This is a genomic window from Vibrio chagasii (assembly GCA_041879415.1).
Taxonomy (GTDB): Bacteria; Pseudomonadota; Gammaproteobacteria; order Enterobacterales; family Vibrionaceae; genus Vibrio.
Genome location: CP090851.1, coordinates 1,729,394 through 1,787,064, shown reverse-complemented (window position 1 = coordinate 1,787,064; position 57,671 = coordinate 1,729,394). Strand labels below are relative to the sequence as shown.

General features: G+C 44.5%; 44 protein-coding genes (2 of these 44 running past the window's edge). 28 read left to right on the top strand and 16 right to left on the bottom strand.

The annotated features are described in order from the left end of the window. The 9 genes from pspA to L0991_07895 form a co-directional block, all read left to right on the top strand. On the top strand, window positions 1–87 hold the 3' portion of the coding sequence (gene pspA, locus L0991_07935) for a phage shock protein PspA (protein XGB61377.1). 585 nt of this gene lie to the left of the window's left edge; 87 of the gene's 672 nt are visible here — the last part of the coding sequence; its start codon lies beyond the left edge, outside the window; its stop codon occupies window positions 85–87. Between the two features lie 14 nt (window positions 88–101). Further along, entirely contained in the window at window positions 102–335 is a 234-nt protein-coding gene (gene pspB / locus L0991_07930; GenBank protein XGB61376.1) for an envelope stress response membrane protein PspB, read from the top strand. Then, window positions 328–714, top strand: coding sequence for an envelope stress response membrane protein PspC (gene pspC, locus L0991_07925; GenBank protein ID XGB61375.1), 387 nt, complete (start codon window positions 328–330; stop codon window positions 712–714). Before pspB ends, pspC begins: the two co-directional genes overlap by 8 nt. A gap of 158 nt (window positions 715–872) precedes the next feature. Further along, on the top strand, window positions 873–1,907 hold the full coding sequence (locus L0991_07920; protein XGB61374.1) for an efflux RND transporter periplasmic adaptor subunit: 1,035 nt from the start codon (window positions 873–875) through the stop codon (window positions 1,905–1,907). Window position 1,908: 1 nt separating this feature from the next. Beyond that, window positions 1,909–2,994: an efflux RND transporter periplasmic adaptor subunit gene (locus L0991_07915; protein XGB61373.1), complete on the top strand. Its 1,086-nt coding sequence runs from the start codon at window positions 1,909–1,911 to the stop codon at window positions 2,992–2,994. After that, window positions 2,987–6,097, top strand: coding sequence for an efflux RND transporter permease subunit (locus tag L0991_07910; GenBank protein XGB61372.1), 3,111 nt, complete (start codon window positions 2,987–2,989; stop codon window positions 6,095–6,097). The genes L0991_07915 and L0991_07910 overlap by 8 nt, the downstream gene beginning before the upstream one ends. A 76-nt stretch (window positions 6,098–6,173) precedes the next feature. Beyond that, window positions 6,174–6,740 (top strand): DNA-3-methyladenine glycosylase I, encoded by a 567-nt coding sequence (locus L0991_07905; protein XGB61371.1) that lies wholly within the window; start codon window positions 6,174–6,176, stop codon window positions 6,738–6,740. A 109-nt stretch (window positions 6,741–6,849) separates the two neighbouring features. After that, entirely contained in the window at window positions 6,850–7,821 is a 972-nt protein-coding gene (locus L0991_07900) for a winged helix-turn-helix domain-containing protein (protein XGB61370.1), read from the top strand. Further along, on the top strand, window positions 7,812–8,282 hold the full coding sequence (locus L0991_07895; GenBank protein XGB61369.1) for a hypothetical protein: 471 nt from the start codon (window positions 7,812–7,814) through the stop codon (window positions 8,280–8,282). Before L0991_07900 ends, L0991_07895 begins: the two co-directional genes overlap by 10 nt. Before the next feature lie 111 nt (window positions 8,283–8,393). On the opposite strand, the gene L0991_07890 is transcribed toward L0991_07895, so the two are convergent. Beyond that, window positions 8,394–9,578 (bottom strand): cystathionine beta-lyase, encoded by a 1,185-nt coding sequence (locus tag L0991_07890; protein XGB61368.1) that lies wholly within the window; start codon window positions 9,576–9,578, stop codon window positions 8,394–8,396. 181 nt (window positions 9,579–9,759) lie between these two features. Further along, window positions 9,760–11,214 carry a cardiolipin synthase gene (gene cls, locus L0991_07885; protein ID XGB61367.1) on the bottom strand — a complete coding sequence of 485 codons (1,455 nt, stop codon included), beginning with the start codon at window positions 11,212–11,214 and terminating at the stop codon, window positions 9,760–9,762. Window positions 11,215–11,580: 366 nt separating this feature from the next. Here cls and L0991_07880 point away from each other — a divergent pair, with 366 nt between their 5' ends. The 4 genes from L0991_07880 (at window position 11,581) to L0991_07865 (ending at window position 16,622) form a co-directional block, all read left to right on the top strand. Further along, window positions 11,581–13,014 carry a sodium-dependent transporter gene (locus L0991_07880; GenBank protein ID XGB61366.1) on the top strand — a complete coding sequence of 478 codons (1,434 nt, stop codon included), beginning with the start codon at window positions 11,581–11,583 and terminating at the stop codon, window positions 13,012–13,014. A gap of 174 nt (window positions 13,015–13,188) precedes the next feature. Then, window positions 13,189–14,805 carry a methyl-accepting chemotaxis protein gene (locus L0991_07875; GenBank protein ID XGB61365.1) on the top strand — a complete coding sequence of 539 codons (1,617 nt, stop codon included), beginning with the start codon at window positions 13,189–13,191 and terminating at the stop codon, window positions 14,803–14,805. Between the two features lie 156 nt (window positions 14,806–14,961). Next, window positions 14,962–15,660: a TIGR01621 family pseudouridine synthase gene (locus L0991_07870; protein XGB61364.1), complete on the top strand. Its 699-nt coding sequence runs from the start codon at window positions 14,962–14,964 to the stop codon at window positions 15,658–15,660. A gap of 8 nt (window positions 15,661–15,668) precedes the next feature. Further along, on the top strand, window positions 15,669–16,622 hold the full coding sequence (locus L0991_07865) for a class I SAM-dependent methyltransferase (protein XGB61363.1): 954 nt from the start codon (window positions 15,669–15,671) through the stop codon (window positions 16,620–16,622). 77 nt (window positions 16,623–16,699) lie between these two features. Here the strand turns inward: L0991_07865 and L0991_07860 are convergent, their stop codons facing one another. The 5 genes from L0991_07860 to L0991_07840 form a co-directional block, all read right to left on the bottom strand. After that, window positions 16,700–17,320 carry a CDP-alcohol phosphatidyltransferase family protein gene (locus L0991_07860; GenBank protein ID XGB61362.1) on the bottom strand — a complete coding sequence of 207 codons (621 nt, stop codon included), beginning with the start codon at window positions 17,318–17,320 and terminating at the stop codon, window positions 16,700–16,702. Next, window positions 17,310–17,960 carry an ATP-binding cassette domain-containing protein gene (locus L0991_07855; protein XGB61361.1) on the bottom strand — a complete coding sequence of 217 codons (651 nt, stop codon included), beginning with the start codon at window positions 17,958–17,960 and terminating at the stop codon, window positions 17,310–17,312. Before L0991_07855 ends, L0991_07860 begins: the two co-directional genes overlap by 11 nt. Beyond that, window positions 17,926–19,626: a thiamine ABC transporter permease gene (locus L0991_07850; GenBank protein ID XGB61360.1), complete on the bottom strand. Its 1,701-nt coding sequence runs from the start codon at window positions 19,624–19,626 to the stop codon at window positions 17,926–17,928. The genes L0991_07855 and L0991_07850 overlap by 35 nt, the downstream gene beginning before the upstream one ends. Before the next feature lie 5 nt (window positions 19,627–19,631). Then, entirely contained in the window at window positions 19,632–20,798 is a 1,167-nt protein-coding gene (locus L0991_07845; GenBank protein ID XGB61359.1) for an ABC transporter substrate-binding protein, read from the bottom strand. A 381-nt stretch (window positions 20,799–21,179) separates the two neighbouring features. After that, window positions 21,180–21,626 carry an META domain-containing protein gene (locus tag L0991_07840; protein XGB61358.1) on the bottom strand — a complete coding sequence of 149 codons (447 nt, stop codon included), beginning with the start codon at window positions 21,624–21,626 and terminating at the stop codon, window positions 21,180–21,182. A 191-nt stretch (window positions 21,627–21,817) separates the two neighbouring features. Between L0991_07840 and L0991_07835 the strand changes: the two genes are divergently transcribed. Both L0991_07835 and L0991_07830 read left to right on the top strand, forming a co-directional pair. Further along, entirely contained in the window at window positions 21,818–22,078 is a 261-nt protein-coding gene (locus tag L0991_07835) for a DUF1289 domain-containing protein (protein XGB61357.1), read from the top strand. A gap of 108 nt (window positions 22,079–22,186) precedes the next feature. After that, complete coding sequence (locus L0991_07830) at window positions 22,187–22,354, top strand: hypothetical protein (GenBank protein XGB61356.1); 168 nt, start codon at window positions 22,187–22,189, stop codon at window positions 22,352–22,354. Window positions 22,355–22,394: 40 nt separating this feature from the next. On the opposite strand, the gene L0991_07825 is transcribed toward L0991_07830, so the two are convergent. The 3 genes from L0991_07825 to L0991_07815 all read right to left on the bottom strand — a co-directional run bounded on the left by L0991_07825 (window position 22,395) and on the right by L0991_07815 (window position 24,588). Beyond that, on the bottom strand, window positions 22,395–22,697 hold the full coding sequence (locus L0991_07825) for a thiamine-binding protein (protein ID XGB63870.1): 303 nt from the start codon (window positions 22,695–22,697) through the stop codon (window positions 22,395–22,397). A 113-nt stretch (window positions 22,698–22,810) separates the two neighbouring features. Continuing rightward, window positions 22,811–23,032: a hypothetical protein gene (locus tag L0991_07820; GenBank protein ID XGB61355.1), complete on the bottom strand. Its 222-nt coding sequence runs from the start codon at window positions 23,030–23,032 to the stop codon at window positions 22,811–22,813. A gap of 287 nt (window positions 23,033–23,319) precedes the next feature. After that, window positions 23,320–24,588, bottom strand: a complete 1,269-nt coding sequence (locus L0991_07815; protein XGB61354.1) for a DEAD/DEAH box helicase — start codon at window positions 24,586–24,588, stop codon at window positions 23,320–23,322. A gap of 209 nt (window positions 24,589–24,797) precedes the next feature. Between L0991_07815 and L0991_07810 the strand changes: the two genes are divergently transcribed. Both L0991_07810 and L0991_07805 read left to right on the top strand, forming a co-directional pair. Further along, window positions 24,798–25,424, top strand: a complete 627-nt coding sequence (locus tag L0991_07810) for a LysE family translocator (protein XGB61353.1) — start codon at window positions 24,798–24,800, stop codon at window positions 25,422–25,424. A 277-nt stretch (window positions 25,425–25,701) separates the two neighbouring features. Beyond that, window positions 25,702–26,058, top strand: a complete 357-nt coding sequence (locus L0991_07805) for a PilZ domain-containing protein (GenBank protein ID XGB61352.1) — start codon at window positions 25,702–25,704, stop codon at window positions 26,056–26,058. A 130-nt stretch (window positions 26,059–26,188) separates the two neighbouring features. Here the strand turns inward: L0991_07805 and L0991_07800 are convergent, their stop codons facing one another. After that, window positions 26,189–27,313 carry a M14-type cytosolic carboxypeptidase gene (locus L0991_07800; protein XGB61351.1) on the bottom strand — a complete coding sequence of 375 codons (1,125 nt, stop codon included), beginning with the start codon at window positions 27,311–27,313 and terminating at the stop codon, window positions 26,189–26,191. A 134-nt stretch (window positions 27,314–27,447) separates the two neighbouring features. Beyond that, complete coding sequence (locus L0991_07795) at window positions 27,448–27,723, bottom strand: nitrogenase-stabilizing/protective protein NifW (protein XGB61350.1); 276 nt, start codon at window positions 27,721–27,723, stop codon at window positions 27,448–27,450. A 316-nt stretch (window positions 27,724–28,039) separates the two neighbouring features. Here L0991_07795 and L0991_07790 point away from each other — a divergent pair, with 316 nt between their 5' ends. The 3 genes from L0991_07790 (at window position 28,040) to L0991_07780 (ending at window position 31,957) form a co-directional block, all read left to right on the top strand. Continuing rightward, a complete protein-coding gene (locus tag L0991_07790; protein XGB61349.1) occupies window positions 28,040–29,134 on the top strand; it encodes a NapC/NirT family cytochrome c in 1,095 nt (364 codons plus the stop codon). 19 nt (window positions 29,135–29,153) lie between these two features. Beyond that, on the top strand, window positions 29,154–31,601 hold the full coding sequence (locus tag L0991_07785) for a molybdopterin guanine dinucleotide-containing S/N-oxide reductase (GenBank protein XGB61348.1): 2,448 nt from the start codon (window positions 29,154–29,156) through the stop codon (window positions 31,599–31,601). Window positions 31,602–31,744: 143 nt separating this feature from the next. Continuing rightward, window positions 31,745–31,957: a TIGR02450 family Trp-rich protein gene (locus tag L0991_07780; protein ID XGB61347.1), complete on the top strand. Its 213-nt coding sequence runs from the start codon at window positions 31,745–31,747 to the stop codon at window positions 31,955–31,957. A gap of 53 nt (window positions 31,958–32,010) precedes the next feature. Here L0991_07780 and L0991_07775 read toward each other — a convergent pair whose 3' ends face one another. Further along, window positions 32,011–32,748 carry an HAD family hydrolase gene (locus tag L0991_07775; protein ID XGB61346.1) on the bottom strand — a complete coding sequence of 246 codons (738 nt, stop codon included), beginning with the start codon at window positions 32,746–32,748 and terminating at the stop codon, window positions 32,011–32,013. 282 nt (window positions 32,749–33,030) lie between these two features. Then, the gene (locus tag L0991_07770; GenBank protein XGB61345.1) at window positions 33,031–33,405 is read right to left on the bottom strand and encodes a nuclear transport factor 2 family protein; all 375 of its coding nucleotides are present in this window, start codon (window positions 33,403–33,405) and stop codon (window positions 33,031–33,033) included. 139 nt (window positions 33,406–33,544) lie between these two features. On the opposite strand from L0991_07770, the gene L0991_07765 reads away from it, so the two are divergent. The 4 genes from L0991_07765 to L0991_07750 all read left to right on the top strand — a co-directional run bounded on the left by L0991_07765 (window position 33,545) and on the right by L0991_07750 (window position 38,025). Further along, a complete protein-coding gene (locus L0991_07765; protein ID XGB61344.1) occupies window positions 33,545–34,411 on the top strand; it encodes a LysR family transcriptional regulator in 867 nt (288 codons plus the stop codon). Between the two features lie 189 nt (window positions 34,412–34,600). Beyond that, window positions 34,601–35,848, top strand: a complete 1,248-nt coding sequence (locus L0991_07760; GenBank protein ID XGB61343.1) for a paraquat-inducible protein A — start codon at window positions 34,601–34,603, stop codon at window positions 35,846–35,848. Window positions 35,849–35,872: 24 nt separating this feature from the next. Beyond that, window positions 35,873–37,501, top strand: a complete 1,629-nt coding sequence (gene pqiB / locus L0991_07755; protein XGB61342.1) for an intermembrane transport protein PqiB — start codon at window positions 35,873–35,875, stop codon at window positions 37,499–37,501. Next, the gene (locus tag L0991_07750; protein XGB61341.1) at window positions 37,498–38,025 is read left to right on the top strand and encodes an ABC-type transport auxiliary lipoprotein family protein; all 528 of its coding nucleotides are present in this window, start codon (window positions 37,498–37,500) and stop codon (window positions 38,023–38,025) included. Before pqiB ends, L0991_07750 begins: the two co-directional genes overlap by 4 nt. A 105-nt stretch (window positions 38,026–38,130) precedes the next feature. On the opposite strand, the gene L0991_07745 is transcribed toward L0991_07750, so the two are convergent. Next, complete coding sequence (locus L0991_07745; protein ID XGB61340.1) at window positions 38,131–38,670, bottom strand: HD domain-containing protein; 540 nt, start codon at window positions 38,668–38,670, stop codon at window positions 38,131–38,133. 357 nt (window positions 38,671–39,027) lie between these two features. Between L0991_07745 and L0991_07740 the strand changes: the two genes are divergently transcribed. Beyond that, window positions 39,028–41,376, top strand: coding sequence for a hypothetical protein (locus tag L0991_07740; GenBank protein XGB61339.1), 2,349 nt, complete (start codon window positions 39,028–39,030; stop codon window positions 41,374–41,376). A gap of 8 nt (window positions 41,377–41,384) precedes the next feature. After that, complete coding sequence (locus tag L0991_07735) at window positions 41,385–43,766, top strand: hypothetical protein (protein ID XGB61338.1); 2,382 nt, start codon at window positions 41,385–41,387, stop codon at window positions 43,764–43,766. Window positions 43,767–43,835: 69 nt separating this feature from the next. On the opposite strand, the gene L0991_07730 is transcribed toward L0991_07735, so the two are convergent. Beyond that, entirely contained in the window at window positions 43,836–45,695 is a 1,860-nt protein-coding gene (locus tag L0991_07730) for a helix-turn-helix transcriptional regulator (GenBank protein ID XGB61337.1), read from the bottom strand. A 307-nt stretch (window positions 45,696–46,002) separates the two neighbouring features. On the opposite strand from L0991_07730, the gene L0991_07725 reads away from it, so the two are divergent. Together L0991_07725 and L0991_07720 are read left to right on the top strand one after the other, a co-directional pair. Then, on the top strand, window positions 46,003–56,394 hold the full coding sequence (locus tag L0991_07725) for a DUF11 domain-containing protein (protein XGB63869.1): 10,392 nt from the start codon (window positions 46,003–46,005) through the stop codon (window positions 56,392–56,394). 27 nt (window positions 56,395–56,421) lie between these two features. After that, a protein-coding gene (locus L0991_07720) for a hypothetical protein (GenBank protein ID XGB61336.1) crosses the window boundary here: on the top strand, window positions 56,422–57,671 show its 5' end (the start). 2,266 nt of this gene lie beyond the right edge of the window; only the first 1,250 of its 3,516 coding nucleotides appear in the window; it begins with the start codon at window positions 56,422–56,424; the stop codon falls past the right edge of the window.

Sequence of the window (57,671 nt, the reverse complement as noted above, 5' to 3'; positions counted from 1 at the left end):
CAAGAATTTGCAGAACTACAAGCTCAAGATGAAATTGAAAAAGAGTTAGCGAAGCTGAAGCAACAAGTTGAAAACCGCGATAAATAATTCAGGAGTTGTCTATGTCCACATTTCTAATTGCAGGTCCACTGATTGTCTTTTTGATCTTCGTGGCACCGCTATGGTTATTCTTACATTACCGCAGCAAGAAGAAATCCAGTAATGGGCTATCGGAAACGGATCTTCAACGCCTGCATAAGCTTTCAGCGCAGGCAGAGTCGATGCAAGATCGCGTAACAACGCTAGAGAAAATACTGGATGCGGAGTCACCTAGCTGGAGACGAAACTATGAGTAGAGATCTGTATCGCGATCCAATTAACGGTAAGTTGTCTGGTGTGTGTGCAGGGTTGGCGAACTATTTCGGCCTTGAAGTTTGGCTCGTTCGTATCATGGTTATCTCTGCTGCACTGCTCGGTGGTAGTTTTTTGGTGTTATTGGCGTATATTGCTTTGACATTTATGCTTGAAAAACAACCACCTCAGTATGTCGACCAAATGAAGGCTAAACAAGAGCATACGCTCAAGCAAAAGCCTTGGGAAAAAGGGCAAACTGCAGAGTCACTATTGAACACTTTAGAGGGTGATTTCCAGAAGTTAGAGACCAGTGTCCGCAACATGGAAGCTTATGTCACATCCGATACGTTTAAAGTGAACCGCGAATTTAAGAACATGTAGCGGTAAAACCTAAAAAATATAAGATGACGGTTTAGGAAAATTTATTCCAAGCCGTTATTTTTTTTAATAATTTTCTCTAAATAAATCTTACGCCGACTGGTAAGTTACATGCGATTAATCTATGTTATAAAAATATTTATAGATATGGATGATCACCAATGTATAGAGCCTCCCTTGTCCTATTGACGGCCTTAGCTGGGTTGTCTGGGTGTGGTAAGGAGCTTCCTCCCGTACCTGAACCTGAATCTAGACCCGCCAAACTCTTCACAGTCTCCGTCGGTAACAATGCTTTTGAGCGTAACTTCCCTGCTACAACTGAAGCTGGTGATAGAGCGGTACTCGCATTCCGCGTTCCCGGATTATTACAGAGCATCGACGTGACCGCAGGTCAGCATGTGTCGAAAGGCGACAAACTCGCCATGCTAAACCCTGATGAATATCAACTTCTAGAGAAGCAAGCAAAAGCGAACTTTCAGCTTGCCGATGTTCAGTACCAACGTGCGATCAAACTGCGTAAAGACCGCGTAGTGTCAGAGCAAGATTTCGACCAAGCGAAAGCAAACCACAATTCAGCTCGCGCGATGCTTAATCAAGCGAATGCGAATCTTCGCTACACCACTTTAGTTGCCCCTTATGATGGCACCATTTCCATTATTCCAGCTGAAAATCATGAGTACATTGCCGCTAAAGAAGGCGTCATGAATATTCAAACCAATCAGATTCTTAAAGTCGTTTTCTTATTGCCCGACCAACTTATTACGCGCTTTTCTTCTGGGTTTGAAACCGATGCGACCATGGTATTTGATGCGTTTCCTGAAAATTCCTACGTACTGACGTTTCAAGAGGTAGATACAGAAGCTGACCCTAAAACGGGTTCATATAAAGTGACCATGGTGATGGAAAGACCAACCGATATCGGCATCTTGCCAGGCATGTCTGGTACCGTGAATCTTGTGTCAGCTCAAGCTGCTGCAACCAAAATCCCGACTTCTGCCATGATGACTGATGGCGATGATGTCTCAGTTTGGCGAGTGAACAGTGATGGTATCGTTGAAAAAGTCGCGATCGTGATTGATGAAAAACGTCACATTGTCTCTGGCCTAAACGATGGCGACCGCATCGTAACTTCTGGTGTGAATGGCCTTGAATCCGGCATTAAGGTTCGAGAGTGGATCAAGGAAAGGGGGCTATAACATGAGTGCATTTAAATTAGCGACAGGCCTGTCATGTTTAGCTTTGCTGACCGCTTGTGGAGAAAAGCCTCAAGTAGAGGCCGAGAACATTCCATTAGTTAAAGCAATTGAGATTTCAGTATTAGATTTCAATGACAAACTCTATTTCCCAGCCGTTGCCAATGCGGCGGAAAAAGCACATCTGAGCTTTCGTGTGGCGGGCGAGATATACAGGCTCGATGTTAAAGAAGGCGAACGAGTTGAAGCTGGGGATGTGATTGCTGAGCTTGACCCTACGGACTATCAATTGGACGTTGATAATGCTCAAGCTCGATATACCGTGGTGAACAGCCAGTTCAGGCGTTCAAAACCTCTAGTGAAAAAGGGCTTACTCGCGAAGTCTCAGTTTGATGAGATTGCCGCTCAACGTCAGATTGCCTACGCCGAGTTAGAACTGGCGAAGCTTCGCTTGTCTTTCACTAAGCTCAAAGCTCCCGTTGATGGCATCATTTCCCGTGTCAGTGTCGACCAATTTGAGAACATTCAAGTGGGTCAGCAAATCGTGAATATTCACAGCGTTGAGGATGTTGAGGTCGTGATTCAGCTACCTGATCAAATCTACGTTAATCAACCTAGTGAAACTATCCTTGAAAATGTGACTGCCTTGGTCCGAGTCCCAAGCGGTAATGAGTACCCTGCAGGCATTAAAGAGTTCACAACAGAGCCCGATCCAAGCACCGGAACCTTTACCGTGACCTTGGCACTACCGATGCCTGAAGACGACCTGATTTTGGACGGTATGGCGGTCGACGTTACCTCACATGGTCGAGATATTGGCTTAGAACTGAAAGCCGGTGTTTTAGTGCCTATTGAGGCGGTATTCAATGCTGACGGCGATGAACTGACTCGTAAGAACTCATTCGTTTGGGTCATTAATGACGACAACACAGTTTCAAAGCAGAAAGTGGTATTAGGCAAAGCCAACCAGAAAACGTTGCAAATAATCAAAGGATTAGAGATGGGGCAACATATAGTTGTAGCGGGCGTATCGCGATTGCGAGATGGGATGACAGTGGAAGTATTATCTCAGGAGGCGAACAATGAGTGAAGCAAATAACAAGCCCCAGAATGACGCTCAACAGGGTGATGACCAGGTCACGGGTGTAGCGGCTTACTTTATTCGCAATAAAGTTATCAGTTGGATGCTGTCGTTGATCTTCCTGATTGGTGGTGTGTCTGCCTTCTTTGGTTTGGGTCGTTTAGAAGACCCGGCCTTTACCATCAAAGATGCGATGGTTGTCACCTCTTACCCAGGTGCGACACCGCAGCAAGTGGAAGAGGAAGTCACTTATCCACTAGAGAAAGCGATTCAGCAACTTACTTACGTCGACGAGGTTAACTCTATCTCTAGCCGTGGCCTGTCTCAGGTAACGGTAACTATGAAGAATAACTATGGGCCAGACGATCTGCCGCAGATTTGGGATGAACTTCGTCGAAAAGTGAATGACTTGAAAGTGTCACTGCCGCCTGGTGTGAACGACCCGCAAGTTATTGATGATTTTGGTGATGTTTACGGTATTTTGCTCGCAGTAACCGGTGATGGCTACAGCTATAAAGAACTGTTGGACTATATCGATTATTTAAGGCGTGAGCTGGAACTGGTTGATGGGGTCAGTAAAGTTTCTGTTTCTGGTCAGCAGCAAGAGCAAGTATTCATCGAAATCTCGATGAAACGGATCAGCTCTTTGGGCATCTCGCCAAACACGGTATTTAATCTTTTATCAACTCAAAACATTGTTTCCAGTGCAGGTGCGGTGAGAATTGGTGACGAATACATTCGTATCCATCCTACCGGCGAGTTTCAGAACGTAGAACAGCTGGGTGATTTGATCCTGACTGAAGGTGGTGCTCAAGGCCTTATCTATCTAAAAGATGTGGCAGAAGTAACCCGCGGTTATGTTGAAGTACCGACTAACATCATCGGTTACAACGGCAAACTAGCACTTAACCTGGGTGTGTCCTTTGCTCAAGGCGTAAACGTGGTCGCGGTGGGTGAAGCGTTTGACCGCAGGCTTGCTGAATTGAAATACCAACAGCCAGTAGGCATCGACATTTCAGAGGTTTATAACCAACCTAAAGAAGTAGATAAATCCGTAAGCGGCTTTGTGGTGAGCTTGGGGCAGGCGGTTGCGATCGTAATCGTGGTGCTGCTTTTCTTCATGGGTCTGCGTTCCGGTCTATTGATTGGCTTGATACTGCTACTGACCGTGTTTGGTACCTTCATTTTCATGCAGTACTTCAAAATCGATTTACAACGTATCTCACTGGGGGCATTGGTTATCGCACTGGGGATGCTGGTGGATAACGCCATAGTGGTGGTCGAAGGGATATTGATCGGCACGCAGAAGGGGCGAACCCGGATGCAGGCCGCTACTGATATCGTAACTCAGACTAAATGGCCATTACTGGGTGCAACGGTTATCGCGGTAACGGCATTTGCGCCAATCGGCTTGTCTGAAGACTCGACGGGTGAGTACTGTGGCACCTTGTTCACGGTTCTACTTATCTCGCTAATGTTGAGCTGGTTTACGGCTATCTCAATTACGCCATTCTTTGCCGATATCTTCTTTAAAGGCCAGAAGGTTGATGCTGACAATGAAGGCAAAGATCCGTACAACGGGATGGTTTTTGTTGTCTACAAAAACTTCCTAGAATTCTGTATGAAGCGTGCGTGGCTAACCATGATTGTTCTGGTTATTGGTCTAGGTGCGAGTGTTTATGGTTTTGGTTTCGTAAAACAAGCTTTCTTCCCGTCATCGACTACACCTATGTTCCAAGTTGATGTTTGGATGCCGGAAGGGACCGATATTCGAGCAACCAACACCAAGCTTAAAGTGCTTGAAAGCTGGTTAGCTGAACAGGACGAAGTAGAACACATCACGACGACCGCAGGTAAAGGCTTACAACGTTTCATGCTGACTTACGCACCTGAGAAAAGTTATAGCGCTTACGGTGAGATAACGGTTCGTGTTAAGAGCTACGAAGTGCTCGAAGGGCTAATGAAGCGCTTCCGTGACCATGTTAATGGTCAGTTCCCTGAGATCGACTACAAGCTAAAACAGATTGAGTTAGGTCCTGGTGGCGGTGCGAAGATAGAAGCTCGTATTGTAGGTTCTGATCCTACGGTATTACGTTCAATCGCAGCACAAGTGATGGATGTAATGCGTGCTGATAGCGGTGCATTTAACGTTCGCCACGACTGGCGTGAAAGAACTAAGGTGCTAGAGCCTCAGTTTAATGAAAGCCAAGCTCGTCGTTACGGTATCACCAAGTCTGATGTTGATGATTTCCTCGCGATGTCTTTCTCTGGTAAGTCGATTGGTGTTTACCGTGATGGTACAACGCTTATGCCGATTGTGGCTCGTTTACCGGAAGATGAGCGTGTGGATATTCGTAACATCGAAGGTATGAAGATTTGGAGCCCTGCGTTAAGTGAATACATCCCACTGCAACAAGTGACTTTAGGTTACGAGTTGGAATGGGAAGATCCACTGATCATCCGTAAAAACCGTAAGCGTATGCTGACAGTCATGGCGGATCCAGACTTACTGGGCGAAGAAACTGCTTCTACGCTACAGAAGCGCCTACAGCCACAAATTGAAGCGATTGAGATGCCACCGGGTTATTCTCTTGAGTGGGGTGGTGAGTATGAGTCTTCTGCAGATGCGCAGGCATCACTCTTCACAACCATGCCTCTTGGCTACCTGTTCATGTTCTTGATTACTGTGTTCCTATTTAACTCAGTAAAAGAGCCGTTGATAGTATGGTTAACGGTGCCGTTGGCTTTAATCGGTGTGACGACTGGCTTGCTGGCCTTAAACACCCCATTTGGTTTTATGGCTCTGTTAGGCTTCTTGAGTCTATCCGGGATGCTTTTGAAGAACGGTATCGTACTGCTTGACCAAATCGAGATTGAGATGAAGTCAGGTAAGGATCCTTATGTTGCTGTCGTTGATGCTGCACTAAGCCGTGTTCGCCCGGTATGTATGGCAGCGATTACGACGATTCTAGGTATGATTCCACTATTGCCTGATATCTTCTTCAAGCCAATGGCGGTAACCATTATGTTTGGTTTGGGTTTTGCGACGGTACTGACGCTGATCGTTGTACCGGTACTGTACCGCCTGTTCCATAAGATTGACGTAGCATAACGCCAATTTACCTTTGAAATAATGCCCCTAACTGGGGCATTATTTTTATGTATTTTACTTAAATGAGATTATCGAAATGGAAGCGAATGCTGCGGAGAGAACTTGTGCATGGGCACTTAAACATGAACTTGAAAGGGTGTACCACGATACGGAATGGGGCGTTCCTGTCTATGATGATCAAGTGTTGTTTGAATTCATCACTCTAGAGGGAGCTCAAGCGGGTCTGAGTTGGATTACTATACTGAAAAAACGAGAAGGCTATCGCGCGGCATTTGAGAACTACGACTTACACAAATTAGCCGAACTCGATGAAGACAATGTACCCAATATCATTGAAAATTTTGATGTGGTTAAACATAAGGGCAAGATTGCTTCTGTGTACAATAATGCTCGTGCAGCGCTGGAGCTTCAAAAAGAATTCGGCTCTTTATCGAATGCTTTGTGGCAATTTGTCGATAATAAAGTTATCGATAATCAGTGGACAGAGATGTCACAAGTCCCTGCTTCTACTGAGCAATCTAAAGCTATGAGTAAGTTTTTAAAAAAGAGAGGCTTTAAGTTTGTAGGTGAAACAATCTGTTACGCGTTCATGCAAGCGACCGGTATGGTTAATGACCATATGGTGTGTTGTCCTTACAAATAAAAGTGTTATTTAGCGTCGCGAAATAATTGCTTAAAAATTGGAAAATTCACTAGCCATTTATAAACTATTCAATATTATATGCGACCGAGTTTAAAGATAGAAATCGATAGTGAAACAACAAAACTACCAAATATGTGATGCTAGTTATGATCCCTTGCTTAGGCAGTTTGTGCGTGAAGATGGACACGTAGAAACTATCGCGCCACTTGAAGGTAAGGTCTTCCTATTCTTGCTTGAAAACGTTGGCGAGTGCATCGAACGAGGTCTGATATTTGATAGATGCTGGGGCAATGTGATTGTCTCGGAGCAAGCGCTTACCAATGTAATCTCAAAGATCAGAAAGACACTATCTAGGGTAACCTGTGGCTGCGCAACGATCCGCACTGTCAGTAAAACCGGCTATTCCCTTGAAATCGACGAGTCTAAAAAGACAAGTTCAAATACCCAAACTGCGCCTCAAGTAGACCTTGGTGAAGCCCAGTCTGCATCTGTAGCGGCTATAGTAGCGAAGCCTGCAATTCAAGAAGAGTCGATTGCACCAGCAGATAGAGCATCAACGACAAGCCAAGAGCCTGAAGAGAACTCGTCGACTATCACTTCGGACTCTGAGGCTTCAAATCAAGTGCACGGTTCGGTTGCACCTGGCTTATCAAGCATTACTAGCAATAAACACGCGGTAAAAGTGGGCTATATAATCGCATTTATTTGTGTTCTCGTTACCGCGTTCAACCTATTCCAAACTTACTATAAGCCAACGCCTTACTTTATAGATAAGTCGGAATATCGTGATAGTTATACAGACAATACTAACCACTACTTTTTCCATATTGTTCATGGAGATTCTTATTCGCTACCAGCGATAACAGAAAAGCTGACCAGTGTGATTCCTAGTCACTGCAATGTGGATGTGTTTGTTCGTATTTATCCATCTGTCGATCAACCAGAGAGCGATGCTTTGTACATGTTAGTTCAAAGGAAGGATGGCGAGGCTCTCAATTACGGGGCGACGATTTTCAATGTAGAGACGTCTTTTGACTCATTTGCAGCTCATATGGAAAAGAGGAGCTACTTTTGCGATTAATTGGCTTACTCATTTTATTGGTAATTGCTTCGGCGAGCTTTTTTCTAGACCAGAATGCACTGGCGGGCACTCGATGGCATTGTAAAACGCTAAAAACGGATTTCTTATCTCAGGCATTTCAACCTTATCAATCGCTTTATGAGCGTATGAGCATTACTTTTCAGTCTGACCAAACTTTTAGCATGAGAGAGTTTGTGATGATCACTGAGAAAGACGGTACCGAAGGCACAATGGAAAATCTTTATTCTGGTTACTATGGTTTGGACGGGGATCATTTGTCGATGAGCATTATTGACGTGAGAACCGCAACTCCATTTCATGATCCGATCATTAATCAGGAATACAGTGAGTATAAAGGAGTGACCATTGATTACTCGATTTTGGAGAGGGAGCAGTCCCTGTATCTGTTTAATGAGCACCGCTCTGAAATCTTTAATTGGACATGCTATCAAGTTCAATAATGAACTACGAGGCACTGTGCGTTAGTTGTGGAGCTATAGGCTGCTGATGCGCAGAACTGAAAAAGGCAGGAATACCCTGCCTTTTTTGTATGTTGAATATGCCGTTTCTAGCTAAACTAGAGCGCTGTAGCGATCTAATCCTGCCTCTAGGTCTGCAATCAAATCATCAACATCTTCTAAGCCGATATGTACACGAATTAAAGTACCGTCGAAGTTTGGATTTGCTACCGTTCTTAGGCTGTTAAAGCTGCTCGGCTCGTTCGCGAGAATTAAGCTCTCAAATCCACCCCACGAGTAACCCATGCTGAAGTGTTTCATACCATCAAGCAGCGCTGTGGTTGCTTGTGTATTCGAGTTCTTTAGCACAAACGAGAACAGGCCATTACCACCGGTAAAATCTCGTTTAAAGAATTCATGACCAGGGCATGATTCAAGAGCAGGGTGACGAACGTGGTCTACTTCAGGTCGAGTTTCTAACCACTTCGCGACTTTTAAACTGCTTTCTGCATGTTGGCGTAGTCGTACATCTAAGGTACGAATGCCGCGTAGGCCAAGGTAAGCGTCATCTGGTGAAACACATTGGCCCATTAAGTAGCTTTGCTCTCTTAGTTGGTCCCAGCACTTCTCGTTGGCAACGGTAGTACCTAACATCACATCAGAGTGGCCGACGATGTATTTAGTCGCCGCTTGAATCGAGATATCAACACCAAAATCAAATGGAGAGAAATTAACACCAGCAGCCCATGTGTTGTCTAACATCACTATGATGTCATGGTCGTGAGCAATGCGTGCGAGTGTTGGGACATCCTGAACTTCCATGGTGATTGAACCCGGAGACTCGGTAAATAACACCTTGGTATTTGGCTTGATAAGCTCTTTGATACCTTCGCCAATTGTTGGCTCGTAGTAGGTGGTTTCTACACCCATCTTTTTCATGATGGTGTCACAGAAATCGCGAGTTGGTTCGTAGCAAGTGTCAACCATCAGAATATGGTCGCCTGTTTCCACAAAAGAAAGGATCGCATTAGAGATAGCTGCCGTTCCACAAGGGTAGAGTGCACAGCCTGCGCCACCTTCCACCTCAACCATCGCATCTTGGAAAGCAAAATGAGTGTTGGTTCCACGACGTCCATAAAAAAGGGTCTTGTTGGCGCGGTTAATCGTAGCTTTACGCTTCTCTTCCACTGAGTTAAATACGACAGTTGAAGCGCGCTGTACTGGTGGGTTAACAACACCATTGGTCCACTTCTTATCACGACCGGCAGTGATCAGTTTAGTGGTTTTGTTCTCGGACATGCTGTGAATTCCTTATCAATCGGTTATGTCCTATTTAAAACATGCCAAGAGTGTTCAAAGCAAGAGCGGAGCGGGGATTTTTACGCTTTTCTTACGATTTTTAATCTTTCACTCAGTAAAGAGTGAAAGATCAAAAATGAGCGACGGGGAAACAGTGAGCTATTACAGCTCACCGCTTAAATTACAGAAGAGGATTAAACAGGTAGAACAGCCTTTCAAAGAAGCGGTTGCGTAAACTTCTTTGCTCCCATTGTTCTAATTCAACAGAGTGGGATGAATCGATGTAAGATTTCTGCAGCTCAGAGAGGTTCTGAGTGAAATGCACATCATCCACCGCTAGCGTCACTTCAAAGTTGAGCCATAAACTTCGCATGTCGATATTGACCGTTCCAATCAAGCAAAACTCTTCATCGATGACTACCGACTTGGTATGAAGAAGGCCACCATAGAACTCGTAGATTTTAACTCCGGCTTCGAGCAATTCGGTATAGAAAGCGCGAGAGGCCCATTTCACCATCAATGAATCATTGTTATGGGGAATGATGAGTTCGACGTTGACACCACGTTGAGCAGTCATTTTAAGTGTTTCTAATAAGTCCGCACTCGGCACAAAGTAAGGGGTCGTAATACGCACGGTATGGTTAGCTTGATTGATCGCAATAGTCAGAACCTGCAGGATTAAATACTCCGGCATGCCTGGACCCGATGGCACAACTTGTACGGGATGATGCGTCACCGCTTCTTCTACAGAACATTCAGGCAGTTCAGGCAGAATGCGGTCTCCGGTTTCTACTTCCCAGTCCCAACCATGGATTGCAGAGAGTACGTTAACGGTTGGACCTGTCACACGTACCATGACATCAATCCACTGACCGACTCCTGAGCTTTGTTTGAAACGAGCAGGGTCGACCATGTTCATCGAGCCAGTGTAGGCAATAGTCTCATCTATCACGATGATCTTACGGTGCTGCCTTAGATCAAGGCGTCGCAAGAAAATACGCCAAGGGCTTACTTCCAGTGCTTGTACAACCTGCACACCGGCATCTTCCATCATTGGTAGCCAATGGCTTTTGAAAAAGCGCGGGCTACCCGCTGAATCGAGCAAAACTTTAACATCTACACCACGTTTTGCTGCGCGAATCAGAGCAGAGGCCACTGAATCTGTTAGGCCACCTGGGTGCCAAATATAGAAAACCATCTTAATACTGGTTTGGGCATTTTCTATATCTTCAATAATTGCGTGTAGGATCTCGTTTGGTGACGATTGTAGGGATAGAGTGTTTCCACTGAGCGCAGGAATGCCCATTCGATTGTTACAAAGCTCATCAATCTTATGGATAGGGGAGCCGACTTTCCCTGGTTGGTGAAGTTGGCAATCGTTCAATTGACGGAACCAATCTCCAAAGGGAGTAAACATGCGATGTGCGCGTTCAGCCCTTTTTCTACCGAGGTTCAACTCGCCAAAAAGGAAGTAACAAGCCACACCTACAATTGGGATAATGTAGATAACCATAAGCCAGGCGAGAGAAACGCTGACAGAGCGTCGTTTTAGTACAACACGCAGTGTTACACCGGCTACAAGGACCCAGTACAAAGCGACAGAGGCTAAAGTTAAAAAATGGTAGAGCTTTTCCACATTGAATACTCGAAAAAAGAGACACTTAGATAGTAATGCTATTTTGTGGATATGGGAATTTAAGGAATCAACTATTTACAAATTAGAGCAAAAGCTGTAAACAGGTTATAGTTGTTAAGTTTTGGTTAACTTAAGACGAAAACGATTGTTTTGTATGAAAAGGCGGCATTTAACCATAAAAATTTACATTGGTAACGAAATATGTACGGTTCGGACTTCCAATTTTATTCTTAAACTGGTTTACTTGCTATACAAAGAGCGTCAATCAAATCTTCTAAGTGTGTAAAGTCGTTTTTACACCTTATCTTTTAAAGACGCCACCCAAAGCAAAACACAACATCACACAACACAAATTTTGGAGTAAACGTGGCTACTAGTAATACAACCACAACACCCCGTGATACCTGGGGTTCGAAGTTAGGATTCGTAATGGCTGCAGCAGGTTCTGCTGTTGGCTTAGGTAACATTTGGAAATTCCCATACACAGCAGGCGAGAGTGGCGGTGGTGCATTCGTTGCAATTTACCTGTTTTTTGTAATTTTCATCGGTTTCAGTGTAATGCTGACTGAATTTGCTATTGGCCGTCATACGCAAAAATCAGCAGTAGGTGCATTTAAATCAACTGACCGTCGTTGGACGTTCGCTGGTGTTATTGGCGTAGTAAGTGGTCTACTTATCATGGGTTTCTACCCTGTAGTAGGTGGCTGGTCTATCGCATACATCGGTAAGATTGCTGGTGGTCTTCTAGACGCACCTGAAGCAATCGGTGACAGCTTCGGTGGTTTCATCTCTAACCCAGTTCAACCACTAATGTGGATGGGTCTATACCTACTTCTTAACGTTGTTATCGTTATGAAAGGTATCTCGGGCGGTATCGAGAAAGCGGGTAAGGTTCTAATGCCACTGCTATTCCTGATCCTTATCGTGGTATCGATCAAAGGTCTGACTCTTCCAGGTTCTATGGCTGGTCTTGAGTTCCTATTCAGCCCTGATTTCTCTAAGGTAGACAGCAACGTAATTCTAGCTGCACTTGGCCAAGCATTCTTCTCACTATCTCTTGGTATGGGTTGTATGTTGACTTACGGTTCTTACCTTAAGAAGAAAGAAAACCTAGTTCAAACTACCGCTATGGTTACAGCAATGGATACAGGTGTTGCTATCCTAGCTGGTGTTGCAATGTTCCCAGCAATGTTCGCATTCGGTATGGAACCAGCAGCAGGCCCTGGTCTAGTATTCGTTGTTGTTCCTCAGCTATTTGCTGAAATGGGCGGCGTAATTGGTCTTCTATTCGCACTTATGTTCTTCATCGGTCTAAGTGTTGCAGCTCTAACATCTTCTGTTTCTCTACTAGAGGTTGTGGTTTCTTACCTAATCGACGAGAAAGGCATGAAGCGTGTAACTGCAGTACTGTCTGCAAGTGTTGTAATGGCTGCGCTATGTATCTTCGCTTCTCTATCTCTAGGTGGCGTTGGTCCAACACTATTCGACACAGGCGCATTTGATATCTTCGACCTACTAACAGATAAGATCTTCCTAGCTGTTGGCGGTATGTTGGTATGTATCTTCGCTGGTTGGAGACTAAACCGTGCAGACCTAGAGAAAGAAATCACCAACGACGGTGAAGTATCTTTCCCACTATTCGGTCTATGGTACGCACTAGTTAAGTACATCATCCCAGTAGCTATCGCAATCGTTGCGTTCATGGGTATCTCTTCTGGCTTCGACAGCGGTAAAGGTGCAATCATGCTACTAGGTATTGGTATTATTGCTGGCTCTGCGCTTATCTCTAAGAAGCTATAATTGCAAGCTGATTAAATAACGAAAAAACGGGAGCAATGGCTCCCGTTTTTTTATGTCTGTAACTTAATAATCGATAAAAAATAATCACTGATATTCACTAAAGTTATCCGTCTGGTAGACGATATATAAGATGTTGAGGCTGTATAAGCCGTCGTTTATTTAGGTAGGTGTTGTGTGAAATTATCTGTAAGAAAAAAGCTTTATGCTGGGTTTGGCTCAATTTTGGCGGTGCTTGTTACCTTAGTTACCATCGTTTGGTTTGAAGTCATTGATGCCCACAAAAGCGCAGATGAAATTAGAATGGACGATGTTCCAGGGACCGTTACCTACTTGGTACTGATTGATGAAGCGGGTGATGTATACCGAGATGCGCTGGGTGCAATTACTCAGGTTGATAACGCTCTGAATGACTACCGCACTAATAAGAGCGAGTTCGCTCAGGCTATTGAACAAGCAAAACGCTTGGAAAGTAGAGGCTCTGAAGATCATCGCCGTATTTTGCGTATTGAAGAGTTAATGGGACGCTTCACCCAAGAGTTTGAATCTGAGCTTGTGCCTAAGATCAATGATCAGTCTGAGCTATTATCCAACATTCAACAGCTGCGTTCTCTATACGAGACCAACTTGATACCCATTGAAAACTTACTGGATCAAGCATCTGCAAGTGAGCGAGCGGATACCGAGCAGTCGCTACTTATACTCACCGATACATTTACTACAATTGAACGCACTATTATGGTGTTGTCTGCGATTGCTATCGTCTTTGGTTGTGTGATTGCGTATATGTTGTCGAGTTCTATCACTAATCGCCTGACTCGCGTTGAACAAGTAGCACGCCGCGTGGCAAATGGTGATTTAACAGCGGGTGATATTACCGATGAGTCTGGTGATGAACTTGCTGATCTTGCTGGCTCGATTAACCAGATGCAGAAGTCGTTAGTGGACTTATTAGGTTCTATCTCTTCTGTGACGCACGAAGTTCAATCTGTTACGGGCGAACTATCTTCTATTAGTCAAGACATCGTCACGGGTGCTTCTGCTCAAGCTGACAAAGCGAACTTGATTGCGACGGCTGCTGAAGAGTTAAGCTTGACCATTTCAGAAGTGGCGCAGCAGGGCACGTCTACTTATGAAGAGGCGCGACGCTCTGAAACGTCTGCAGAAGATGGCCGCAACGTAATTGTCGAAATGGTGGCGAGTATTCAACAGGTGTCGACTCAAATGAGTGATATGTCACTGCAAATGAATACTTTGGGCTCTCACGGTGAACAGATTGGTAGCGTTATCAAAGTTATCGAAGACATTGCTGAGCAAACTAACCTATTGGCACTGAATGCGGCGATTGAGGCGGCACGTGCGGGTGAGTTTGGTCGTGGTTTTGCTGTGGTTGCAGATGAAGTGCGAGCGCTAGCTGAGAGAACAACCAAAGCGACACAAGAAGTGTCTGGTATTATTCAATCGATTCAGTCAGGTACTCAAGAAGCGGTGACTTATACCCAAGATAACTGCCGTTTGGTCGAGATTGGTGTTGAGCAAAGCTCTGGTGCTGTTTCTGCTCTAGAAGCGATTGTAAGCGGCGCAGGCAATGTACAAAGTATGGTTAACTCAATTGCTACTGCTGCAGAAGAGCAGACTGCTGTGACCAAAGAAATTGCTGCAGACATTACGGCGATCAGCGATATCTCTGAGCAATCCTTGCAACTGGCAACGCGTAGCTCAGAAAACACTTCAGGTTTGAACGGTAAAGTTGCGGAGCTAGAAGCCTTGGTCGGTAAGTTCAAGCTCGCTTAGTTTCTATTGATAGGGGTTAAAACCTACCCTTAAATGCAGACAACGAGAAACAAGCCCAACGATTCAATCTTTATTGAGTGAGTTGGGCTTTTTCGTGGCTGGAATCTGTATTCAGACACGGTATACTCCACCTTCTATAACGGAGCTAGCCTTTACATGTTCGATATTCTTCTCAATCACTCTGATTTTTTACTCATCAATAAGCGCCCTGGAGTCAGCGTCCACAAAGACGACGGTGATACCATGCTGCTTCAAGAAGTCGCGAAGGCAATCAATGAGCCTAAGCTGTATCTCGTTCATCGTCTCGATAAAATGACTTCAGGCATTCTGTTGTTAGCCAAGAGTTCATCGGCTGCGAGTGAGCTTTCACAGTTATTTGCTAAGCGCGAAGTGGAGAAGTACTACTTGGCGATTGGCTCTAAGAAACCGAAGAAAAAACAGGGTTTGATTTCTGGGGATATGGAGCGGTCTCGACGCTCTAGCTGGAAACTCTTAACAACCAAAGAAAACCCAGCAATAACTCAATTTTTATCAGCAGCGGCAGAACCCGGTGAGCGACTTCTTTTATGCAAGCCCTATACAGGGCGCACGCACCAAATCCGCGTGGCGATGAAGTCGATAGGTTCAGCCATCGTTGGTGACCCAATTTATAATCCATCGAGTGAGGCCGACAGAGGTTATCTCCACGCCTTCGCGATTCGATTTACTTATCAATCACAAGCCTACCAATTTGTCTGTGACCCAAGGAGACTAGACTCTTTAGGCGAGAAGTGGCACCAAGAAACCGTATCTAATGGTTTGGAAGGTTGGCTTGAACCTTGGTCACTGGCGTGGCCAAAGCTAAACACTAAGTGAGTGAAATAATGGAAGCATCTGCTTTACCGGTATTTTTTGAACATATCGAACAACAGCTAAACGAAGTACCTAACGAGTTACGTCGTATTTTTCATGGTCGTGGTAAGTTTTGGCCTGGCCTAGAACAGATCACGTGTGATTGGGTCGACGGCCAATTATTGGTGAATGTGTTTAAAGAGGTTGATGACGCGTTTTTGTCATCGCTTAAAGACGGTTTACTAGCGCTGACCAACAAAGATATTTGGCAAACCAAGCAAGGTACCAGCATCGTGCTTCAACACCGTTATGCTGACGGCGCACCTTCGGAAGTGCTATGGGGTGAGCTTAACGACTCTCCAGTGGTTGTTGAGCATGGTCTTAAGTATCAGTTAGACATTGGCCGTAACCAGAACTTTGGTCTGTTCCTAGACATGCGTAATGGCCGTCAATGGGTGCAAGACAATGCCAAGGGTAAGAACGTACTTAACCTGTTCGCATACACTTGTGGCTTCTCTGTGGCTGCAATTGCGGGTGGCGCTCGTCAATGTTTGAACGTTGATATGTCGCGTGGCTCACTGAACAAGGGCCGTGATAACCACCGTTTGAACGAGCATGACATGCGCTCGGTGAATTTCCTTGGTTACGATATCTTTAAATCGTGGGGAAAAATCAAGAAGGGCGGTCCTTATGAGTTGGTTATTATCGACCCACCTTCGTTCCAAAAAGGCAGCTTCGCGCTGACTAAAGACTACAAAAAGATCTTACGTCGTTTGCCAGAGCTTCTAACGGAAGGTGGTGAAGTGATCGCGTGTGTGAACTCACCAGCAGTGTCACCTAACTTCCTTATCGAGACGATGGCAGAAGAAGCGCCAAGCGTTGAGTTTATTGAACGCTTAGACAACCCACCTGAGTTTGTGGATGTTGACCTTGATTCAAGCCTCAAAGTACTGAGATTTAGAATAAACACGCCTGCTGACGCTTAATTGAACGTTAGCATTAGAAAAGAAAACGCCACTCATATTGAGTGGCGTTTTTGTATCTTGTTGGTGTCGTTAGACCGCTAACTTTCCTGCTGAGTCTTAAGAGTTTGGAACCCAAAATAGATACGCATAAATGTGGTGAGCCAACACGCAGCACCAAAGGTATAGGCGATAACCGCAAAGTGTTGTGGCCAAATACAAAAGGCAATGAAACAGGCAATGGTCTCTGTCCCTTCGGTTAGACCAGACATGTAGTAGAGAGACTTGTGCTTGTACACTGGATTCTCGATGCCTCGTTTGCCCGCCATTACCGCAAACGCTAAAAAGCTACTGCCCGTGCCGATAAAAGAGAAGATCAAAAATGCACCGGCAATGGCGTTGTGTTCCGGATTGGCAATCACAAATCCAAAAGGGATCAGTGAATAGAAAAGGAAATCTAGACTGATATCGAGGAAGCCACCCGCATCACTGATACCTTGGATTCGAGCCAAGGCGCCATCAAGCCCATCACAAACTCTGTTGAAAATGATGAAACCTAACGCCCATTCATATTGCTCAAACGCTAACGCCGGAAACGCTAAACAGCCGACCAAAAAACCGAATAGGGTGGTTTGATTAGCGGTAATACCGACTCGATTCAGTATTTTTGCAGACTGGTTTAATGGCCACTTGATGACCTTTATTGAGTACTTATCCAGCATGGTTGCTTCTCCATGGCCAAGAGAGTACTTGAGCCCCTTGAGGCACATCTGCTTCGTCGTGCGTCACCATCAGGGTTGGGATATTGGCTTTGGTTAATTGCTCAAAGACCCAGTCTCGAAATTGTGCTCTGAGCTCTTGGTCTAACTTACTGAACGGTTCATCAAGTAGAGCCAGTTTAGGCTTCGCTAATAACATACGAGTTAAACTGATTCTTGCTCGTTGACCACCAGAAATCTGATCAGGAAAAGACTCTGCTAAGTGTGTCAGTTCAATGTCCTTTAACGCTGCCATAGCTTGCTGTTGGCGAGTAGAGCCTTTAACCGAATTAGGTAGGGAGAATGCCAAGTTTTCCCATACTTTTAGGTGAGGGAACAATAGATCATCTTGAAAAAGAATACCGACTTCACGTTGATGTGATGGGAGCTCATCCAGATGAATGTCATTCAAAACGACACTTCCAGAGTACGAAAACTCTTCATTCAAGTGGCCGGCGATGGCATCCAATAAGGTGGATTTACCGCAACCGCTCGGTCCCATCAATGCCAGTATCTGGCCTGATTCTAATGTTACATTTAGCGCTGAAAACAGCGAGTCGCCATCGGTTTTACGGATGGCGAGGTCGTTGAGGTACAGACTCATTACTTAAGAAACCTTTGAAAGTAAGACGGCGATATCTGAGTTGAAGTCGGCTGACTAATATCGCTGAAGAGAAGAAGAACAGAGGCAACAAGGCCTGCCAAATGGCATAAATGGCAGTCACTCTACGGTCGAAACCGCTCGTTAGGGCGACAGCTTCTGTGGTGATGGTGCTAATACGCCCTGCACCTAGCATCAATGTTGGTAAGTACTGAGCCAAACTCACGCTGATACCAACGGCCCACGCAAAGGCAATAGCAGGTAATAAGATAGGGAACTTAATGGAGTACCAGCTTTGAAATGGTGATTTACCCAAGCTGAGTGATGCTTTAATGAGCCCATCGTTGAAGCTTTTCCATGGTCCATCTAAAGATAAATAGACAAATGGGAAGGCGAAGAATACGTGTGCCCAAATCACCCAGAATTCATAGGCGTTACTTCCTACATACAGCGTGGTGACCTGCATACCAAACAATACGGATAGCTGTGGGATCAACATCGGAATCGCGATAACAAAACCAGGCACTTGCCATTTGTATTTAATTCGATACTCATGAGCAATCAGTGCAAGGACCAGCGCAACTGAAGCAGCGATCAGACCAATCCATAAGCTTTGACCAACGGTACTCATGATGCCATCCCATTCAAATTCCCAAAAGCGCATGCTGTAGCGACTCGGAAGTAAGTCAGGGAAGCGCCAACGTTGAGCCACGCTCCAAATCATCATCAAAGGAATGATTGCGAGTGATAGTGCTGCCAAAGCAGTGAATACGGTTTTTCCTGGTAGTTTAATGCCTGTTCGCCCCGAATATTGCCAAGCTCTAAAGAACTTCAGCAAAGACCATTCAATAAAGCGGGCTAAGGCGATGATCAAGGACGCTAATCCGAACAAAACAATCGCGCCAGCCGCAGCTCTTGGTAGTAGGTTCAGATCGGGATCGTTGAACCATTGCCATACCAAAACAGCAAAAGTAGGCGGGTTAGTTGGGCCAATGATTAGCGCAATATCGACAACCGATACACTGTAAGCGAGCACCGCCAATATTGGGAAGCGAAGCTTGGTGAACCATTGTGGAAAAATGCATTTCCACCATATCTGTGAGCGACTATAACCTAATGAAGCACTCACCTTAGCAATACGCTCAACGTCAATTTGCTGAAGTATCGATATACTCATGAGCAATAAGAAAGGCACTTCTTTGAGTGCCAACATAATGATCAAGCCAAATGCATACGGATCTTTTACTAGCAGCGCTAACTCGGAACTGGTCGCGGATTCACCCAGTAAATGATGTACAGCTCTCGCTCCGAGACCTGTCGGGCTAAATAGAAAAGCAAAGCCAATAGCGAAAGCCACATGGGGAATAGCCAACATAGGTGAAAGGGTCAGTTCGATCTTTCTCCAGAATCGGCTTCCCCACGAAGCTTGGAGAATACAAAAGGTAAGAAAGCACGCGATGTAGCTGCTCGCAATCGCAGAACCAAGACTCAAACCAATAGAGTGCCAAGCGCCTTCCCATTGGAATACTTGACTAAAACCGTTGAGAGAGGGCTCCATCAACCCTAGGGGCGGGATATAACTGAGTGACGAAGCCACTACTCCCGCTACCCCAGGAATTGTTGGGATAATGCATACAACTATAACGACAAAATATAGAGCACGTAGCATCGAGCTTAGTTACCGTATCGCTTTAGCCACTCTTTCTCGAGTGCGTTTTGCCAGCTTGGGTGTGGTTCATCAATCGATTTAAATTGCTGAGTATTCTTAGCGCTACCTGTTAGGTACTTGCTGCTCAATACTGAAGGGTCACCCCAAACATTCAGGTCACCTTTGCGCGATTGTGCTTCTGGGCTTAATAAGAAGTTGATGGTCACTTGTGCGCCAGCGGTAGCATTCGCATTCCAAGGGATCGCAAGGAAGTGGATGTTAGATAAAGCACCGTTTTCCATCGCATAGGCTTTGGTTGTTTCTGCTAAACGGCCACTTGATTGGGCTGAATACACAGAGTTTGGGTTGAACGTAATCGCGAGGTCGAGTTGTCCGTCATCCAAAAGCTGAATACTTTCTGATGTGCCTGCTGGGAATTGTTTACCACCGCGCCATGCAACTTTGTGGAATTTATCTAAGTAAGCCCATAATGGTGCAGTGATCGCTTGGAAATTCTCTTCTGAAACCGGCTTAGCGAGTTCTGGGCTATTGTTGGTTAGCTCAATCAGTAAAGACTTAATAAAGCTAGTGCCATGAAATTCTGGTGGGCGAGGGTAGCTCAAACGGTTAGGGAATGCCTGAGCGTAGCTCAACATCTCTGAAAACGATTGTGGTGGGTTGTGCAGTGTTTCTTGGTCGTGAATGAACACCAATTGCCCAACGCCCCAAGGTGCTTCTAACCCTTCCGTTGGTTCAGAAAAGTCGACATCAATGGGTAAAGACTTATCGACGTACTTCCAGTTAGGGAGGGATTCTGTGAATGGGCCAAACAACAGTTTGTTGTCTTTCATCGAACGGAAGTTCTCGCCGTTGATCCAAACGATATCGACACTACCTTCGCTATTCTTACCTGCGGCCTTCTCCGCAAGTAGGCGAGTCGCTGTTTCAGCGATATCTGTGACTTTTACATGTTTTAACGTTACGCCATAGTCACTTTGTAACTTCTTGCCTGCCCATTGTAGGTAACGGTTGATCTCTTGGCTTCCGCCCCAAGCGTGAAAGTAGACAGTTTGTCCTTCTGCCTGCTGTTCTATTTGATTCCAGCTATCGGTGGATGTTGCTTCATCAGCATAAATGGTTGCGCTGTATGCAACGGTAGCCATGATTCCTAACGTACTTACTATCTTGTTCATAAACTTTTCCATTTGGTAGTGAACGGGCAAGAGCATTGTGTTTTCGAACTCCCTAACAGTTATTCTATCTGTTTCTCAAATAAATTCTAATTCAACAGTAAATTCAATCAATTACTTGAGAAGACGCCGGAAGTTCTCGGTTGAGTTTTGTTCAATGTGCTGTTATCTATGCAACTCAACAGACTTTGGGCTTTTGCCATCCTAGCAACAGACCGTTAAAGCTGTGAATTAATTGCATCTAAATGAGGTTTTTTTATGATTTATCGGAGCTTGGCACGAAAAGTTGGTGTGAAGAGTCGTTTTGAGTAGATTGAACTTTGAAGCAGACAATAAAAAAGGAGCCATGAAGGCTCCTTTTCGGTATTTGATGTCGATGACAGATTAGTTTACCCAGTCACGAATTGTGTACGTTAGCGTGTGTACATCGTTTTTAAGTACTAGCGTATCTTTTGTTAGGGTTACGTCGCTCCACTCACTTAGAGTAGCAGAAACTGATTGCTCGATTTCCATCGCTGAGCCGTGACACATTTTCATAGTCATGCCCATTTGCTTAATGCGGAATTGACCGTCTTTCAGCTCGCCTTGGCCAAAGAAGTTGTTACAGCCAGCTACGCCGTTTGCAGTCATCTTTTCACCGATTTCTAGACGAGGTGTCGCTTGGTGTTCGCTTTTCTCAATGTCCTTGCCATCAATTTGCGCAAGTTCCCAATTATGGTGCTGTAGATCGGTTGGTGTTACTTGCATCGCGTTATCACCTGTTGTTGTGCATGCTGCTAGCATCATAGGTAAAGCGGCTACTGCTAGTAATTTTTTTGAACTAAACTTCATATTATATGGCTCCAAAGGAAAAAACGAAGTTACCGAAAATCTGTAACTTGATGGGTTAAAAGTATAGTTTACAAAACACTATATGTGTCAGTATAAGGTCATAGTTTAGTATGGATTTCGTAGGCGTGGCGACAAATTAATCGCTTATTTTTGAGATAGTAAGCGTAATTTTGGATGTGTAAGGAGGCGTAGTGGAGCAGTTAGAGTTTTTCCAAGTTCCAAGCCCTTGCGTTGGGGTTTGCTCTAGCGATGACAAAGGTTATTGCAATGGTTGTATGAGAAAAAGAGATGAACGCTTTAATTGGATGTCGATGACTCCCGCAGAGCAATTACACGTCATCAAGCTGTGTCGTCAGCGTTACAGAAGAAAAATAATGAAGCAAAACAACTTGGTTGGTCAGCCGGTAGAAGAAGAGGGAAGTACAAGTCCCCAAAGAGATCTTTTCGGCTAAAGAGGAAGTATTAAGATTTTATTTAACTCCGCAGTAACTATTACTTTACATAATGGTTGGGGTGTAATATTAAGATAGGTACCTTTGTACCAGAGGAGTGGTGTCGGTATGAATAAAAAGGACGTAAAACTCAACAAGAAACCAGTTAAAGCTTTGGATAGAAAGCGATTAGGGGCGAAAGATGACCCTGAGGAAAGCGCGCGTGACTGGCATACCATGTCAGAAGAAGAGCGCATGGAGATACTGTCTCACCTTTCCGATATGCCTTTTCAATAACATCACTGATTAATTAGAGTCTTTCTTTAACAGAACTTTCTTACACAAACATATGATTCGCTTTCGTCACACCACGATGATACGTGCAAAATGTATCATCGGCAGCGGTGGTCTTGCTGTGAATCTTGATGTTTGTGATGACCTCGACGGCCCCAGCATCGTAACAAGCCTGCTCAGCATTTTTGATGATATCGAGTAATTGATTGAGTTCGCCTTTCATGGTCGTTTCCATCGCACCGACTTGGAAGGGAACACCGGCTTCTTTCACGACTTCAATTGCTTTATCGACCACTTCGAAGTTGTTGCCTTCTTTAACGCGAGGGATCACTTGGAAGGCAACCATCACTTCTTTTTCTCTTTTTAACTCAGACACTTTCTGCTTACTCAATGATTGGAAGTTGTTGCAGATGATAGGTTAATGCGGAGATTAATTCTACAGCAGCAAAGCTGGTGGTTTTATTTACAACCCCAATGATCGCTAACCCAGCCACCAATGTGCTCATCAAAATGGTTTCCACTGAATCTTTGGTTGCGTTCAACTGAAGTATCACAGTCATCTTTGTTGTCGATTAGAGTTTGAATGTAGTTTGCCATCGGGTCATTTGAACGTTGACGATCTCGGCGAGTTGCCACTTCCTTAATCAGTTGTAATCGATATGTAGAGCTAGCACGTTTCATTTCAATGACCTCCTGGTTTTAGACACTAATAGAAAAATCTAGTTGCCAGATATAGGGGCGTCAACGTGATCAGAAAGTATTTTTTTTGAGCAACCAAGAATCAATACCTTGCCTTCGTAATTCACAAAAATGTCATCTAGCAAATCGTATTAGTGTCATATTTAGCATCAGAAAATGGATGGTTGAAGCGAAAAAAAGCCCAGAAAACTCTGGGCTGAATTTAATCAAAATGAATGTCGTTGAGTTTGGGAATTAACAGGGACAAACGCTGAATCCTTGCTCTCGCTCTACTTTGATCTCGTTGGCTTGGAGCTGTTGGATCTAGAGCTATTCGATTTGCTCTTAAACTGTTTTACGCTCTTCTTTTTAGCCGTTCTGCGGTTGGCCATTTTGTCTTTTGGTGGGCGCTTACGAGCGGTTGTTTCTGACGCTGGTTTGTCTGTGACTGGGAAGCCTTCTAAAGACTGCAGCGGCAGTGCTTTGTTGGTTAAAGTGCGAATGGCAGTCAGGTAGTCAGTTTCACTGTGGCTAACCAGCGAGATTGCACAACCAGTACTTCCTGCTCTCGCTGTTCTTCCAACGCGGTGTACATAAGTAGCTGAATGAGGTGGTAACTCAAAGTTAATCACAATGGGTAGCTGATCAATATGGATACCACGAGCCATCACATCAGTCGCGATAAGCACACGGGTATCACCATTTTTAAAGCTGTCTAATGCTTGTGCTCGTTCTTCTTGGCTCTTGTTGCCATGTAATGCACTCACGCTGATTTTGGCTTTGTTTAAACGCTTGGTTAGTGCGTCTGCGTTGTCTTTTGCGCCAATAAACACTAATACTTGTGGCCACGGGTTCTGATTGAGCAAAGCAATCAATGCTTGAGCTTTACTGCCTTTGTTTACCAGATACAGTGTCTCTTCAATAGTTTCTACAACGCTGTTTTCTTTATGAGTTGTAATCTTCTCTGGGTTCGATAAAAGCGTTTCAGCTTGGTTGACTAACTCAGGTGGAAGCGTTGCAGAGAATAACAGTGATTGGCGCTTAGTTGGCAGAGCTGCGGTGATCGCTTGAATATCTGGCCAAAAGCCCATGTCGATCAATCGATCGGCTTCATCTAAAACTAGTGATGTGCATTGAGCTAACCCTAATTCACCACTCTTGATGAGTGCAAGCAGGCGCCCTGGCGTAGCGATGGCGAGCTGAGGTGCGGTTGACAGTTGCTGCTGTTGTTCATCTGCATTTCTACCGCCCGTAAGCGTTACCGTTTTGATACTCAGGGCAGTTGCAATCGGTTTTAAAGACTCAGTCACTTGAGACGCTAGCTCGCGTGTTGGAACGATGACAAGCGCTTGCAGTTTATTCGAACCTTGGTCGATGTTATTGAGCAAAGGTAACCCAAATGCCAATGTTTTCCCGCTACCTGTTTGAGCCAATGCAAGCACATCTTTCCCCGAAACAATCGTAGGAATGACCGCTTGTTGGATCTCAGTCGGCTTATGGAATTGAGACGGGAGAGCAGCAACGGTTTTTGTGTTTAGGGTTAGGTTAGCAAATGACATAAATGAACCAAGTATCAAAAGGGAGGTGGAGTCTAACAGGGCTACAAATGTTAGAGAATCAGTTTTGTTTGCTTCACGATAAACGTATTTATTATATGCGCCAATTTTGTAAGTTAGACATACGAGTTAATTAAGCGTTTATCATATTGTAATGACATCAATTGGACGTACAATGTCTGCCCTAAAAACCTTCACTGTATGAGAACAAAATGAGTTGGGATAGTATCTGGCTGTTCATTGTTATTGTCTTTTTTATTGCCATTATTCCAGGACCCAATGCATTGCTTGTGTTAAGCACAGCGTTGACTCAAAGGAAGCTGTTCGCATTTGTGAATGTGTTAGGCGTGTCATGTGGTTTCTTTTTCCACGCCTTTATTTCTGCGAATGGTATCAGCCTATTACTGTCGAAAACGCCAATGGCATTTGAGGGACTGAAATGGGCGGGTGTTTTGTATCTGCTCTGGTTAGGCTACAACCACTTTCGGGCGGCATTCCGTGCTCAAGAGGGCGTTCTTTCTGTCGTGAGTGCATCCGGGAGCAAACTCTATAGCCAGTTTTTTAAAGGACTACTTACTAATCTACTTAACCCTAAGATCGTCCTGTTTTATCTATCGATCTTCCCCCAATTTGTTACTACAGACGCAATTGTGTCCGACAGTCTGATTCTAGGCGGGATTCAGGCGATGGTCGTTTCAATGTGGTTCTTGGTAGTGATTCTAATGGCAGATACCTTTAAACGCTTATTGGTTCAAAAGCGTACCTCGCAAATGATGAATATTGTATGTGGCGTGCTATTTGTCGGTTTCAGTATTCAGTTAGCTTTGTTTCAGCTGTAGGTTTGATGAGCCGGTATGAGGTATTGAGGCTAAGACGATACGACTCATATCTCACTTTTTAGTGAATCATGTGGAATCCAGCTATCTCTGTATAAATGCTTAAAGCAATAACTAGCAAAGCCGATATAATAACCAGTCATTAATTTGATGAATATCTGAGTTGAATTACAAACTGGGCGGAAGGCTATTCGGTTGTTCGATACTTACGAATGGCTACGAATCGTTGAAATCAACGACCAGTTTACTACTGCGAATAAACAGAGACAGGGAGTCACAGATGAGTGAAAAGTCATTCATTCAGAAGCGCAAATATTACCGTTTGAAGTACCCACACAAGGCACGCCCGGTGATGCGAATCAAGGATGAGCTTTTTCACGTCAGTGAGGTTTCTGAAAAGGGTGTCCGCCTTATGATGCGTAACATCATCCCTGTATATCGTGGCTTCTCAATGGCAGGAACTTTGAGGCTACATGGCAACAATAGTGTTGCTATTAGTGGTGCTGTGTTACGTCAAGAAGGCGATGAAGTGGTTGTTCAGTTATCACAAGGACCAAGCTTTAAGGATATGGTGTCTGAGCAAAGGCACATCAGGAAAAAATACCCAGTCTTTTTCGCGAGCTTGAGAGTCGCATAACGGCCTCTAGAGCTAGGTGGCTCGATAAATCGTAAATCATAGGCAAACATTAAAAAGCCCAGCACTTTCGCAAGTGCTGGGCTTTGTTCTATCTACAGTCCTGGTTTTGATAGCCAAGATACTCGTTGCTTTATAGCTCGTCTACTGTCGCCCAAACCGCCGCTAGCATGTCGTGACCAAACGCAACACTACGTTCTGGCGACCAACCGTAAAGTTCGTCAGCGTGGCTGATGTGATCTTTAAATGGCATCTCAACCGTGTACGCCAAGCACTTGAACTGCTCACCGATCCAGTTGGTACCTACCGTCATGTTCGCTTTGCCTGGCTCATCTTTATCGTAGCCAAACTCGTCTTGGAACTCTGGCGTAATCGTGAGTAGTGCTTGCTTGAAGTGTTTCTCTAGCTTCGCGATGCGCTCATTGTAAGAAGGTGTACCTTCGCTACCTGCCACAAAGTTATATGGAATCGCTTCATCGCCATGAATGTCTAAACACATATCAACGCCAGTTTCTAACATGCGTTCACGCACAAGGAATACTTCAGGGCTGCGTTCCATAGAAGGTGATTGCCATTCGCGGTTCAGGTTCACGCCAATTGCGTTGGTACGGAGGTGACCACGGATACTGCCATCTGGGTTCATGTTCGGAACAACGCGGAATACTACGCTGTCGAGAAGAGAACGACCTACTGTGTCTGTTTCGTCAAGTAGGCGCTGAAGTAGGCCTTCAATCAACCATTCAGCCATTGTCTCGCCAGGGTGTTGACGACCAATAACCCAAATATTTTTCTTCTCTTCACTAGGTTCACCAATGGTTAGCAAAGTTATGTCGTTGTTGTCTAGCGTGTGGCCTAGTGTTTCAAGCTTACACGCAGGGTGAGTTTGTGCACTGTGCAGAAGATCTTGGTGACGATCGTATGAGTATGGCGCAAAGTACGCGAAGTACATTGAGTCGTGCTCAGGAATGATGTCAAAGCTCAGCGTGTCACCATCGAACTGAGATGGGATACGGAACCACTCTTCGCGGTCATACGATGCAACTACATCGTAATCCTTCCAGCCCTCAGGATAAGCAGACGTTGCCAATTGACCGATTTCAAAATGGTGAGTTTGTTGCGCTTCACTTTCTAAACGGAAATGGAACCACTGAGAGATTTCAGTTTGGTTGTCTGCAGGGATAGTCAGTTGAATGTTTTGTGGTGAATCTGCTGAAACGACGTGAATGTTGCCGCTTTCGAAATTGCTGAAAATTTTCATTGTAGTTGTTATCTCGTAGTTGAGTTGTCGTAAGACTAGCACACTTTTTTTCGAGCAAACTACTAACTAAATCGTAATGAGATGTTATTTCAACTATCTATTTCCGAGCTCTCTTTGTTAACAGCATTTTATGTCTATCGACGCTGGCAAGTTGTGCACCCTCGGCAAGCCGAACGCGTATAACGATCTAACTTACTGCGTTGCACCTTGCAGTAGGCATTTTTCAGGGCTCTTCTTCCAGAAAACCAATCGTCAGGTTTCGACAGGATCAGATAGCCATTAAAGCGTTTCACAAGCTCGACTCTATTTTGGTCGATGAACTTACTATCAAACCCAATTTCAAAGTAATCGAGCGCTTGTTCAATAGAGGTAAAGCTCGCCATTTTTTGCTGGAATTCTGTTTGGCTCATATCTCATTCGGTGGCATGAATTTGGGGATAGTGTAAGCGTCCTTGTGATTTTCTATCTTGATTTTAATCTGCTTTCTGCGTGATTTCGGGGTCGATGCTTCTCCCTCCGTTTTATAAATCAACCCATTTTATTTGCATGATGAATGTAATTGAAAATGATTGCGTAGTCATCTATATGGTTCAGTTGTGTTTAGGTCTCATTGTTAGTTTTCTTTATTATCAATAAAGGCAAATTATGACGTGAATCAATAGCGGGTAACCCTAAAGTATTATTCTGTTCGCAATTGTTACTAATTGTTGAAGATGATTTCTAATTATGTCTATTAAAAAACGATACATTGCTCTTATTGCCGCTGTGGGCATTGGTATCGGTTGGTTAACGCTTGGCGGCACTGCAGCCATTATGCATTACACCTCTAGTACCGAGTTCTGTACTTCTTGTCACACTATGCAAATCCCTTACGAAGAGTATGAAGGCTCAATCCACTTCAGTAATGCAAAAGGTATTCGTGCTGAATGCTCTGACTGCCATATTCCTTCTGATCCAGTTGACTACGTAATCACCAAGATTCGTGCCTCAAAAGATATCTACCACGAGTTTGTGACTGGAAAAATTGATACAGAAGAGAAGTATGAAGAGCACCGCATGGCGATGGCTGAAACGGTGTGGGCTCAATTACGTGAGAGTGATTCTGCTACTTGTCGCTCTTGTCATACCTTCGACGCAATGGATAGCTATGAGCAGTCGGAAGATGCGGCAAAAATGCACGAATATGGACAAGAAAATAACCAAACCTGTATCGATTGTCACAAGGGTGTCGCGCACTTTGCACCAGAGCCTGAAATGGACAGCGAGGCATTCGACAACTTGATGGCATTCACCGAGAAAACAGACCCTAAAGCTAAGGTGGTTTACTCAGCTGAAACTATCGATATTGGTGAGCTTGGCACGATTAACCCTACCGCACGTCTAGATGTGAAAAACGTCGAAGGTACCGAGCGTACTGTTGAGCTACATGCTTATCAAATGAAAGGTGCAGAACAAGTGCTGTACTACGGCAATGGTCAGCGAGCGATTGTTGCAATGCTTACCGAGCAAGGACAGGCGAGCCTTAACGTTGGTAATTTTGAGGCTGATGAATACGGCAATGAATGGCGACCAGCTGTTCTAACCGCAACCATTGATGCACCTGTATTGGATTCACTAGAGCCAATCTGGGAATACGCGGAAGAGCTTGACAATGTTTACTGCTCAACATGTCACGCAAAAATTGGTGCAAACCACTTCACCGTTAATGCTTGGGGCCCAGTTGCAAAAGGCATGGGCGAGCGAACTGATATTTCTGACCAAGATCTAGAACTACTGACTAAATACTTCCAGAACCACGCAAAAGATGTGGCTGGCCACTAAGAAACAAAGGGAAATAATTATGACTGATATTACTCGTCGCGGATTCCTTAAAGGAACGGGCATGGCAGCTGGTGCGCTTGCATTTACGTCGCTAACGCCAATGACAGCGTCGGCTGGAAACAAGCGTGGTAATGGTGTACTAACAGCAGGTCGTATGGGGCCTATGCTGTGTGAAGTAAAAGACGGCAAGTTAGTGTCAACAACCAACGCACTCGCTCAAACGGTTCCAAACAGCCTTCAAACGACAGGTCCAGACCAAGTACATACTAAAGCGCGTGTTAAGTACCCAATGGTTCGTAAAGGCTTTTTAGACAACCCATCAGCACCAACGGGCGTTCGTGGTGATGATGAGTATGTTCGAGTTTCTTGGGATGAAGCTTATAAGCTTATTCATGAACAGCACATGCGAATTCGTAAAGAAAATGGTCCTGAGTCAGTATTTGCGGGATCTTACGGTTGGCGTTCAAGTGGTGTGTTACACAAAGCGCAAACACTATTGCAGCGTTACATGAGCTTGGCTGGTGGTTATTCAGGCCACTTAGGTGACTACTCTACTGGTGCTGCACAAGTCATCATGCCGCACGTTATGGGCTCTATTGAAGTATACGAGCAACAAACAACGCACCCAGTGGTACTAGAAAGCTCTGACGTTGTCGTTCTTTGGGGTATGAACCCGCTGAATACGCTTAAAATTGCTTGGAGCTCAACCGATTGCTCAGGCTTAGAGTTCTTCCACCAGCTTAAAAAATCTGGCAAGACGATCATTGCAGTTGACCCAATGCGCTCTGAGACAATCGAGTTCTTTGGCGATGCCGTTCAATGGATTGCGCCTCGTCCAATGACAGACGTTGCGATGATGATGGGTATTGCACACTCTTTGGTTAAAAAGGGTAAGCACGATGTCGAGTTCCTAAATAAATACACGACAGGTTACGATAAATTCGAAGCGTACCTGATGGGTAAAGAGGACGGTGTTGAGAAGACACCAGCTTGGGCTGAAGCGATTACCGGCGTTCCTGCGAAACAGCTTGAACTACTTGCTGATATCTTTAGCCAAAACCGCACTATGCTCATGGCAGGTTGGGGTATTCAACGCCAACAATACGGTGAGCAACGTCACTGGATGGTGGTAACGCTAGCGGCAATGCTAGGTCAAATCGGCTTGCCTGGTGGTGGTTTTGGTCTGTCTTATCACTACTCTAATGGTGGTAACCCAACTCGTGATGCGGGTGTATTACCAGCGATTTCAGCGTCTATTGGCGGTGGTTCTTCTGCCGGTAATGACTGGGCGGTATCTGGTGCAGTGAACAGCTTCCCTGTAGCGCGTATTACAGAAGCATTAGAAAACCCAGGTCAAACATACATGCACAATGGTCATGAGTTAACGTTCCCAGACGTGAAAATGATCTGGTGGGCGGGCGGCGGTAACTTTACGCATCACCAAGACACCAACCGTTTGATCAAAGCATGGCAAAAACCTGAGCTAGTGGTTATTTCTGAGATCTACTGGACAGCCGCTGCGAAGCACGCCGATGTTGTATTGCCAATTACCACGTCATTTGAACGTAACGATATGACAATGACAGGTGACTACAGTAACCAGCACCTAGTGCCGATGAAGCAAGTTGTTGAACCACAAGGCGAAGCACGCAATGACTTTGATGTTTTTGCGGATATGTCTGAATTGATCAAAGCTGGCGGCCGTGATGTGTTTACCGAAGGCAAAGATGAGATGGCGTGGCTGAAAGGCTTCTACGATGAAGCTCAGAAGGCAGGTAAGAAAGCACGTGTTCGTATGCCGAAGTTTGGTAAGTTCTGGGATGACAACCAGCTAATTGAAATGAAGTTCAACAAGAAGGCTGCACAATTTGTTCGTCATGCTGATTTCCGCAAAGATCCAGTGATGAACCCACTAGGCACACCAAGTGGTAAGATCGAGATCTTCTCTAAAACGATCGAAGGCTACAAGCTTGCCGATTGTCCTGCTCACCCAACATGGATTGAGCCAACAGAGTTCTTTGGTAAAGCGAAAGGTGATGAACTTCAATTGATGACTGCGCACGCTGCGCACCGTCTGCATAGCCAGTTCAACTACGCGAAGATTCGTGAAGAATACGCAATTGGAAATCGTGAGCCTATCTCTATTAACGTAGAAGATGCGAAGGCTCGTGGCATTAAAACGGGTGACCTTGTTCGTGCATACAACGAGCGTGGACAAGTCTTGGTGGGTGCATTGGTGACGGATGGCATCAAGCAAGGCGCAGTATGTATCCATGAAGGTGGTTGGCCTGACCTAGACAAAGAAACTGGTCTTTGTAAGAACGGTGGCTGTAACGTCCTGACATTGGATATCCCAACTTCACGCTTGGCAAACGGCTGTGCCGCGAACTCTGCACTTGTGAAGATTGAGAAATACACAGGTCCAGCCCTTGAACTAACCGCATTTGTGCCGCCTAAAAACGGTTAACGACTAGCGCGAAAGCCATAATCAAACCAAAGCCAGCGAGATACGCTGGCTTTTTTTGATCTTTTTTGCGTGCAAGAGACTATTACTCTCTGCTGCTCAAACAACTAAGAATAATCAACGACACTAAAGCGAGAGAGGTGCTCATGAACCGTATCAACCCCAAGAAACTATTTCGTAGTAAGTGGACGGCCGTTAGCCCGGTGAAAAAGGAAAAGCACTTTATGGTTACGGAGGTAGAGTTTGACGAAGGAGAAGTAGTGCGCTGTTTGATCGAAGCGGTGATGACGAAACGAGAAGAAGCGATAAATTGGCGCGACCTCACCGACAATCAAACGTGGATCCCAGGTTGGAAGTAGCAAGGAACCCAGCTTCGATTGAACTGCACAGCTGGAAGCTGCGAGGACATATATTAGCGGTTACGTGAAGCTCGTTGTTGCCAGTATTTAAGGCCTTCTAGCACACCTTCTGCATGGGTCGCCTTACTGGTATATACGTTATCTCTGTCCGATAGATGAGCCACTTCAGGGTAGTGATTTGCCACTAATATGGAGTTCACACCCTCTATCGTCAGCATTGATGTATCGTTCGCTGAGTCACCGGCAACACACACCTGTTCAATGCTCAAGTCATGTTGTTTCAGCAGGTGATGGATTGCCGTTGCTTTATTGACGCCTTTTGGTGTGATATCCAGATACCAGTCGTGTGAATAGGTGAGGTGGACATCTAAGCCATGGGATTCTAATTGTGATTCAATTAATGCATGCTGAGGTTCAGACAGCTTACCCTCAAAGGTCATCTTATGGGGACCTTGGTGGCCTTCTAAGCGTGCACCCATAAAGTCGAGTGGCGCTAGCGCTGACTCTACCTTTGACTTATTCCACGATGCCTCGAGTTTCTCATGCCAAATATGGTCAGGCTTTTGGGTATGGTTGTGGTGAATCCTTGTGCCAACATCACTGATGATACTGTGTGGTTCTGGGTAGTTATCTGATGCTAAGCCAGTTTGAATGGAAGGCAGCGTTCTACCGGTTGCGATGATAAAGCGGATATCGGGTTGCTCTGTAAGGTAATTGAAAAGTTGATTAACCCCATGAGAAGGGCCGCCATCGAGTGTACCGTCAAAGTCACAAACCAACATTTTTATCATTCGAATTCCTTGTCACTCTCACTAATTGTGATGGAAAGGGTCTCCATCGCTTATACAAAGAATGGCTCAGCAATAACAACATCTCAAGTCGTCTTTGGGTATCGATAAGTGAGATTCGATAGTTTGCAGCAAGTATCACACTTGGTGCTATGTATTGGAAACTAAAGATAAATCTATTAATTCTTTGGAGTGGATAATGATTGTGTTGGTTATATAAAAAAGCCAGCAACCTCATGTAGATTACTGGCTTTTGTCTTTGCTATTTTTTTGAGCCGCTCGTTTCTAGCGTTCGCCTTGAACTTCGAAGTCGTCGCTTACTAGGCGAGCACAGCCATCGACTTGTAGCGCCCAGTGTTCACGGTGTACAACGCCGAATGCTTTGTTCATTGTCCAACTAGCGGTAAGGATGTATCCGCCTTCTGGGTGTTCTTCCCATTTTACGTCAGTGTAATCAACGTCTTTGAAACCTTGGTCCATGATGCCTTGCCAGAATGCTTGAATCGCTTCACGACCTTCAAAAGTACCAAATGGACGAGCTTCCATTACGCAGTTATCTGTATATTGATCTGCACAACCTTTCGCATCTTGGCTGTTGAATGCTTTTTGCCATGCGTTAATGCCTTGCTTACACGCTTCTAATACTTGATTGTTTGACATTGTTTTCTCCATAACAGTCTTCTTCTAAACACTGTGTTTTGATTGGTTATCTCGATAAGTTGAATGTAGTTTAGTCTTGGTAATTGATTTGAAAAACAGAGATAATAGAAAATACTGTTTGCAAAAAGAGAACAATAAGATGAGTAAGCTAAAACAGATGTCGATTTTCGCTCATATTGTAGAGCAAGGCTCCGTATCGGCCGCGGCTGAAAAACTAGAGTTGTCTAAATCTGTTGTTAGTCAGCATCTAAAAATTTTGGAGCAAGAGCTTGGTGCTTCGCTTCTTAAACGAACAACGCGAAGACAAACCTTGACCAATATGGGGGAGCGTTTCTATCTAAGTTGTAAGGATATTAACGTGATCGCTGAATCCGCGTGGGATATGGCGAAATCGGAATTGGAAGAGCCTCAGGGGCGGATTCGCATCACAGCTCCCAATGCGTTGATGGATTTGCTTGTTGCGCCTGTTATTGCGGAGTTGATGAAACAGTACCCAAAGCTAAAGCCGGAATTGATCAGTGATGACCAACACTTAGATCTCATGGAGCATGATATTGATCTTGCGGTACGAGTTGGCAGTTCTCGTGACAGTAATCTAAAACAGAAACGGTTAGGCGAGTTTAAAGATGTGTTGTGTGGCGTCGCAAGTATGCGTGAGCGTGAGCTTGAATCAATTCCTTATATTGCAAACTCTTGGCAGGGAAAGCAGGTTACACACCATTTTAGTTCTCAAACTCAAGAGGGCTTTGTCTATCAACAACAAGCTAGCTGCGTTACCAATTCATTTCACAGTTGTCTTGCGCTGATTAAATCGGGTGTTGGCATTGGTGTGATTCCAGATTTCTGCATTCCTCAGTTATCGGGTGAGGTTGTCGATGTGCTGCCAAGCTTTGAATTACCCACCAATACGGTTTACGCATTGAACCCTTTTACTTCAAACACGCCGATTGCCATCCAACTGTGTGTTCAAGCCTTAGAAGAGAAGCTCAAGCAAAGCTTAATTTGATGCCGACCCGTTGCTATCGCTGCAATTGTTAACATAGAAGATGGCCTGTTGGTCATCTGTTTTTCATTCCATCTCCCATTTCTACCAGATTGCGTTCGTTTAATAGTGTACGCATTGGCAAAAAATCCAACCCTTACTTATATTTACCTAAAGTGTCTAGTTGCGTATTAAGATTGAGAGGGAACTTCATTGCCGGAGCGCTTTACCAAGTCATGCCATGAATGCGGACTAGTTAGTCAGTTTGAAGAGTTGTCTGCAGGTAGCGAAGCGTCTTGCCCAAGGTGTGCTCATACTTTATCGAGTGTGGGGCATCATAAACAGCAGGGCGTAATCGCTTATGCGTTGGCGAGCCTGATTACATTAATCATGAGCCTAACTTTCCCGTACATGTCATTTAGTGTTCAAGGTATTAGCCAACAAATCACGCTGTACCAAGCTGTCGACATGATGAATCGCATGGATAACAGTTTGATTGCTTTGCTGTTGTTTTTGGCGGTGATTCTTTTGCCTGCTTACTTTCTGGTGCTTTCATTATGGTTCTGCTTTTTGGTTGAGCGCGACAAGCGAATTAATTACGCCTCCCACCGGGTTACATTTCTTGCTCTCAAATCTTTGAGTTGGGCGAAGCCGTGGCTGATGGTCGATGTTTTCTTGATTGGTGTGTTAGTGAGCTTGATTAAGATAGCCGCCTTGGCGGATGTTTCGATGGGCTTGTCGTTTTGGGCATTTTGTATCTATGCCATGCTGGTGGTTAAGACTATCTCTTTAGTCGATTTTGATTGGTTGTGGGATCGTTTGGTACCAACCAAAGCTCCGCAAGAACCTATGATTGGGAGCATATTTCAAAACAGGCAACATCTTGCGTGTCATATCTGTGGGCAAGTCCACCATTACAGCGATAGCCTCCACCGTTGCACTCGTTGCCACACTCATTTACATCACTTTGAGCCAGTCAAAAACTTACAAATCGCGTGGGCGTTGTTGTTCACTTCGGTCGTGTTTTATATCCCAGCCAATTTGTACCCGATGATGTATACCTCTGCGTTTGGAACCAGTGAAGGCTCAACCATCATGGAAGGGGTCATCTTACTTTGGAATATGGGTTCATACCCTGTGGCACTGATCATTCTTATCGCGAGTGTGTTTATTCCGATGGCGAAGATGGTCGCATTGGCATATCTCTATTGGAACGCCAAAAGGGTGCATGGCCTGACTGAGCAAAAGGCAAACCGTTATCTTAAGGTTTATCGCGTGACTGAATTCATTGGTCGCTGGTCGATGATAGACATTTTCGTCGTTGCAATATTGGTGGCATTGGTTCAATTGGATGGCGTTATGGCGATTTATCCGGGTCCTGCGGCGCTGTCGTTTGCGGCCGTTGTGATATTTACGATGTTGTCAGCGATGATTTTCGATTCTCGAATTATATGGAAGTAATCTCCTCAAAGAGGTGTGAAATACATGGAAAAGCAAAGTACTTCAGATGCGAAGGTATCAAAAAAAAGTGAGTTGTCGCCCGTTTGGATTGTGCCAATCATTGCGGTTTTGGTGGGGTGTTGGATGTTATTTCAATACTTCAATAATCGTGGGCCAGAGATCACTCTGATCTTACCGGATGCGTCTGGTATTGAAGCGGGTAAAACGGCGATAAAATCTAAGAATGTGCATGTAGGTACTATTACCGATGTCGCTCTGAGTGAGGACTATGAATACATCATTGCAAAAGCTCAAATAGACAAGAAAGCTTCACGTATGATCAATGCTGAAACCCAGTTTTGGGTAGTGGAACCGCATATAGGTACTGACGGCATTAGCGGTCTTGAGACTATTTTGTCGGGTTCGTACATTGAGCTCAAACCGGGTAAATCGAGTGAAGCCCAATTGAGGTTTGATGTGTTGGATACACCTCCAGTAGCGGGACCAGACACCAAAGGTATCAGGGTTGTTGTCTCCCACAATAAAGCGAATCAACTCGCAGTTGGTGAACCAGTTTTGCACCATGGCTTTGTGGTAGGGCGAGTAGAAAAAACCAGTTTCGACTATCAAAAGAAAGAGGGCAAATACCAACTGTTCATCTTTGCTCCTTATGATGGGCTTATCTTCGAAAAAACACAGTTTTGGCTCTCTTCAGGCATTGATGTGAGATTTGGTGCCAACGGCTTAGATGTCAACTTTGCTTCGATTGAGAGTATTCTGACAGGGGGCGTAAGTTTTGATGTGGCCGAGAGCATTAAACCGGGCGCTCAAATCAAAGAGAATCTAAAAGAGTACACGCTTTATGATAATTACGACGCGGTATTGCAGGGCAAATACACCAAGTCTTTAGATTACGTATTGCTGTTCGAAGAGTCAGTCCGCGGCTTAAGAAAAGGTGCACCGGTTGAGTATCGAGGGGTGCGAATTGGTACCGTGGATACCGTGCCGTTGCAGATACGTATGGACAAAGATGGCAAGGTTTCGAACCGTATTCCTATTCTTATTAAACTCGAAATTGAGCGAGTTTCTGAAGTCTTCAGAGCCGTGAATGCTAAAACCTTTGCTGAGCGCGTCAAATTGCAGATGGGAGAGGGGTTAAGAGCGACCTTAAAAACGGGTAACCTTCTCACCGGGGCACTGTTTGTCGATATTAATTTTTATGAGGACGAAGAGCCTTACGAACCAAGAGAGTTTGATGGTTACCCTGTGTTCCCTGTTGTCGCTGGTGGTTTAACGGAGATTCAAAAACAGATCACCGATTTCCTTGATAAGATCAATGAGCTTCCACTGGATGCCACCATCGCTAATCTAAATGGTTCACTGGCTTCGTTAGACAGCACCTTGAAGAGTATGGATGAATTACTTGATAGCGAGGGTGCTAAAGCCTTGCCACAAGATATCAGTGAAACCATGAAGCAGCTTGAAGCGACGTTAGATAGCTATGATGAAGACTCAGATGCTTATAAACAGCTCATTAGTGCCTCTGAAGAGTTAGAGCATGTGCTAAAAGAAATTCGCCCGTTGATCAAAGTTTTAAACGACAAACCCAATGCGTTGGTATTTGGTAGCGATGTGGAAGAAGACCCGATTCCAGTTAAGGGAGTTGAACAATGAGAAAACTATTTATATCACTGATTGTAGCGTTCGGGCTTTTAGGGTGCTCTTCTCCCACTGATGGCACTCATGCTTATCTTCTACCAGAAAGTACGCTAGATAAGCCCATATTCAAGGTAAAAACTCGAGTCGACTTACCTGATTATCTCGACACCATCGGCATTGCGTATCGCAAGTCTGAAAATGAACTGGTTTCTGCGCGTAAACATGTTTGGGCCGAGAACCTAGAAGGGTTACTTGAAGAGCGTATTGACTCTTCCGATGCATCAGGGGAGTCGGATAAAGAGTTGATTATTACTTTCGAGCAGTTCAATGGTTCTTACACTGGCAATGCAGAAGTAAAAGGAACTTGGGTACTGAGTGAGCAAGACGTGGAATTAGCTCGAGCGGAATTTGAATCTAATACGCCATTAAAAGAGTCGGGGTATGAATCGCTTGTTGAAGCTCTTGGGAAAGGGCTGGATGAGGTGCTCGCAGATATACAGTCGCAATTAACCCAAAGCGCTCATCAACAAAAACACTAAGTGTTTGTTTTAAAAATCCGTGTTATCGATCATCTGTAGTTGGTCAATAACGCGGACTTTTGTTGTTTGGTTCTACACATATACTTCCTCAGATGTACTAGGCTGTTACGCCGTTTCAATAAGGGATGAATTGGTAACGAAGGTGATAAACCTGTCGACCAGAAGTGGGTTGAACTGTCCTTTCAACCTCTCCTCAAACAAAATGCGTAGTGCCTTTTCGACAGACATGCCTTTTCTATAAGCTCTATCAGAGGTCATGGCATCCCATGTATCAACAAGCGCGAGTACCTGCCCAATCAACGGAATTTCAGAGCCCTTTAGACGCAAAGGATAGCCGTTTCCGTCCCATCGTTCGTGATGTAACGACCCCAAAATAGACGCCACTTCTAATTCACTCACATCTTGTGTCATTGAGTAAGATTCTTGAACGTGTTTGTTCATCACTTGGCGTTCTATGGGGGTAAGTTTTCCGGACTTATGAAGTACCGCGTCAGGTGTTTTGAGCTTACCTAAATCATGGACAAGAGCTGCATCAAAAATGAGCTCCAACTGGTCTTTCCCGAACCCTAGATAGAGGCCGAATGAGTAAGAGAATAACGCAACCCTTAATGTGTGTTGATAGGTCTCCATCGAGTGCTTGCGCATAGGTTGTAATAACCTTAGAGCATCGAGGGAGTATTTGTGTCCAAGCGCGAGTTTATACACGCGTTCAATCTTGATGTTGTTCATGGTATCTGCTGTATCAATGAGAGAGAGACAGGCAGTATGGAGATGGTGGGAGGAGTAGTTAACTTAATGTGATTGAATGTTTATTAAACACTCTGTATTCGCTTTAATCTGCATGTTTAGAAAAATTTAGAAGTTCATGTAGCAATAAATTTTAAATTAATAACTATAATATTCAATGGTTTAATTTTTAATAATGAATCATAGCTATTTAATGGAGTGAAATTGGGGCTGAGTTCACAATACGCCTTAACTTCATTAACCAGAGTGCTTCTAATGTACCTATTCAACGGCGAATTGTTGAAACGGAATTCGACACGAAATGTGTTTATCTCGGTCGGCTTAGCGATGTCGCTAGTCGGTTGTGGTAGTGAGTCAAACTCCAGCGGAGATCAAGATATTATTGTATCTCCAACAGAGTCCGCCTCTATTAGTGCGCAAGATATTCAAGAATACTCGTTGGTCTCTCAAAGCTTGACTATCGATCTTACAGAGCGTGTACATACATCAAATAACCAAGATTTCGTTCTGACTAATGTTCGTTCTCTATCCGGTGAGACATGCCAAGTAAAAGGCGTTAATGAAGACAGTTTCAATGTCTATTCGTCAGATGTGAACGACTGCTTGTATGAGTATCAAGTAACGACAGCAACCGGCACTTCAATGGCAACTTCATACGCTCGTGTTGCGATGGGACAAAATTATGCGTCTACCACACTTCCTCGAATTACAGCATCAACCTTCGAATCACAGATGGTTGTTGTTGATCTAGAGAGTGAGCTAGGTTCATCGTTACCAAGTGATGACTTTGTACTACAAGATAGAGTTATCAGCTTAGGTTCAGGTACAGCTCGCGTCTTTGGTAAGCATCAGATTGAATTTACGCCAACGGCCAAAGGCCAGACTGAGGTGTATTACAGTTACCAAAATGGTGAGTCGATTCAACAAGGCTCGCTGTCAATTGCAACTTCGGAAGATACCTACAATAACGCACCCACAGCAGAAGATTTCGCCTTTAGTGATTTAGCATTATTGGGTGAAAGCGTTGTGGTGGATGTAACCGATTATATTTCAGACGTGGATGGCGATGATATCCAACTTATCGGCGTGCAGGACTTCAATTCAACAACATCACTTTACGAGCCAGCCAATGTATCCAACACCAAGTTTGAGTTCTCTTCTACAGAGCCTGGTCCTCACGATGTGGCATACACAGTAAGTGACCACATGGGAGGCTACACGACTGGAGTGGCTCGAATAGAAGTCGAACCCGATTTCTCCTTGATTCAAGATTGGGAAGACATTGTTACTCACGACCCTGTGATCAGTTCAGATATTCGCTTTTTCGCACCAATGACCAAAGTGTATGCCGATTACATCAATGCCTCTTATACCGGAACGTTTGTAGAAGATGGTACACAAGGTTTGAAAGATGCCGAAATTGTAACTCAAACGCTTGATCAAGCTCGTCAGTACTGCAAAGTACGAGGCGGTCGTTTACCCCTTCAACGTGAACTTGAAACGCTCGTTACCAATGAAACCAGCGCCTTCACCAACCACAATTGGCCAACAAGCAAGAAGTATTGGACTGCGGAAAATGTTAGTGAAACGAATGCTGCCACTGTTCACTTAAATGACGGATCCATTGGTAACCAGTCAAAAACTGTTGGTATGTATACGACTTGTGTTGATTTGAGCAACCCGCGTGTGAGTGACTTTTCTTCGGTCGTAGAATTAATCTCAGCTTCTGGAAATGAGTATAAATACCAGATTGCTGTAACCCATCCGGATGGTGGAATGGGTGTCTTTCAGGACATAGAGTTAGAAGCCATGGATGAAAACGGAGTTTTTGATTCGGGGCTATCTTCCGAGCATCTCACTTTAAATGAAAGTGGTCTGGCACAAGTGAGTTACTTTGATACGGCCTTCAATAAATCTGTGATATCGCTAAAAGTCAGCTCTATTAACGAGTTGTACCCATTCTTACCGGACGAGGGGGCATCCTCTCTTGATACCAAAGAACCGACTAAGTGGAATCATGTTGATATTCGATATGGTCTGTCATTACCTGAAATTGGAGAAAATGGCCTCCCTGTGTTGTTTTCATATAGCTCACCAGATGGTATGGGCAGCAGCTCGGTTTATAAAGAGAGCTTCGATGGCAATGATTTCATTATGTCTCTGCACATCCGAAATCTCGGAAATGTGACTCATGGCGCTACTTCGTTTTTTATACAACAGCAGGGAAACATGCCGAATACGAGTTGGTATGACGTAACTAGATCGCAGCCTGGAGCGCCTTTGACGGACGATACGTTCAATATTGTTACTCACTTTTTTAAGAATGAATTCAATTTTTACTTGGGCTTTAACAATTTTGTTGGGGCTACAAATGCCGATGTTCAATATGTCGATAGGTACTTGTGGTTTCAAAAGAAAGGAGAGCGCCTCTATCACTATTCATCATCTACAGCGGTAAGACCTGCAGAACCTGACTTTGTCGTTCCTTTTGATTGGGGCGTGATAGATCCGAACAAGCCTTATTGGGTTGGCGCTGGAGGTTCAACGAATTATGAAGATGTTGAAGCTTATGTTGTGACAGCTAATTTTGCCGCATATCTATAGGAGCGTTTGTGTTGAAACTATATAGAGAAATGTTATTGACGGTTGGAACTTCAATGCTATTGGGCTGCGGTGGAGGATCTGGTGATTCTGACTCTGATTCACAACCGATGCAGCCAACTTCGCCATCAGTGGTGTCGATTGAAGCCTCTGTCGTTCAATCAAAAGCACTCGTCAATATGGAATCTGATACCACTGTTCATGTTAGTTCAGATATCGATTTTCGCTTAACTTCCGTCGAGCAAGTCGGTAACGGTGTTGATTGTGAGGTAACTTCGATTGATGGTATGACATTCACAACTTTGTCGGATCAGGTTGGCGAATGCCAATTCGAATATATAGCTGAACCTGTCGCGCAAGATACATACGTTGGTCAAGCGTCATCGCTTGCGAGGGTGTCTGTTTCTGAAACGGCAGAAAATAATACGCTACCAAATTTGTCTGAGACGACTAACGTTGAATCAACAATCATAATTGATTTGTCTGAAGAGCTAGAAAGCGAACTAGATACTTCTATTTATACGGTGTCCGACGAAATTACGTTGTTAGGTTCTGGTTCCGTTGAAGTGGACTCATTGGACAATACGATTACTTATACACCAACAGATATTGGTGTTACTCGAATTATGTACTCAATGACTGATGGTACGGCAACCAAGCTAGGAAATATTGATGTGGCGGTTTCTGACATTGGAAATACGCCACCCGTTGCGAATGATTATGTTCGAGAAGGTAAGCTTGCCAAAGGTATGTCGGTTGAAATCGACCTAACAGATTATGTGTCGGATGTAGAAGACAGTGTGTTTTTAGATTCTGTAAGAGCCTATAACGCTGAAACGGAGATCACTTCAACCACAGAACACACATTTACGTTTCAGTCGTCTGAACCAGGACCACATGAGGTTGCTTATACAGTCACGGACGGTCGTGGCGGTTATGCGGTAGGGCAAGTTTATATTGAGGTAGAGCCTGACTTCGACTTAGTTCAAGACTGGGAAGATATTACGGTGTTCGATGATGTGATTAATGGTGATGCTACATTTTTAGCGCCAATGTCAAAAGCCATGGCGGATTACGTCAACGAAGATTATATCAATGTATGTGTTGAAGATGGTTCTCAAGGCCCAAAACATGCGCAGATAGTGCAAATGAGCTGGGAACAAGCCAAATCCTATTGTGAGCACCGTAGTGGGCGTTTGCCGTTAACGCGGGAATTGGAAGCGCTAGCTATTGAACTACCATTTGCGAAGCACAATTGGCCTACATCGACACCTTATTGGACCGTTGATAAAACTTTAAGCAATGAGGCATCTCTAGTTAGTTTGGTGAATGGTGCTTATAGTAATGGCGATACTTCTTCTGGTTCCGGTTATGCAACATGTGTGTACTTGGAGGGTAAGGTTCAAGATTTTACAGTTGCTGATATGACGAGCGATGATAGCGGGGATGGACGCAGCACAACTCGGTTCATCTCTGCGATATTATTAGACCCAGATGGTAATCCAGCGCCTTATCAGGACGTTGTTTTTTGGGGAACTAAAGGTAATGGCGGGTTTGGAGTTCAGAATGATCAATCAGAATCTTCTTCTGAAACTAGTACTGATGGGGTTGCGACTGCGATTTTTGAGTTTACAGGCGGCTATGAAGATAAAGTCATGGCTCAGCACGGTGAAAGTGCTAATTTTGTGCCTGTTACACTAGAAATCGGTGGCTACGATCCAACCGAACCTGATGATTGGAATGTTTCTAAAGTGCTGGGTGCTAAAGAGCTAGACATGTATGAACCGATTATTAGCAGTGAAGGAACAATGATAAGTTTAGGTGAGCATGACCAATATATAACATCTATATCTCGAAATAATTTCATGGGGTCTTCGTTTGACATTGTGTTTACTGTAGACCGAACAAAGGCTACAAAAGCTAATGCTGGTGCCGTTAATGTCGTGCTACAGCAAGTAAGTTCCGTAGCTCCAGATGTCAATTCTTGGTGTGATGAAGAAATATATGGTTCATGCAGTTGGGGGGCTAACAATAGTGTTGGCACTGCTGGAGTACCTGCTGGTGATAATCGTTATTTAAAATTCGCTTTCGGCTATTACTATAACAACATTACAGTCTCAACAAGTGATGGAGTGGTTGCCGAAGGTGATCAGCCTCATCATAGTGAACGTGTCGTTCACTATAGAATCGTAAATGATGAAGGCCGTATCCGAGTTTATTATACATTAGATAGTAATAGAGAAAATTGGGTACGCTCAGTTGATGTGACTTTGGAATCAACACCTATTGATCTGAATAAATTTTATTACTTGGGGTTCTCAGGGGGAGCTTCTTCAACTGATGCCGATGGCGTGATTGCATATATTACCTATCTTTCGATTCAAGATAGGTAAATGTTTATATAAGTTAAAAAAAGCCACCGTTGATAAGGTGGCTTTCTTATAATTTACGCTTATTGAAAATTAACCGTACTTATTAATAAATGCAATAACATGCTTATTGCTAAGTAGCTCTATTTTATCAATCGTTAGAATACAGTATGTGTATGATTTGTTTTTAAACGCAATGTTAGAGGCTTCTTCTGTTGGCTCTGAGAATTTATAGATTTCAAATCCAAGTTTTTTCATTAGATCCAATGCATTTGGATTCTTGATCATCATAGAGAACTTCTTGATCTTCGTATTTCTTGCAAGAAGCTTCATATCGGAAATCAGGTTCGCAATAGATTGTTCGCGTTTCTCAGAGTGACCACTAACCACAATGTAATTTAAGTTATGATTAGAATCTAAAGAGCAGGCTTGCTTGAGATGTAGGCGCTTATTTTTGTATTGCTCGAATACCTCTTCATTGAAGAAAAAACCCAAGCTATGACTAACAATATCGCCATTAACATCGATCAATTTTCTGCCATGCGCCTTTTTTTCACTGTAATAGAGAAACAGATCGATAGTCTCAAGAGGTGAAGGGTCCACCTTTGTATATTGCGAAATCAGCTTTATTCTATCAATTACTGTTTTGTCATTCTGATCTGTCATCAATGGCATGATCTTACAGTTGCAGCCTTCTTCAATATCCCCTTTAGTGATAGATGATATTCGGCTTTGAAATGAAAAAAACCGTTCACTCAGGAAATCTTCAAGTAGTGCAGTGTCTTCGTTATCTTCGGAATCAAAAGACTTCAACGTTGTATACAAGTCTAGACCAAGGCAGTCCAATAGCTTTAGGGCTTTGTAGTTACTTGGCTTTACTTTGCTATTTTCCCATCGATTTATCGTTACGACATCTACAGAGCTGAATTCATCATCTAAGTGATTAATGTATGCTGCAAAATCCTTTTGCGTTAACTTCAATTTCTTGCGCGCTTCGCGAAGTAATTTCGGAAATTTCATCATGGTAGAGTATTCATCTTTGATTAGTGACATTACGTTCCGATTCGTCAGATAGTCTATTTTATCAATCGTTAATATACAGTAGCCATAATGTTTATCTTTGAATGTGATATTACATTTTTTAGCAGAAGGTTCAGAAAATTTAAATACTTCAAATCCTAGGCCCTTCAAGAGTTTCATCATGTTGGGATCTTTTACTAAAACAGAATACTTTTTAATATTTTTGTTCTGAGAAAGTAACTGTATATCTGAAACTATATGCTCAATAACATGATCTTTTGTCTCTGAGTGTGAGCTTATATTAAAATAATTTATGCTTTTGCCTGAATTTAAAGAGCAGGCAAGTCTGAGATCTAGCTCTTGAGTTTTTAATATCTCAAATTGATGGTCTTCAAAGAAAAAGCCTACGTTGTGGCTCACAATGTCACCATCTGTATTGATGAGCTTGTGACCATGTGCTTTTTTCTCACAGTAATAGAGATATAAATCAATTTGGTCCAGTGGCGAAATGTCGACTTTTGTGAATTTAGAAAGTAGTTTGATTCTGTCGATAACGCTAGTGTCACACGGCTCTGACATTAAAGGCAGTGACTTAAAACTGCGTTGGCCTTGTTTTTTATTGAGGCCTGCTAGAGCTGAAATTCGACTTTGAAATGAGCCATGGGATTCGTTAAAAAACGTTTCGATTAGCGTATCTTCTTGTTCGGACTTGAAGCTCTTTATTGTCTCAAACAAATCTCCACCAAGGTACTGTAAGATCTTGAGTGCTTTGTATGTACTTGGCTTTACCTTATTGTTTTCCCAACGATTTATCGTTACGACGTCAACCGCATTAAATTCATCGTCCAGCTGATTTAAGTAGGTTGCAAACTCTGTTTGTGTAAATTGAAGTTCCTTTCTGAAGTTACGTAACAACTGTGAAAACTCACTCATTAAAACATTAACCTTCTGATAATTAACTCAATGTCTCGATTCTAATTTAGACATCAAACTCTCTATTTAACATCCTCAGTAATTTGTTTTTTACGGATGTTAATTGTTTGGGTTGATTGATCTGTATGTTGCGCATGTCCCTAAAAAGGCGAAATGCCAAAATAGTGACGTCAAATCTATGGCATCTAGCCTGGAGACTTGTCAATCTACTGTGAAGTGCGCGTTAATGTTCAGATACAACCTTGCCTTTTTCTTATCTATTTTATTGATCCCATTCTCCGCCCAAGCTGATACTACAGGGCTAAAAATGGATCTGTCCGTAGACAGTGCATCTTATGACAATGGACAAGAGGTGGTTTACACGCTTGTTTTAACGAATGGGTCAGACAAAGCCATTAGTGACTTTGACGTTAAAGATGAGCTACTCAATATTCTGACGACAGATGACCAAGGCAAGAGTGTCAACGCGTTTACTCAGGCTACTATCCAAGCGCATTCGACGGTGCTTTCATCAGCGGGCACGTTTAATCGTTTCGGAAACCTAGAAGCATCTGGCGTGCGTGTTGCCGCAGGTGGTTCGGTGACCTACACAATGTCTGCAATGGTTTCTGATGAGGCTGCAGGAACGATTGACAACTTTGCGACGGCGAGTTCTGGACTGTTGGATTCGGTGGATTCAAATACAGAATCCATTCAACGAGGCCTATATGAACACGACATTACGGTGTCAGTTGATAAGACTCACTACCAACTGAATGATGAGCTTACCTATACCATCAAGGTGTCGAATACCGGTGACACTGTTATTAAAGCGATTGACGTTCAAGATGCTATTGCTGACATCAAGGCGCTGAATATCGAAGGTGCACTTGAACCGGCTTTTACTGCCAACGTGAATTCGGCTTCTGTTGAAGGGGACGAAAGTGACGCCGGGACATTTAGCTCATCAGGGAATTTAGTTGTCAGTGATGCCTCGATAGATATCGGCGGTTCTATTACTTACACCATCGAAGCTACCGTTGCCGACAATTTAGTCGGCGATATTGTTAGTAGCGATGTGACAGCTGAAACTCGTGATGCTTTGGTTTCTGCTGATGTGTTAACCACGCCGCCTACTGCGCCAAACGTCTCTCTTACCCATACCTTAAATCAATCAGACAGTTACTTGGTTGATGACAAGTTTTCTTACACGGTCAAGGTAACCAACCAAGAAAACTCCGGTATTGCTTATCACTATTCTGTTCAGCAGTTTTTGGAAGATCTCAAGACCGACTTAGGTAACGACCTTGGGAGCGACAAGAACGCTGACGACACAACTGGCAACCCGTATGAGTCTTGGACCAACCAAGTTATTACTCTAGGTTCCAACAGCCGCTCTGAATTAGCAGATAGTGGCGTTGAATCTAATAAATCGTTGGATGATGTCGCCTCAATTTATCCAGGTGAGCAAATCCTTTACTCAGTGGAGGTTGATGTAAGCCCAGTTTCCATTGGTGCCATTCCTGAGGTTATCGCACGTGTAGTGGATGCAGATGGCACGGCAGATTCTGGTGACGTGTTAACAAATCCTTTAGACACTAAAGAAGTCATCCACTCTTCATCGAGCCAAATTACTCGTAATAAGAAAACGACTGACACTACGTATGTACCAGGGGTATCTGGTCAGAATGAAGTGGTTTACGACATTGTTGTTTCGAACAAGGATTCTGAGTTCTTCGCGAACGATATTGAAGTTGTCGATAAATTTGCTTGTATCGTGACAAAGCAAACGGATGGCAGCCTGGGTTCAGCATTCTCTGAGTGGAAACTGGAGGTGAGTGATCGTAGTGGTGACGGCACAAATTATGGTTCGTTTAACTATGGTGCGTGGACGACTGACGACATCAATTTAAAACTCGATCTCGCGCCTGAAGGTGTCGTTCATTATAAATTGACCGCAAGAGTGGCTGACACCAGCGTGGGTCAAATTGTTGATGATGGTACGGATGCCGGCTTGTGTTTGGGCGATAACCTAAGCGAGTCGGGTTCTGGTGTCCAAATGCCAAACTCGAAATTAAAAGTCCAAAAGGAAGTGGATTCTCGTTACTACTCAGCTGGTGGCACACTAAATTATGATATCACAGTAGAGAATAACGGTGACGGCTACGCGATTGATGTGCCAGTTTATGATGATTTAGTCTCTATCATGACTCAGTCTATTAACGATACGCCGACTAAAGCGTATTTGAGCTGGGTTATTACGGCGAAATCTTATGCTTCTGATGGCTCTATCTCGACAAACAGTGATCCTGGCTTTACTGGTCAAATTGAAGGCAATCAAAATAATAAAGTGATCTTAGATGAGAAGGCTAAGTTAGCCCCACACGATAAGATTATTTATAGCATTGCGGCGGTCGTAAACCCAATTGCCGATGATGAGATTCGAAATGAAGTGACGGTAGACAGCGTGCTTTACTCCGATAGAGGAGCTTATCCACGTGATTATTACCTCACTCTGGACAAGCGTGTAGATGGGCATAATGAGCAAAATGCCTATACTGACACGACGACCGAAATCACCTATACGATTAAGGTGAGCAACCCGGAAGGGAATGGTTTTGCATCTAATATTAACGTTAAAGATGAAATCAGCACGATAGAGGCTGAGCTTCTTCATGAGCCGGGTGAGACCAAGCCGGTATTTTCATCTTGGACGATCAGCGCTCAAAAAGAGGCGGCCTCTCCTTGGGTGCTAGCCGTAACCGACCCTGGTGACTTTTCGGATAATAATGACCTTAATGCTACGGCACAAATCCCTCCCGGCGCTTCTATCACCTACACCATTGTTGGACAGCTTGACCGAAGTGATGACACTGAAATCCTATGGGGGGCGTTCAGCAATACCGCTAAGGTAACAGGCCCAGATACTAACCTATCGGATACTGTTCGTACTCACCCAAGTGAGCCAAATCTTGTGGTTGATAAAACCGCTCAAAGCGCAGAGTTTGTGGGCGGTGAGCGAACGTCGTTTGATATCTACGTCTACAACAGAGGCGTTGGTTACGCTAATGATGCACAGGTAAAAGATAGTATTTCAGCGCTTAACTTTTTTGATAGCTGGACGATTGTCGGAACAACCAATACAGACAAACCGGGATCGCGCTACGGTGATATCTCTGACAATGCTGATATTGATACTAACGTAGATATCACTCCTGGTGGCTGGGTGCACTATGAGGTAAGTGGTGTGGTTAGGTCTGACTATGAAGAAGACCAAGTATCAAACCGTGTTGATGTTTATGACCCGATCACAGACCGTGAGCACAGCTCTTCTGCACAAATAGATAACTCGAACAGCGCCTATGACATCAACGTTTCACTGGCCAAAACGACGGACGTAGTTCGTTATACTCCGGGTGAAGATCTCACTTATACCATTGTTATTGGCAACAATAGTGATACCGAAGAAACCGATCTTATTTTTATGGATCGTCTGAACGATATCACCACAACACTGGCTAACGATAAAGATGGTGAAGCCGAAGATTCTCTCGCTCAAAATCCGTTTGAGTATTGGTCGGTTGATACTGGTTCGGGATTTGGCTCACCGACGACTAAAGATGTCGAATTACCGATTTCTATTCCTGCAAAAGACTTCGTGACAGTGCGTATCAAAGCGCGAGTTAAAGATAATGCGGTGTCCAGCGGTGTTGCTGATAGAGATGCTGGAATCATCCGAAACGAAGCGGTGCTGATCCACAGCAGTGATGTTGGATGTACCAATGACTGTGAGTATGCGAAACGTGCCGTGGCTGAAAACCACCAAGTTTACAACAATGGTGGTGTGGTTCGCTCAACCAATATTAGTCGATACTCACCGGGTGATGAGCTGACCTATACCATCAAGTACAACTCCCAGGATGGTCATGGCTACCGCAACAATGTTGACGTCAATGAACTGATTAATGGTATCTCAGTTGAGCTTCAAGACGGTACGTTTGGTAATCCGTTCTTCGATGATGCGGCGGGTACGAATAAGTTTACGGTAGCTGTTGCGAAGAGTGACCCTGCAAATGCGGGAACAACCGATGGCACAAACGACGGTGATGTTAAGAACGATACTGATATCGTGACTTCCATTGATATCGACGCAGGGGAAGACGTGACTTACACCGTTACGGGTATCGTTAGACCTGATGCGACGGGTGATATTCATTACCGAGATACCGTAGTGCTGCCCGATGATTACCACTTGGATTTTGATAAAACAACCGATGAAGTGGTTTATGAACCAGGTAAAACGGTGACTTATCATTTAGTGGTTGAGAACGATGGTAAAGGTAACGCTCACGACATTCCAATAGTCGACAACCTAAAAGACATCACCGTTGATCTCGTAGATGGCTCGACAGGGCCTGCGTATTCAAGCTGGACCATTACATCCATCGCTTCAGGCACCGATTCCGATTACGTAGATGCTGGCGCGGGCGCGGGTAATGTCTATACCTCAACGGACAGTAATCTCAATCTTCAAGCGGATATTCCGATGGGAGCGACACTTGAGTATCGAGTGGTTGCGACCATCAACGACAAAGCGAATGGCGGTATCGTGAATGTGTTGACTGTCGATGGCGATACGATTTCTCACAACATCCAACAAGAAGCGCGCAAAGTCGATTTTGAGAAGAACATCATCGCTTACTACGATGCTGATGATAATCCAATGCCAGGGGCGACAAGTTATATGCCTGGGGGATACGTTGAGTATGAAATCTTAATAGAGAACGTTTCTAGCGCTCACGTTGATGACATGAGTTTACGTGACGACATCGACCAAATTAACACACAGTACTTTGATGGTTCTCGTGGCCCAGCCTTTGATAGCTGGACTATTGAAACCTTCTCAGACGGTTCTGGAATTTCAAACCCTGATGTTGATAACTCGATTCGAGATAACCAGCCAATTGATACGCATTTTGATATATCCGCGGACAACTTTGGTCGCTCAGGATCACTCGCATTCGTGCGTTATGTCATTAAAGCCAAGATTAGCCCAAAAGCAGTAGGCTCGTTCACTAACAGAGCTTACATGGGCGAAGACAACGGAAATGAATTTATTGCCGTTTCTCCGCCAGCGTCAATGTCAGACCCCGAAATTGCATTCAGCAAGCAAGTGTACTCCGACTCTGGCCTATCGAGTAAGAAAGAACATTACTCCCAAGCGCCTGGTGAAAGTGAGGTTTACTACCGCGTTCAGATTAAAAATACAGGTAACGGCACTGAGTATGGCTCTCGTCTAGAAGATACCATTTCGGCGATTGAAACGCGTATTGCTGAAGATGCTTCATCAACAGGCAGCGACCCTGTCGGGCAGCCATTTTTGTCTGGCTGGGAAGTGGAGCTAGAGAAAACTGCAGCGGCTGGCTCTATTACGGATGCGGTTGACTTTGTTTCTGGCAACGATGTCGATATTGATAACGACATTGTTATCGCACCTCAAGAAAGCCTGACTTTTATCATTCATGGTGTCATCCGCGAGGATGCATTAGGTGAAATCCTCAACAGAGCGAGTTACGACGGCGGTGTTCGAAGTGCGAATCTACTGCCGCTTGAAAACAAGATTAGTGTTTCTAAACGTGTGGTATCGGTGAATGGTAAACCGTTCTCTGATGGCGACACTTACCTGCCGGGAGACCAAGTCGAGTATGAATTTGTCGTGGCTAACCCAGAAAATGGTTGGGCTAATGATGTGCATATCAAAGATGTGATGAGCAACGTTCAAGTCGAAGTTATTGGCGGGGACGTAGAATCGGCGTTTGTTTCGAGCGAAATATCTCATGAAGTAAGCAATGGTATTGATGCTAACGCTGATACTTATGTTCCGGACTACAACGCAAACCACAATCTAAACATCGAAGCAGATATCGCCGCAGGTGAAGTGCTGACGTTTAAAGCAACCGGCGTGATACGTGATGACGCATTGGGCACCATCAGTGCTAACCGAGTAACGGCAGACGGTGAATCTGCTACATCTGAAAAGATCCCGCCACAAGCGGTTGAGCTCGATTACTTCAAAACCCTAGTTTATACCGATGGTGAATCTGTTGGTTGTACCGTGCCTTCGAGTGACGGAAAGGGATGTAACTACGCGCCGCGTGGAGACGTTGAGTATCAAGTAACGCTTGCTAATACGGGGGACAGTATCGCCAATGATGTGAGTGTTATTGATGCCATTCATGCCATTAAAACGGAAGATGGTGATGATGCGTTCTCTGAGTGGTCTACAGCGATTGCGGAGGAACCAGCGGGTTCATATGACGTACAGGGTGATTACAACGGAAGTGTCCCGTTAGATGCAACGGTCGACCTTCGTCCTGGTCAGCGTATTGTTTTTGATGTGAAAGGTAAGGTCTCAACATCAGCAACTGGCACTATCACCAATACGGCGCAGGTTAATGGCGATGACACTAACGACATCGTCTTGAACCCAGGTCGCTCCAACATTCTCGTTGATAAGTGGACCTATACACCAGAGTACATACCGGGCGGCACGATTAACTACTACATCGACATTACCAATGATGATGTCGACACAGGCTTGTTCTCAATTCGCGACATGATCAGTGGCTTTGAAGTCGAAACTGTCGATGGTTCGATGCAAACGGCACTCACGCAGTGGACGGTTGATTATGAGGTTCTTGCTAACTCTGCTCCTCTAGATCCAAATGCGAATGACTTCTCAGAGCTAGATAAACTAGTAGGGCAAAACAGCCCAGATATTAATCTGCCCGCCGAATCTCTCAAGATCTCAGGGCGTGATGACACAGGCACTGGTGGCGGTGATCAGCATACGCTTGTCCGTATTCATATCGAAGGCAAGGTTCGTGATGACGCAATAGGTCGTTTTACCAATACCGCTTATTTGCGACATGGTTTAGACGACTCAAAGATGATTCGTCTAAGAGAGGGGTACATTACTCCAAAATCGGGCAACTTGGTGCTAACCAAAGAAGCAACTCCGATAGCTGAACCTGATGCTAAGTACCAACCGGGTCAACCTATCTCATACAAGATCACCATCGCGAATACTGGGGAAGGCTATCTTGTGGATCAGATCCTGACGGATCGCATCGATACCATCATGACAGAAGTAGCGAATAGCCCAGATCAAGAGCAAGCGCTGACTGGCAGCTGGCTCATCAGTGATGAACAACTTGATGGAAGTGGCGACCCAGCACTGAACGCTCGTAAAGATGTGTCCAATACTGTTCAAGGTTACCGCGCGACTTACAGCATTCACCCTGGTGACAGCTACTCATTTGTTGTGACAAATACCGTAAACGACAAAGCCAAAGGTGAGATCACCAATGTGGTTACAGTTGAAGGTGATGATGGTGAATACACCGCAGACGCGACTTACATTCCTGAAGATGCGCAAGTCGAAATTACAAAAGAGGTTGATAAGGCGGAGTACCTTCCGGGAGAAATTCTGCAATACACAGTGACCGTGACAAACAACGGATTAGGCTGGGCAGAAGATGTTGCCATTGAGGATGCGCTGCAGTCTGTTGAAACCATAATTGCTGGTGGTGAAACGTCGCACGCCTTTGAGCCTGCTTCAATCCAAATCTCGGCAGCCTCAACAACGGGTGAGACGCCAGTGCCAGCTCCAACGAGTGGCGAAGATCTTAACGAAACGTTAGATATTGCTCCTCAAGATAGCGTTGTTTTCACGATTCAGGTGACAACCAATCCACTTGCAACAGGTGATATCACGAACTTGGCATCAGCCTCCTTCGACGGCACGACGTTTGATGATACTGCGACGAGTACACCTGTACTAGCAACGCTGTCTATCAAAAAAACGGTCGATACGCCTACATATGAAGTGACAAAGTTAAGCCATTACGAAATTACGGTGACCAATAGTTCAGATGCTTTTGCTTCAGGTGTTCAACTGCAAGACATTATCAGCGGTATTGAAGTCGACACGACGACTGAGACAAAAGAGTCTGCATTCCTAATGTGGGAAGTCAGCTTTGAAGCGAGTGATGACCGCACAGTGGTGAACCCAGATAACTTTGAGTTAAGCGAAGACATCGACGCCAATATGGATATTGCGCCACAAAGCACCGTGACGTTCCATGTCGAAGCATTAATTCGTACAACTGCTGTTGGTGATATTAGTAATACAGCGACCATCACCTATAACGGTACTCAACAAGATTCTACAGTAGTAATGACACCGAAAGATTCTGAGTTTGTTGCAACGAAAACCAATGTGCAGACGGAATATGTACCGGGTGAGGAATTAGAGTTCCTGATCACTATTCAGAATACCTCAAACAACAACATCAATGATCTCAGTGTTGTCGACGACATGAGTACGATTGAAGTTGAGTATTACGACGATACAACAGGCCCAGCCTTTGTTTCTGGCACAACTTCTATGGTAGTAGAATCAACCACTGTAGGGACAACCGCCGAACAAATCAGCCCAACAGAATACAGTGTTGATATTGCGCCACACGGTACGGTCGTTTTCCGCTCAAAAGGTACAGTGGTTGATACGGCAACGGGACGTATCGTCAACACCGCACAAGTCGATGGGGGTGATGTGGTCAGTCCTCCAGTTCATACTGTCGCGGCTGTTGTTCAAGCAGAGCTCTTTACCGACGCACCTTATTACGTACCGGGTGAGGAGGTTGAGTATCACTTAGTCGTACAGAACATTGGTCGCGGTATTGCCAAAGATGTAGCGCTTTATACTCAGTTTGCAGAATCGATGGGTGACCACATTGATGGTTCACATAGCAACTCGTTTGATAAAGGAACCCTAAGTGCGACATGGGAAGGAGCAGAGACGCAACCGGGTACCTTTGACGTTGATAGAGATTTGGCCACGGTCGTTGACATCGCACCGGGTGGCAAGATTGATTACACCTTCATCTTGACGGTTAACGAAGACATGCTGACCAACATCGATGTTTTTGGCTATTACCTTGATTTAACAGGTAGTTCAACGGCACGTACTCGTTCGAAAAACACCAAGGAATCTGATGCATCTAAACAGATAACGGGTAATCAAGTCTCAGCTTTGAACCTGCCTCCAGTCGGTGCTGATCTGGTTGTTGAAAAACGTTCTGATAAACCTGAATACACCGAAGATGACGACAGTGTTATTTACTACTTAGCGGTCACTAATAACGGCTTGGGTAATGCTGCGAACGTTCGCCTAACGGATGAAATCAGTGAATTGAAGAACAGCGTTGGCAACGAAGTGTTTACCGACTGGACCATTGAAGGGGTAGAAGTTGATGAAACGGGCGCAGTGATTCAGCGTCATAGCTTCCCATCAAGTACAGACTTAGATACCACGGTTAACCTTAAGTCTCAAAAGCGTAACGCCTTCGCATTTGAAGTGGTGGGTACGCTAGGCAAAGGCTTGGATGATGACATCACCAACACCTTCACCGCGACGGAATTGGACGGTACCGAAACCAGCGACAGCGTCACTAATCACATTAAGAAAATTCCAGATAACTCTGGGGTACTTGAGCTAACGAAATCTGCGTTACAAGACACGGCGCAAGTCGGCGATGCGGTTGAATACGAGATCATCGTTGAAAACAACAATGAATCGTACTTCAAGAACGTGACTGTAGAGGATCGTTACCCAGGTGGCCTGAAATACATCGTGGATACTTCAGAAATAGTGTTGAGTGGTATTGATGGTGAGTTTGGTACACAAGATGACCAAGTGATCACTCAAGAGCCGTCAGACACCGGCAAGCTCATGTTCACCTCGTTGAATTTTGAACCGGGCGAGAAGCTGCGTATTCGTTACTTATTACGAGTATCGGTCGGTGCCACTTTTGGTGATTACATCAACACAGCTGTCGCTAAAGTGGATGGCTCGGCGGTATCCAATGAAGACACTGCTAAAGTGACGGTTGAACCTGACAAGGTATTCGATACTTCTTCGATCATCGGCAAGGTGTTTGAAGATCACAACAAAGATGGATTCCAAGCCGACGCTACAGCCTTTGATGTGGAGTTAACCGCGAACCTAGCAAAACAAGGCTATGTCGCCGACTCAACACATATCATTCGTGATGGACAAGATATTGCTGTTAAAGATGGCGCAATAACCACAGCACTTGAGCAAGGTTTGGAGCTGGGTGACCTTTGGGGTCATTCAGTAAATCGAACGCTTCCAGAAACCAGCAAAGTGGTGATTCAATTCAAGACTCGCACCCAGCAGAGCTTTGATTTCTATGTCACGACCGATGCGGGCTCCCGTATCGAGTTTGATGCACAAGGTCAGATTCAATTTAAGCATGAATCGGACAAGAAAAAGGGACTGAGCGCGGAAAACCTCAACGTAACCAGAAACCTGTATCGCGATGGCGAGGATTACCTGTGGGAAATCGTTATCGAGAACAAAGGTATTTACGAAGATGGTATTCCGGGCGTTAAGTTGATGACGGTTGAGGGAATCGTTATTTACACAGACCAGTACGGTCGTTACCACGTGCCCGACCAGTGGGTACTCAATAAGAAAGGTAAGAACTTCCTCGTGAAGTTGGACACAGATTCGTTACCCACCTCCATGGAGGTGGTGAGCGAAAACCCGAAAGTGTTGCGAATTACCCCGAACAAGCTCACCAAGTTCAACTTTAGCGTGCATCGCAAAGCTCAAGAAAGTGAACAGCAGTAGGCCATTGGAACCGTATCTGGAAATTGTATGAAAGTATTTAGTAAGTCCCGTGTAGCCACGTGTGTGTTGGCTGCGATCCCTGCAATGGCACTGGCCAAAGACACGGGTAAGCTTGAAAAGCTTGGTTCTGAGACAACGGGCATTGAAATTACCAAGTCTAACCAGGCGCAAGACAGCTCACGTATTTACCTTGAACAAGGCGCTATTTGGGCAAGCCGCGACATCACTCGTTTTGACCCCGTATTAGATGTCAGCGTCAGCGACGAGTTAGAAGTGGAACAAGGCACATTGCGTGACAGCGTCGGTTTCACGATCACGACTAACTATGGTTACTACATCAAAAAGTACCAGTTGGAAGTGTACCGTGTCGGCGATTTTGGTTTATCTGAGCCCATCGCGGTACTTGATGGCGATAAATTGGCAAACGACTCAGACATCAATTGGGATGGTCAAACCGATGTCGACTACCAGTTTGAGGTGGGTGAGCAGCTGATGTTCCGTCTAAAAGCGTGGGACAAAGATGGCAACATGGACGTGACCACGGTTGGTGTGACGGATTTGGTGAAGCCTGACTCTGAAGTGGACATCGACCGTAACGATAACGACGATGAAGAGAGCAAAGACAAAAGCTACGGTCAAGCCAAGTTGATGCGCCATAACATCCCGACCAATGCTGGTTTAGCTAAGTTCATTGGTACCGGTTTGAAAGGCGTTGATAAGGTCATCATCGGTGAAGATGAATTTGACGTCGAAGATGGCAACTTATACGCAGAACAGTATCTGCCGACAGACTCTTACATTTTCCCAACCAAGGTTGTATTTGATAACGGCGATGAGCGTCGTTATAAGCTCTACGTTCGTATTCCAGATACGTACTACGCTCAAACGGGTTTGGCTGATCTTTATGTTGGGAAGAACAATGTCTCTGGTAATAACAGTGCGTTGAGCGTTGATGACCAATATCAAGATGATATCTATAACCAAGGACGTTTGGCGTACTTTGGTCAGGGTAAATTTGGCGATAAGCTTCGCGTGACCACTCACTTTGATACTCGAGAAAGTGAGATAAAAGATATGTTCAAACATCCGTTTGCATCAGACGATTCGGATGTGTTCGATATTCTCGAAGACGATGATGAGCTTTATTACGGCAACTATGGTGACAGCTCAAACATTGAAAAAGTAGTCAACACCAAGGGTAAGGTTTACCTCAACGTAGAATACGATAAATCGCAGTATTTATGGGGAAACTACAACACGGGGTTAACCGGTACTGA

Coding starts and splice junctions, on each gene's coding strand:
- pspB (XGB61376.1), top strand. CDS start 102: ATGTCCACATTTCTAATTGCAGGTCCACTGATTGTCTTTTTGATCTTC.
- pspC (XGB61375.1), top strand. CDS start 328: ATGAGTAGAGATCTGTATCGCGATCCAATTAACGGTAAGTTGTCTGGT.
- L0991_07920 (XGB61374.1), top strand. CDS start 873: ATGTATAGAGCCTCCCTTGTCCTATTGACGGCCTTAGCTGGGTTGTCT.
- L0991_07915 (XGB61373.1), top strand. CDS start 1,909: ATGAGTGCATTTAAATTAGCGACAGGCCTGTCATGTTTAGCTTTGCTG.
- L0991_07910 (XGB61372.1), top strand. CDS start 2,987: ATGAGTGAAGCAAATAACAAGCCCCAGAATGACGCTCAACAGGGTGAT.
- L0991_07905 (XGB61371.1), top strand. CDS start 6,174: ATGGAAGCGAATGCTGCGGAGAGAACTTGTGCATGGGCACTTAAACAT.
- L0991_07890 (XGB61368.1), bottom strand. CDS start 9,578: ATGTCCGAGAACAAAACCACTAAACTGATCACTGCCGGTCGTGATAAG.
- L0991_07870 (XGB61364.1), top strand. CDS start 14,962: ATGTTCGATATTCTTCTCAATCACTCTGATTTTTTACTCATCAATAAG.
- L0991_07865 (XGB61363.1), top strand. CDS start 15,669: ATGGAAGCATCTGCTTTACCGGTATTTTTTGAACATATCGAACAACAG.
- L0991_07860 (XGB61362.1), bottom strand. CDS start 17,320: ATGCTGGATAAGTACTCAATAAAGGTCATCAAGTGGCCATTAAACCAG.
- L0991_07855 (XGB61361.1), bottom strand. CDS start 17,960: ATGAGTCTGTACCTCAACGACCTCGCCATCCGTAAAACCGATGGCGAC.
- L0991_07850 (XGB61360.1), bottom strand. CDS start 19,626: ATGCTACGTGCTCTATATTTTGTCGTTATAGTTGTATGCATTATCCCA.
- L0991_07845 (XGB61359.1), bottom strand. CDS start 20,798: ATGAACAAGATAGTAAGTACGTTAGGAATCATGGCTACCGTTGCATAC.
- L0991_07840 (XGB61358.1), bottom strand. CDS start 21,626: ATGAAGTTTAGTTCAAAAAAATTACTAGCAGTAGCCGCTTTACCTATG.
- L0991_07830 (XGB61356.1), top strand. CDS start 22,187: ATGAATAAAAAGGACGTAAAACTCAACAAGAAACCAGTTAAAGCTTTG.
- L0991_07825 (XGB63870.1), bottom strand. CDS start 22,697: ATGGTTGCCTTCCAAGTGATCCCTCGCGTTAAAGAAGGCAACAACTTC.
- L0991_07820 (XGB61355.1), bottom strand. CDS start 23,032: ATGAAACGTGCTAGCTCTACATATCGATTACAACTGATTAAGGAAGTG.
- L0991_07815 (XGB61354.1), bottom strand. CDS start 24,588: ATGTCATTTGCTAACCTAACCCTAAACACAAAAACCGTTGCTGCTCTC.
- L0991_07810 (XGB61353.1), top strand. CDS start 24,798: ATGAGTTGGGATAGTATCTGGCTGTTCATTGTTATTGTCTTTTTTATT.
- L0991_07805 (XGB61352.1), top strand. CDS start 25,702: ATGAGTGAAAAGTCATTCATTCAGAAGCGCAAATATTACCGTTTGAAG.
- L0991_07800 (XGB61351.1), bottom strand. CDS start 27,313: ATGAAAATTTTCAGCAATTTCGAAAGCGGCAACATTCACGTCGTTTCA.
- L0991_07795 (XGB61350.1), bottom strand. CDS start 27,723: ATGAGCCAAACAGAATTCCAGCAAAAAATGGCGAGCTTTACCTCTATT.
- L0991_07790 (XGB61349.1), top strand. CDS start 28,040: ATGTCTATTAAAAAACGATACATTGCTCTTATTGCCGCTGTGGGCATT.
- L0991_07785 (XGB61348.1), top strand. CDS start 29,154: ATGACTGATATTACTCGTCGCGGATTCCTTAAAGGAACGGGCATGGCA.
- L0991_07780 (XGB61347.1), top strand. CDS start 31,745: ATGAACCGTATCAACCCCAAGAAACTATTTCGTAGTAAGTGGACGGCC.
- L0991_07775 (XGB61346.1), bottom strand. CDS start 32,748: ATGATAAAAATGTTGGTTTGTGACTTTGACGGTACACTCGATGGCGGC.
- L0991_07770 (XGB61345.1), bottom strand. CDS start 33,405: ATGTCAAACAATCAAGTATTAGAAGCGTGTAAGCAAGGCATTAACGCA.
- L0991_07765 (XGB61344.1), top strand. CDS start 33,545: ATGAGTAAGCTAAAACAGATGTCGATTTTCGCTCATATTGTAGAGCAA.
- pqiB (XGB61342.1), top strand. CDS start 35,873: ATGGAAAAGCAAAGTACTTCAGATGCGAAGGTATCAAAAAAAAGTGAG.
- L0991_07750 (XGB61341.1), top strand. CDS start 37,498: ATGAGAAAACTATTTATATCACTGATTGTAGCGTTCGGGCTTTTAGGG.
- L0991_07745 (XGB61340.1), bottom strand. CDS start 38,670: ATGCGCAAGCACTCGATGGAGACCTATCAACACACATTAAGGGTTGCG.
- L0991_07740 (XGB61339.1), top strand. CDS start 39,028: ATGTACCTATTCAACGGCGAATTGTTGAAACGGAATTCGACACGAAAT.
- L0991_07730 (XGB61337.1), bottom strand. CDS start 45,695: ATGAGTGAGTTTTCACAGTTGTTACGTAACTTCAGAAAGGAACTTCAA.
- L0991_07725 (XGB63869.1), top strand. CDS start 46,003: ATGGATCTGTCCGTAGACAGTGCATCTTATGACAATGGACAAGAGGTG.